Genomic DNA, 57671 nt, shown 5'->3' with positions numbered 1-57671 from the left:
TTGTTGCATTCGGTGTCATTATAGGCGGATCAATTGTGGGGGGAATCGGTGCCTACCTTATTGGAAAACCGCCAATGTCTATTATGTATGACCTTGCTTCAAGCCTTAAGATATGGGCGCTTGTTGCTGCAATCGGCGGAACATTCGATGCCATCAGCAGCCTGGAACGGGGAATCTTTGAAGGAACCCATGCGGATATTTTCAAAACGCTCGTGATGATCTTTGCAGCATTATGCGGTGCACACAGTGGTACGGTAATTATTCAATGGATAACCCAGGAGGGAATTAAATGAGAGTCCCCCCTTTTTATCATGATAAAAGCTGGCAGCGATTTTTCGCCGGAGTCATCTTAGGTATGCTAATCGGGTGGCTCTTTTTTTTATACAATTTTGGTTATGTCCACGAGCATTTGAGGATGGAAATCGGAAAGCAGCGCTCCTTGATTGAGAGCCATGAAAAAACAATTGAGATCTTGCGGAAAGATTCCGATGAACAAAATAAGCAGCTTCAGCAGATGCTGACGGTTCAGGAAATTAAAATCAACTTTTTGAACGAATCAGAAGTGAACCTCAGTGAACTTACCCTTTTCGAATTAAAAGGTGCAGTAGAGAGCGAGCTTGAACTCGTAAGAAATAAAAGCCTTGAAAACGTACACCTGTCTAAAGAAGTTCTGAAAAAGGCGATTGAGAATAAACGGTACGGGATCAATGAAAAGTACTATCAGTTGAAAATTGAAAATACAACGATATACTCGGTATTAGAGCTTGATATCTCCATTCATGCTGCTGAATAAAAGCTTATGGCAATTTCATGAACGATTTACCAAAATACGTTATTTCCGTGCAGGAAGGTGTATAATGAAAGTAAGAACAAAACACCTTGGACCACTGGTCATCTGTCACGGCTTTAATGAAGTTGCATAGATTACAATAGTGAGAAGGAGGTAGTTTGCAATGAAAATCATGAGCAGAAGTAAATTAGCCAAAGAAAAGGTACAAAAAATTCAGGCTGGATTTTCCGCTTTCGCTGAAACCCACGAAGTAACTGACCTCATTCGAAAAGAAATTAAAAACATGGGTCTTGATGTCATTGAAGAAAAAACCGAACACGGATCCTGGTTTATTCCTAAAAAAAGAGCGTGACACAGCTGATTATCAGCTGTGTCCGCTCTTTTTCACTTTTTAACGTACATATTTGCCGATAAAAAGGCTGTATTATATCACAAACGAGGTTACTCCGACTCAGTACATATCTGATCCAGCTCTTCAAGGAGGCGTTCCGCTTCCTCCCAGGAATATACAGTTGCACCGGAGGCCATGGGGTGTCCTCCGCCATTGTAGCGTGCAGCAAGGTCATTAATAACCGGTCCCTTAGAACGAAGACGAACACGAATCTCCTCCTCTTCTTCTACAAAGAATACCCATGCCTTCACACCTTTTAACGTCGAAAAAGAATTGACGATGCTTGCCGTCATCCCTGCATCCACTTTGTACTCTTTTAAAATCTCTGCCGGAAGCTTAATAAAAGCAGCCCCGGACGGTTTCAATTCAACCTGTGAGAGAACGTAGCCTTCCATACGTACAAGGTCGATGTTTTTTTCGTACATGGCATTGTACAGCTCCGGACGTGAAAAATCCCCTTCAATCAGCTTCCCTGCCCAGTAAAACGTTCGTTTTGTTGTGTTCGGATGACGAAAACGTCCTGTATCACCAACGATACCGGCATACAACAGCCGACTCGCTTCATCACTGAGTACGGCACCGTCCTCCTGCCATACTCCGTACAGCTCACAAATCATTTCTGATGTAGAGCTTGCTGTGATATCCACCCAGGATAAATCGCCGTACACATCCACTTCAGGATGATGGTCGATCTTAATCAGGAATTCTCCCAGCTCATAGCGCTGATCGTCAACCCGGGGCAAATTAGCAGTATCACAGACAATAACAAGTGCCCCTTTGTAGTCATCGTCTTTAATTTTGTCCATCCCGGCAAGGTAAGTAAACTCACTGTCATCTTCTCCTGCCAGCAATACTCTTTTTTCCGGGAAGTTACTTATGATCAATTCTTTCAAACCCGACTGTGAACCGACCGCATCAGGGTCCGGTCTGACATGTCTATGTATAATAATCGTATGATACTTTTTTATTTTTTCAATAATCTTCTGTTTCATATTCGCTGCTCCAATCTGCAAATGAAGTGATTAGCTTAAGATTAGCTTACTTCGAGAGATTATACAATGCTGTGAACAGCCTTGATATCCCTTTAGTATATGTGCTATTTTTACTAAGAAAGAGTACGTGAATTTACAGCCGGCTCAAGCAGCTGTCTGATAAAGGAGATTTTTTATATGCTTATCCCGATTATCATCGTCGTTTCCTTTGTATTGTTTGTCTACTTTAAAGTTCAGCAGATGAAAGCACGGGGCCCTATGGAAAGTAAATGGTATTCCTCCAAATCAAGTATTGCTGTCGGTGTGGCTATCGGTACGTTTGGTCTTAATGCCATGATCAACCTTGGTACAACAGTAGCGACTGCTATTGGAGTGATCTTTATTATCTATGGTGGTATCAATGTCTTTTTTGGTATTCGTAACTATCGCGCCTTCCTGCCATATGCCAGAAAGGAAGCAGAAGAAATAAGAAAGCATGAATCGAAGGAACAGCCTGCTAAATAAACAAAAAAGATGGGGGTCTCCAACATGTTTTGGAGACCCCCTCTTTTTATTTCGTAAAAATGATACTGTAAACAACAATATATTACGCTACAGGCGGACGCTTTCCGCGGGCGGTTCTGGAACCTCCTCAACATGCTGCTTCTTCCACTGCGAGCCAGGCTCTGAAGTATAATGCGTCGAAGCAACTCGATAATTATTGGTGATGTATACGCTCGTCGCTGTAGTCGCCGCCTTTCGCTCCATTTTTATCTTATATAACTTATCCAAATTGAAAAACTGACAAAAATCAAGAAGAAGACCTTCTCACAGCCGCATGAGAGGGTCTTCATTAATTTTGGCACTCGTTTTTTGGTAATAGGTTCAAAACCTTGAGGTGATTCCATCAAGCCGCTAATTCAGTGACATGTCTCCTTCTTTTTTCTATACATTTTCCGCAGATACTGACTGATCAAAATCAGCGGTCAATAAGCTGGGCCATGAGCATGGCTTTCCCGACAATCTGGTTTTCGTGAAAAATTTCAACGTCCACCTTTCCAAATTTCCGTCCTACTTCAAGAACTCGGGGACAGACCTTCATTTCACTGTCGATCTGCACAGGTTTAATAAAGAAAAGAGTAATATTCTCAACCACAAGGTCGCCTTTTTTATATTTTCTCAGCGCCCGGCTTCCTGCTTCTGTCACAATAGTTGTCATAACGCCATAGGAAATGGTTCCGAGATGATTAGTCATCTGCGGGGTTACTTCAAGCCGGTACACATGTTCCTGCGGTGTAGAAACGTCCTCAAAATGACGTGTTACAAGATCTTCAATTGTTTCTCCGACCTGAGGCTGCCTTTGAATCATCTGAAGAGCCTTAAGAACGTCCTGGCGGCTGATCACCCCAAGAAGTCTCCGTCCCGAATCCGTTACAGGTAAAAGCTCAATCCCTTCCCAAACCATCCGGTGGGCAGCTGATGCGACAGACGTTTTCGATGTTACTGCAATTGGCTGCTTAGTCATTACTTTTTCAATTTCTACAAAAGGGCTTACTCCCATCACATCTTTGGCTGTGACCATGCCGAGAAGCTTCCCGTCCACTTCGTCAATAACGGGGTAACGGCTGTGGCTTGTCCGTTTATTCAGCTCATGCCACTTCTCTACCGTATGGCCATTGGTCATCAAGTACGTCTTATCAAAAGGTATGAGGATATCCTCAACCATCAGAATTTCTTTTTTAATAAGCTGGTCATAGATTGCACGGTTGATCATTGCAGCTACCGTAAAGGTATCATACGTAGTGGAGATGATCGGAAGTTCAAGTCTGTCTGCCAGTGCCTTCACTTCATCATTTGTATCGAATCCACCCGTAATAAGGACAGCAGCCCCTGATTCCAGTGCCATTTTGTGTACTTGTTCCCGGTTACCGACGATAAGAAGGTTCTCAGGTTCAACGTAACGCATCATGGCTTCTGCCTTCATGGCACCGATAACAAACTTGCTAAGTGTTTTATAAAGACCGTTTCTGCCTCCAAGAACTTGTCCATCGACTATGTTGATCACTTCAGCAAAAGTCAGCTTTTCAATATTTTCTTTTTGTTTCTTTTCTATTCTGATTGTGCCTACCCGCTCAATTGTACTTACAATGCCTTGATTTTCAGCGTCTTTAATCGCTCTGTAAGCTGTTCCCTCGCTCACCTGGAGGGCTTTGGCAACCTGCCTGACTGAGATTTTACTCCCCACATCCAGAGACCGGATATGCTGGAGGATCTGTTCGTGTTTTGTCATACCGCTATCCACCCCGAAAGAGCTGTTTCACTCTTATTTAGTAATCTGTACTAATACAAGTATACTCCGCCAGCTCTGGGGTTTCAAGGATATTAGGATGTTCCGCGCAGTTTTTTCCTGCCCCTGTTCTGATTCCCGCTTCCATAGGGAACAGCCTCTTCTTTACCATCGCTCCGCTCTTTGTCCCGTGCTGTAAGCCATCCGTATACATTCCCTCCGAGAACAATAAGAGCAAAACCCAGCCAGGCATAGGCAAAATAGACAGCAAGCCCTTCCCCTGCGAAAGGAAGTCTCGGCAATGCCAGATATAAGAGTAGGAAAGTCAGTAAAACACACAAAAATAATCTCGAACTTTTCATTGTCGATCACCTCTGGTGTTAGTTTATGACTTGTCTTATAAGTAAAGAACCGTAAATGAAGGTGCCAAAAAGGGGCGGGCAGACAAAATGCAGAAGATTTTCAGAAAAGAGGCTGGGACAGAAGTGTTTTAATCAACGAGAATCCGAACGAATAAAAGCGGCGCTGATAAATCGCTCCTGAAATATACTTCGATTTCCGCGGGAAGCGGGTTACATTCCTCCAGCATACCTGCTTCTTCCTCTGCCAGCTGACTTTTGCAGCTGGCTGCGTCGAAGCAACTCGTCGCATTTTCATGAAGTAAACGCTCGTCACTGCGGGGGCTCACCTTTGCTTTTCATCGAAGGCACTGTAAAAGTTCGATCTTTAACTTTTTCCAGTGTCTTCTAAGCAATGAACGTAACGGTTGCATTTTTTAAAAGCCTGGTATGAGTGGGTTTCTCGTATCAGGCGCGCAACCGCTGAAGCCATTGCCACTCAAATAAAAGCCACTGAAAAAGTTGTTTTGTACTTTTTCAGTGTCTTCTTTTCATCCCGCAGGAGTCTACGTAGAATTCATCCGCTTTGCTCGCGTATTGTTCGGATTCTCAGTTATATTCTTCCTTTATTACCCAACCTCAGATTGTCGAGAAACCTACGAATTTTATGAGCGTGAGTTTCTCGCTTCTTTGAAAGAAGTTATATATAAAATGCAAAGTTGTTTCACAAACCTTCTCGGTTCTATGAAAAGGTGATGCAGTCGAAGACTCCTGAGGGAGCAGATGCCAGGCAAGACGCCCCAGAGCTCGAGGAGGCTGGCCGGCACCTCAGAAAGCGAAGGACATGGAGGCGGCACCAACACTTTCCATCATCAGGTAAACGAGAAAAAATCTTTTTCAAAAGACTGAGGGACTCATAGTCCCAGCTTATGAGTCCCTCTACTATTAAACTTATACTTCTACTTCATCTCCCGGTTTCATTACGTGACCGGTGTCATTTCCCAAAGATTCAGCAAATGATTCCGGATTCTGCTCGATAACCGGAAACGTATTGTAATGCATCGGCACTACCTTTTTCGCACCGATCCATTCCGCTGCTACAGCAGCATCATCCGGTCCCATTGTAAAATTGTCCCCAATTGGCAGGAATGCTACATCGATCCTGTATTTCTCAAGCAGTTTCATATCAGAGTAAAGGGCTGTATCCCCCGCATGGTAAATGGTCTTACCCTCAGCGAAAAATAAGATTCCGCTCGGCATCCCTGTATAAATAATCTCCTGCTTCTCATCATCCGTATAGGCTGAACCATGAAAAGCCTGAGTAAGCTTTACACGTCCGAAATCAAACTCATGAGCGCCTCCGATGTGCATCGGATGTGTATTAAGCCCCTGCCATCCGAGATAGGTTGCAAGCTCAAAAGGAGCTACAACAAGTGCATCATTTCGTTTTGCGATATCGATGGTGTCACCTACGTGGTCATTGTGGCCGTGTGTCAGCAGAATGACATCCGCTTTCACTTTACCTGCATCAAGATCACACAGGTCATTGCCGGTAATAAATGGATCAATCAAAATCGTTTTTCCATTCGTTTCGATCTTCACTACAGAATGTCCATGAAAAGATAGTTTCATTTGTACTCACTCCCTTTATTTTATCTTTCGTCGTCATCAATTTAATACCCTTCTGTCCATACGTTCATGCGTCAATTTTTTCTGTGTTAAAATAGAGCAGAAATGTATTCTTGTTCAGGAGGTTTTCATGAAGAATCGATTAGAAAAACTTAAAAGCTGGATGAAGGCTAATGAAGCAGACATTGTTATGCTTCAGACAAGAGCAAATGTCTTTTTCACAACCGGATTTGACACAGATCCTCATGAACGTCTGGTTGCATCATGTTTCTTTCTCGACCAGGACCCGTTAATTATCTGCCCCGGTATGGAAGTCAACCAGGTTGAGGGTATTTTTGGGAAAGGAGACGTTCTCGGTTACAGTGATACAGATAACCCATGGAAAATGATTGAAAAAGCCTGGAATGAACGTACATCTTCTGTAAAAAAGATTGCGGTCGAGCGAGGCCTGTCCTGGGAGCGGCTCAAAGCACTACAGTCTGCTTTTCCCCACGCTTCGTTTAAAGAAGTGGATGAGGCACTTGAATCAGCACGCCTGATTAAAGATGATGAAGAAGTTACATTGCTCAAGGAAGCCGCAGCTCTCGCTGATTTCGGAGTGAAAGCCGGAGTGTCTGCTTTAAAAGAAGGCATCTCAGAAATGGAAGTACTGGCCTCCATTGAATATGAACTGAAAAAGAAAGGCGTACGGGAAATGGCATTTTCCACTATGGTGCTGTTTGGCGAAAAAGCCGGAGATCCACACGGTAACCCGGGCAGCCGAAGACTCCAAAAAGGAGACGCTGTCCTGTTTGACCTCGGTGTCATCTGGAAAGGGTATGCATCAGACATCACCCGCACTGTTTTTTTCGACCACGTCAAAGAATCTGATCAGGCCATTTATGAGACAGTGTTAACGGCCCAGTCAAAAGCGCTCGCAATCTGCAAGCCCGGGACTGCAATTGGTGATCTTGATAAAGCAGCAAGAGGCTGGATCGAAGAAAAAGGATACAAGGATTTTTTCCCCCACCGCCTCGGACATGGTCTCGGCATTGAAGTTCACGAATTCCCTTCGATGCATGCCAAAAATACAGACCCGCTTCAAGAAGGGATGACCTTTACCATTGAACCGGGTATCTACCTGCCAAATCAGGCCGGTGTAAGAATTGAAGATGATGTGTATATCACCAAAGACGGATATGAAACGTTTACTAAATATCCAAAAGAGCTGCAGATTATCTCTTCTTCAGCTTAAGTTTAAAGACACCCTGAAAAAAGAATTAGGCAGAGTGCTAAAAAATATAGATTATGTGAGCTTAAAAATACCGTAAACCCGGGAGAATATGATTATCCAATAACAGCAAATTTAAAAAACCTTGGAAAATTCATTTCCAAGGTTTTTTACTATTTTTCCGATTCCCATTTCCACGTTTGAAAGCAACGGTCTTTGTCCACTCGCTTAATGACTACTTTTTTCACATTTCCATACTTGTGTGCCATCTTTTGAACTTCCTCATTGGAAAGCGTCGGCCGGGACAGGTCAAGAAAAGTAAGTATTTCTTCAAATGACTCTCGTGCTGCGTCTCCTCTTACAATCGTCGATCCTCTCTCGAATTCAAAATCCCGGGGATTCTCATACTCCCACTCGTAAAGGGTATCTTCTGTTTCAACCGTCACCTTTAATGAAGCATTGTTAAGCCACGGCATATCTGAATGGGCTGGAATCACTGCAAGCAGACTCAATAATATTACGATTACCGGCATCGTCATCACCTCATACTCAGTTTGAGGCGGGGTGAATCTTTTTATACGCGTCAGTAATAAACAGGTCCGGTATTAGTGTTTAGCCGTTCATTAATATGTTTTACAGTCATCATTCCCTGAGCGCCGGAGACGGACAGACTGGAATACTTAGGATCATTGACCAGATCACCGATAGCATATACGTAAGGATCACTTGTCTGCCCCATCTGATCAGATTGGATACAGCCGTTTTCATCCATATCCACCTGCCCTTTCACAAGAGAACTGACCGGCTCAACGCCGATCCGGATAAGCAGAGCCTCCACGCTCAGAGAAAGTTCTTCCCCCTGACAGTTAACTCTAATCTGCTCTACCTGTCTGTCCCCAAGCACAGCCGTAACAGTTGAATGGGTTAAAACCTCAATATTCTCCCTGTTCAGCACCCTGTCCTGAAGAGCTTTTCTTGCTTTAAACCTGTCTGAGCGATGGATCAGATACACTTTTCTGCTAAGCTCGGACAGAATATCAGCCCCCTCAAAGGCACGGTCGCCTCCCCCTGCAATTGCCACGACTTTATTTGCGAGCCTCCCCTTATCACGAACCGCAGAATAAACTTCATTTCTTTCAAGCATTTCTTTTTCTCCAGGAACGTTAAGGGAACGGGGGCGGGACCCTGTGGCAAGGATAAGAAAGGTGTAGGACACCGTCTCCTTCCCATCGTTTCTTACAAATGAGACAGTCTTATCCCCGCAATCGACAGACACTGCCTCACAGCCGGTTTTCACCTCACTTTTCACCATTGCCAGGTGATCTTCAAAATGCTTTTGAAGTTCTTTTCCGTTTTCTGCAACAATACCAGGGTAATCAATAATACGATTATGGATATGAGACAGCTGTCCGCCAATTCTGCTGTTTGATTCAAGAAGTACACTCGACAGTTCCAGACGTTTACACCAGATGGATGCTGCCACACCTGCAGGACCCCCGCCGACAATGACTACATCAACGTTCATCATATGCCCACCTCTCAAGTACGAACGCTTCAAACGCCAGCCAGTTATCGACTCTCGGCACATCAATCTGACGGTTATATGGATAATCCATTGCCACAACAGACCGCCCTTTTTCCTTGAACGCTTCTAAATGGTGAGGTGCATCGTCAAATAACAAATCACCAATGATCATATCCTTTCGCTGGGCAAAGATCATTCTGTCACGCCCCAGAAAAGGAAGGTTTTTTTCTACCCACTTCTCTTTTTCTGTATAGGCATATTTCCTGCTGCTCGTACAAATAAAGATATCAAACTGTTTATGAAGCCTTTCCAACACCTGAATGGCATTGTCCAGCGGTTCCAGGGATAAAAACAAACCAGGCTCGTCAAGATAGTCGTAGATTTTTTCCCCGCACTCTTCTTTAACGTATTTCTCAGAATCCCAGCACTCCAGCTTTGATACTGACAAATCATCATCGTAGTCTTTGTTATACCTGCGATGCCATTCCGTCATTAAATCACAAATCACTGAATCCATGTCAATAAGTAACGTTTTCACCAGACAACACTGCCTTTCACGTTGATCCGTTAATACTGATAAGTTCATCACTGTATTCCCAGATCACCCTGATTTCAGGATGGATCACACTGAGCAATGCAGCAACTGCAGAATCTTTTAAATAAACATGGGTGTATCCCTGCTCAAACATGCACTTTCCTACTTCCGCTGCAATTTCCTTTTCGTTTTTATTATGAATATTGATGTAAAAGACGGGATTATGCTTTATGAAATGAGGCTGTGTACCGTCAAGACTGATAAAACCGTCCCCTTCTTCAGCTTTCCCTTCTCCTGATTGCGCACGTGTATCCCACAGAGCCTTTTCATATTCATGATCCGGTTTTCCGGTCTCTGCTCCACGCCGTTTCCCGACAGCTTCGTTATTAATACGGTGCCGCTCCCACGGAAAGAAAATCCGGTAATCCGTATGTGCATAATTAAAGCAGATATAGTCCGGAGTCGAAGCCGATTTACTGTCCTTACAAACCACAAGAGTCGTTAACTCAACGCCCTCACCTTTAAGAAAGGCGGCAGAATCAATTAAGGTCTTCCCGGAGCCGGCAAAGTCCTCTACAAGTAATAAACGCTTCCCGTCAGGCTTAGCACCAAACCATTCAGCCTGACCGGTTTTCCGGTCATACGTTAAAAAATAGTAGGGAAGTCCGGTCAAAAACGTAAGATGCATTCCTGCAAAACTTCCTCCACGGAGTAAAATAACCAGTCCATCGAATGCCTGCTCCCTGATTTCAGGAGCAAGAGTGTCCAATTTTTGAGAAATAGCATTATAGTTCAAATAGACATGATTTGTTTTTTGTTTCATTATTTCCTCTCCCGCTGTCTTCGTCCTTTATTCCTTGCAGATGCCAGCACTTTTCAACCATCCCCGCGATTTTGACCAAAGGTTTGTGGATTCTGAGGTCCTCACGATTAATGAGCAACCTTATGAAATTTGCCTTTCCGGGCAGCAACCGCTCTTTCATCTCTTTATAAACAGAACTCGTCCCGTCCATATCAATCAGCCTGTCTATAACTTCCCTGCTTTTTGTAAAATAGCCCTCATATTCTTTTGAACAAAATCCGCAGTAATAGCAAAGAAGGGCGTAGCTGATTTTATACTCCGCATTATAAGGGTCCTTTTCCATCAACTCATAGATGATATCGAGACCTTGTTTGATGTAGCCCACGGCCCGTTCTCTATCCTCTGACAAATAGATGGAACCTAGTTTTATGCAGCTCAGGACTAGATCTTTTAACTTTTCTGCGTCCCCCTTAAATCGTACAACAAGGTCACTCATAATGGTATAGCCAGATAAGAACAGCCGGGTAGCACTCTTCAGGTCTCCTTGCGCTTCGTAAAAATTACCAAGGTGGAACTCAGAAACCCACACGTCTTTTAAATAAACAGGATGGTCAGGGTTTTGGTCCAGCAAACGTTTTTTCATTGATAAAGAGGTGTGGTAACAGTGGTCCGCTCGTTCATGGTTATCAAGCAGCCAGTAAGTCGTCCCAAGTTTATTCATCATTGTTGCTGCATCCCGGGTCACGACCGGATCCCCTTCATGTCTTTCATGTATGGTCCTGATCGTATCATAAGCTTTTTCATACAATCCTGCTGCAGCTTTAATATCCCCCTGCTCCAGTCTGACATCAGCCAGATTGACAGTAATCAACCAGTATCTGCGAACATCATGGAAATTCCATACTTCCATAGAACCTACCAGATCGTGTTGAAGGGCGTATGCTTTTTTGTAGGACTCGTTTGCTTCCTGCTGCCTCCCCAGGAGACGGTATGCTGCTCCCAATCTGTCGTAGCTGGCAGAAAGGAGAGTGGCTGAACCGTTATCACCAAAACCATGAATCTGCTCCCTGATGTGAAGGGCTTTTGAATAATTCTCCTTTATGAGACTCGTATTTCCGATGCTGTGATAAAGATCCCCGATCTCATCATAAACACTTGCCAACTCTTTTAAATATTCCTGATTGTCCGGATCCCGTTCAATAAGGCAGGATAAAGAACGTTCGATTTCCTTGAGAAATGTCCGCTGTTCCTCCACTGTAAGGATTCTTTGTAATGAAGCATACAGTCCTCCCGCAAACCTCAGGCATATTGTAAATTGAATGTTAAGACTCTGATGAAGAAAAGCAAGCACCATATTCAGCCTCTTTTTGTCCTGTGAAACAAACTCGCTTATCGTTTCATTTATGACAGACAACGCCGACTCAGAAAGGTCATTCGAGTAATAGACCGCCGCGTCTTCTATGTTTCCCGTTTGCAGCAGTTGGTATATGTACTCATATTCTTTTAAAGGGTCATTGTCAGGCAGCCCCTTAATATGGCCTGCCAGTTCCTTATGTAAACGGCTGACTTGTTTTTCTTCCTTAAGATATCGTTTTTTGATGGCTTCAAAGGTCTGCCGGTGATAGTAATTCCAGAATTGGAGGGTTCCTCTTTTGATTAGATGATTTCTCAAATAACGCCTGATCATGGCAAACCTGACCTTCTCCCAGTTCTCGCCTGTTATCCGGGGAACAATCTTTTCAAGATCCTTCTCCCTCAGTCCTCCTCTTGATGCATAAATTAACGTCAGAATGCTCTCAGTCAATTTTTTTCCGAACTTTTTCTCCACTCTTGCCATTAACGAGGTATACAGAGAAGGGATATCACCACTCAGATTTGAAACAATGGTCAAAATCAACTTATGTAACTTCATATCCTCCGTTCCTTCGAACTCGGACAATTTGGTATAAGCACTTTTATCCAGGAGGATCAATTCGTCTAATGCAAGCTTCAGCCATAGTGGGTTTCCATATGAGTAGTCACCGTTATCTCTTTGGATACTAAGGAGCACTTTCATAACTTCCGGATGCAGATCTTTACCGTAAGCCTTGCATGAGCTTAAACAAAGGGTTTCTGCTTCCTGTCTCGTTAACGGTCCCAGCTCATAACGTATAAAACGATGGCGGCGGGATAACACTTTATGTTCTCTGAGAGCAGTCATAATCAGTCTGGCATTGTCCGGCCATAGATCAGGAAGCCATGTACTGTTCTTCAGTGTTTGGGATTGCTCCATTTCGTCCAATGCATCTACCAGAAGGATGACTTTCTTTTTTGACGAGGCCTCTTTGAGCAGATGAGAAAATGTACTTCTCACATCCTGAAACGTTGCAAGTTCATCGGACACGTCTTCAGTCTGCAGAAACGTGCTCAACTCACTGATCCAACGCTTGAGCATTCTTTCGACTAAATGAGAGGAAGGATTAAAACTTGCGGCATGAAACAGGGGGAAAACTTCCTCCCTTTCTTTTAAAAGCATGTAATAATGCGAAAGAAGACTGCTCTTACCACTTCCTGATTCACCATGGATAATCGCTCCGATCTTCCCCCCGGAAGATTCTTCAATAACACGATCCATAAACAAAACAGGCTCTTCGCGGTAAACAAAGCGGTAATTTCTTTCTTCAATATAGTTATGTAATAGTGCAGCATCATTGTGCTGCCACAAACCGGACTGTTTCTCGCCCCTGTCAGGAGGGTATTCACGCTCAATTTCCGCCCACAGGTCATCGAGGACTTGATCTCCCCATTTTTTCAGACCTGTTACTTCCTCCTGTTCAGAGTCCCAGACCCCTTTATATCTTCTTATTCTTGCGGGCTCAACCTGGCTTGAAATCCTCTTCTTTAACTGAAGCAGCTTCCTGTAGTTCTCCCTGCTCTCTTCTCCCTCTCCATATTCATCGCTGTATACAGCTGCTGTCGTTGTATCCATCTGATCATACGGCAGAGGTTCCCTGAAGTAGTAAAACCCCCGGGTTTCATGTTCCTCCGCATTTAATAAACCGTATTCAATTTCAAGTGCTGTTACACTCTTGCCGAAGTAATCTTCATCATATTGAGCTTCCTGAGTTACCGCCTCGACTTGTTTCTGGTCAGGAACCCACCCGTAACGATCACCAAGAAGTACAATCAGAAACGGTCTCGACCGGTTAATTTCGGCAAGGCACACCTCAAGTATAAGCGACTCTTTCTCCTCCTGCTCATGAACATCAACAACATTAATCCCCCATCTCAAATCGATCGGCTCCAGGTATGTATGTCTTTCCTTCAGCTTTTCCTCCAATGCCGGGAAAACATAGTAGTGAAGGTAGTCACGTTCTGCCTGCATGTCCTTAAATGTACTTGAGATAAAAATCGGTCTTGAATTCCATTTTTTCATCCATGAAACATCCTTTTTTGGAAAATTTTCTTTATACATAATTATACTAAGTAAAAACAATCACGTAAAAGAAATTTACCGTTCTTATCAAAGGAAATTAAAGGAGGCCGACTCATAAGGCGGCTTTACCTTATACGTCGGCCATTAATGCACAATGAACTAATGTCACTTTCAAAAGTCCGTCACTAGTGTTTCTAATTAATTGAGACACCATTCTTTATGAACGTTATTTCTCTTTCTTTTTTTCAGACAGGTTCTTTTCCTGCAAAGGTTCTTCTGCAAGCTCTTCATTATACGTTTCATGTTCCCGTGAGTGCTGGTAGTAGGAATCCATGAGCTGGTTATGGGTTGCCATTTCACCGTCGTTTTCATACACCCCGCCTGAAAGCTTGTTTTTCTTCGGCATTCATATACCCCCTTCCACTTGCGGTTAGTATTTGACAATTGTCTGTCATTTATGTTTAAAGGGCCCTTTTAGAGGTAACGGTTTGGTATAATATACTTATCCTGATAATACTGGAGGCGATTCAAATGGCGGTACGGTATACGAACATTCTTGTTGCAGTAGATGGATCTGATGAAGCAAAGCGTGCCTTGAAAAAAGCAAGTGTGATGGCAAAGGAGTACGGAAGCAATTTGTTCATCGCTCACATTATTGATACACGCACCTTTGCATCCGTGGACCATTACGACCGGACGATTGTAAAAGAAGCGGAAGAATACGCAAATAAGATGCTCGACTCCTATCAGAAACAGGTACAGGAAATGGGTGTGAAAAACGTCCGTCTGATTACTGATTACGGATCCCCGAAAGTAAAAATCACTAAGGATATTGCATCTAAGTATGAAATTGACCTGATTGTTACAGGTGCCACCGGACTAAACGCAGTAGAACGCTTTCTGATCGGAAGTGTATCAGAATATATCACCCGTCACGCAAAATGTGATGTGCTGATTGTAAGAAGTGAAGTCCCGGCATAGAATGGCTCGCTGAACAGTTAAAGGAATGAAAATAATGATTTTTACATTTGTATTTGATGAAAGACTGGATATTGAAGTCCCAAAGGTATACACAGCCTGGAACCATCTGGATGCTGGAACCCAGGAAGAGATTCTCACGAGGTGGGAGCGTTCAAGGGGACAGATACCTGACCGGATTAAAGAACTCGATCAGGAGATTGAAAAGAAACAACAGCTCTTGTACAACGAAGACGACTTTGAAAAGAGCTGCAGAATCAATGAAGACATTGCTGAACTTGCTTCAATCATAAACGACCTCTGGATCTGGTACAGATCAACAGAGGCCGTTACGATTACTTCATTGTAGAAAGCTTTTCAAGAAGGTGGCGCTTCTGATAAAACTGATGCGCCCCTTCTGCAATATGCTTTGTGAATTGATAGTTAAAGGCCGCACCGGAGAAGATGCCAAAAATCGGAAGTCCCTGTACAACTTTTTTTCTGAGGACGATTAGCAGGAACAGCTTCGTAATATTCTGGAGCGGCCGCTGCATCCACGCGTGAGACACAATATCCTCTTCCCCATCATAAAACAGCCACTCTTCATCGGCTGACTTTGCCTCTTTTTCAAGCTCATACCATACTTCCTGCTGGAGGTGCCTCGGGAGCGAAACCATATGAAAGACTTTCAGAACAAACATCATCTCGTAAGGCTTTCTTAAATCATAACCGTACGTCATGGCAATCCGCTGAACCGTGCGCAGATTAATAGCGAGTACAAGAGGAAGATCCGCAAGGGTAAACAATAAACCACCCACACCGGTCAGACTCCCCTGTCCGAGTGAAATCAACCTCTGTTTGGCAAGCTGTTTTCTTGCTATAAACCGAAGCTGATCAATTGAAAGGCCCTTCATATCCCTTATTTCACGAATATCCTCATTAAAAACCCGTGCTTCAGTAAGAAGGTATTCAACCGTTTGTTTTTCATACCTCGTCTGATGAATCGCCGATTGCACATGAAACAGGACGTTGTCTGTGATTGTCAGCAATTTGCCCCGCCAGCGGGTGTCAACTGCAGCATAGGCCTGATTCATCCATTTATGGTATGTAAGAGAGATATCCGTACCCACCTCCTCAAAGTACGACAGCTCCCACTCTTTTATTTCTTCCAGTACCTGCTCTTCTCTTGATCGGTTCATCGTATCAGCCTCACTTTACACGTGATCTGTTTTCATTTTCCGTTTAAACATGGGATGGTACTGCCATCCGTCCTCGCTTTGACCTTTGTTCATTTGAAGAGCGTTCAGTTTGGCATCAAGCTCTTCAATGGCATTAAAGAATATGGCTTCCGGCATTTTTCCTGAAACAGCACTTCCCATTCCTTTGTCTGCATCACCAAACTGACTCAGGATGCAGTGTTTCAATGCTACTACTTCCTCATTCTGAATGGAAAATCCTGCTTCAAAAGCCGCTTCATTGATCATTTCCACACTCATCACAAGGTGGCCCATAAGCTGCCCTTCGTCCGTGTATTCCGGTGTAATGGCATCATGGATCGTCCTCGTTTTACCAATATCATGTAACAGGCAGGTTGTCAGCAGAAGATCTTTGTTAAGATGAGGATAAACAGCCAGCAGCTGAAGAGTACTGTGGCAGAGTGACACAACATGGTCCAGCAGCCCGGCATAATAGGCATGGTGCATGACCTTTGAGGCCGGCAGTGTCGTAAAGGCTTCCCGGATTTCTTTGTTTCCAAACAGCTTCCTGATAATAGCTCCGTAGACGTCATTTTGAATATCATCTATGACCATTCTCAGGTCCTGCCAAAGCTCTTCCCGTGATGTGGAAGACTTCTGCACAAGACTCTGGACATCGATGTTGTCTTCGTCGTTGGCAATTCTTACCCGGTTAATCTGCAGCTGTTTTTTCCCTCGGAAGTGTCGTACCGTTCCGTCAATTTTCAGAATTGTTTTTCTTTGTACGGCTGCTTTCTGCTGGTCATTGACGTCCCACATCTTAGATGGGATCGTACCTGTTTCATCTCCTAAAAGCAGGTCGATGTATTCATCACCGTTCGCAGCCACGCGGACTTCTCTTTCTTTAACGAGAAAAAAACCGACAAGGCGCTCACCTTCCTGCACGTTTGCAATCGTTCCCATTCCAGAGTTCCCCCTCGCATGCGTTTGTGCGCTTCTTTTATTATACTATTTCACCGCAGGATAAAAAGTAGTCGGTCTTATTTTTCTTTAGTGCAAAGGATAATGTAGAGGTATTAATAATCATTGTTTTTTAAAACTTATGCAGTGGAGCTGTGACCCTTTGTATGTTGATTTCCGGCTTGAGAAGGCTTGCCGGCACGGCCACGGAAAACGAGGGCACATAGTCTACATCTTCATTTCCTTTGTTATATAGGAAGTGCGAATAGCGCCAATTATTAAAACATAAACCCATGTTAATATATTTACACCATGGTCCATGGAAATAGGGATTTGGTCTGTTTTTGAACAGGTTATTATTTATCCTGTAAATTACAACCCATTTTGCGGAGTTGACCGGAATATCGAGATTCCTGCGGAAGTGCGAGACAGACGAGACCCCGCAGGGTCACAGCCCTGAGGAGGCTCGGCGCGAGTCCGCGGAAAGGGAGCGTATTCCGGTCAACGAAGCTTAAAATATTGACGAAGGATTTAAAATGCCACAAAATGTGTTTTTCTAGGTGCCGCTAATAAAAAACAACCGGACTCAGAGTCTCCGGTTGTTTTGAACATTATTGAGTTAAACGCACGGTGTCACGTGCAAGCATAACTTCTTCATTTGTAGGAATAACAATAACTTTGACAGGTGAGTGCGGATAGTTAATGAACGCTTCCTCACCACGTACTTTGTTAAGGGAAGGATCCCAGTAAACGCCCATAAATTCAAGGCCTTTAAGTACTGCAGCACGGATCGTATCACTGTTTTCACCAATTCCAGCTGTAAAGATGATCGCATCAAGACCGTGCATACGAGCAGCGTAGGAACCAATGTACTTGTGGATACGTGATGTAAAGACGTTCATAGCAAGTTCTGAGCGTTCGTTTCCTTCGTCTGCAGAAAGTTCAATGTCACGAAGGTCACTTGAGAATCCGGAAAGAGCAAGCATACCACTCTTCTTGTTCAGTACCTGAATAACTTCTTCAGCACCCATCCCTGTTTTCTCCATGATATATGGAATCAAAGCAGGGTCAATGTTACCGGAACGCGTTCCCATCGTTACACCTGCAAGAGGTGTGAATCCCATCGAGGTATCGATGGATTTACCGCCGTCAATAGCAGCAATACTTGCGCCATTTCCCAGGTGACAGGAAAGAAGGCGAAGCTGGTCCAGCGGGCGTCCGAGAATTTCTGATGCACGCTCAGATACATACTTATGGCTTGTACCATGGAAACCGTATTTACGGATACCGTACTTCTCATAGTACTCATAAGGCAAGCTGTAAAGGTAGGACTGCTTTGGCATTGTCTGATGGAACGCTGTATCAAAAACAGCAACAGCCGGTACGTTTGGCAGTACTTCTTTAAATGCACGGATTCCTACGAGGTTGGCAGGATTGTGAAGCGGTGCAAGCTCAGACACTTCTTCAATCCCTTTAATAACTTCATCTGTAATGACAACAGAATCGTTAAATTTCTCTCCCCCGTGCACGACACGGTGTCCAATCCCTTCAATTTCGTCAAGGGATGCAATAATGTTATTTGAAATGAGTTTATCAAGAAGAATTTTTACCGCTTGAGCGTGATCTTCAATGTCAAGAATGTCTTTTTCCTTTTCTCCATTTACTTCAATTGCAAATATAGAATCATTTAAACCAATTCGCTCAACCACACCTTTAGTAACAACTGTTTCTTCAGGCATTTCCAGCAGCTGAAACTTAAGGGATGAGCTTCCTGCATTAATCGCAATAATTTTTGACATAATCAAACCGCTCCTTCTTTTACCTTTGTCCCCAATAGTAAAGGACAAATGATGCTATGCAACGACGAAACGAGGTGTTTCTCTCATTTTGTCCTGTTGTTATATTTTCACCATCACATATTAAACCACTTAAAAGTAGAGAATGCAAGCCCCTGTACTACTAAATTTCACGAACAGGACTATAACACATTATATCCATGGAAGCAGACATAATGCGTGAACTGAGGTGACATCTGCTTTCATACTGTTTCCGTACAGGCGACTATTTATGAAACAACCTCTCCTACAGTGAAAATGAAGTTTTCATTACAAAAAAGTAAGCGTATTCCTTCTGTTTATTGTTCCTGATTTAAGTGGTCTGAAAACCAGTTATTGATGTTTTTTACCATATCGGCAAGAGCACTTTTATTCGTAAATGAAGGAAGTTCGGCGAGCAGTGCCTGCCTTGGTATCACAATCCCCTCTCCTTGCTTCCGGATCACGAAGAAGCTCTTAGCCTGTTGCTCGTTTTTAAACATGGACTTTGGCAGCTGGAGGAGGGAATAAATGATCGCTTCCTTCTTGAGGTATTTATGGAGCGCCTCCGCTTCTTCGCTTTCAAACAAAAAGTTAGGAATGAGGAAAAAGCAGAAACCACCCGGCTTCACGTGCTTCAAAATTTGTTCAATCATCAAATGATGAACAAATGAATGACCTTTTTTACTTTTCAGTTCAAACTCGGCTGCTTTTTTGTCGTCCGGATAAAAGCCGACAGGAAGGTCTGTCACCACAACGTCTACATTCTTAACGTAAGGTGTTGCAATACTGTCCTGGTGAAACAGATCCACATCTTTCTTTTGCATGTTTGCATTTACGTACGCAAGTTTAATGAGTGTTTCATCTGCATCGCCACCGACAGCATGAAAGTCTCTCTGAGCCTGAGTCATGACCGCTGTAAGGAGATTTCCGGACCCTACAGCCGGATCCATAATCACGTGTGTCTTTTCTTTATCCTTTAAGACCTGTTCCACCAGATGTCCTGCAAACAGACTCACAGCATCCGGTGTCATGGCATGGTGAGGCTGAGTTGCCTCTTTCATCCCTTTTAATACGGCAAGCTGAAAGGCTTTTCGTATTTCCTCGGCTTTAAGGTCATCAAGAACAGGTGCTGATTTCAGATGCTCATTCAGTTCCCCTTGTTTTTCTTCGGGCAGAGTAAGGGTGGACTCTCCGCGTATAATTGACTCCCCCGCTTCAGCCAGTGCTTCGAGATATGGGAGGTCCGTAACTTCCTGTATTTTTTCCGCAGCCAGATCCAAGGCTGAGTAAAGTTTTTCTGTATTTGTTTCAATCATCATTCTCCACTCCTATCGTTCTTATCATTTCCATTTGTTCATTTTAACAGACGTGGATAATGGCGCAAGAAAAAGAAGCCGTGCAGACTCGGCTGCCGGCTTCTTTGAGGCTGAACGGTTATTGTGCTGATTTTGCTGCGTCCAGAGCCGCATCGTAATCCGGGTCTTATGAAAGTAGGTAGCGCTAACTACTTCTAAATAAGAACAAAAAACTAATTGTTGTTATGTTGCTTTAGAAACTCCAACACCTTTTCGTAATCCGGATGGTTTGTTACGGTGATTTTGACACTAAAGACCTTGCTAAAACACCTAATAAAGAACTGGAACTATGATACCATATTTATAATACTTAATGGAAAGGTGAGATACTTATGAACGATATTAGTAATATAGATTTTCCAAAACCTAGAGATTGGGAAACTAAGGTGTTTGCCGCTCCTAATATTCCACGTGGAGAAAAAGGGTTTCCACATTCCCTTAAGGTGATCTTCAATGCCCTCCAAACTAATACACCATATAACACATATATAGAAATACCTGGAAGTGACAGCAAGAATACTTTAGAAGATCTCTGTATTAGATTAAGACCTTCAGGGTTCGTTTTAAAAAATTCCTCGGGATGGTATTTGTCTCCAGAATCTGAGTTGTGGCTTGAAACACAAAATAATTATTTCTTAACAGCTTATCTAAATGCAAATATAAGATTTTTTTCAGAGTTATTAGCAATTATTTTAGATGAACCGAAGAAAGCAATTGAGCTTCAAGATATTGCAAATATAGAATATCATTTAAACTGGAAAACAAGATCCGAAATTCGGGCTCGCTTAGGGTGGTTAAAAGATCTAGGCATGATAACTCACCAAGACTATTCTCAAAAGTATTTTATAACTGACAATGGAAAATTGCTATTAGAAAAAGTTCAATATGTAAGACCATCTGATTTTGTTATCCAAACTGACCCTACCTCTTCCGAAGTCAAAACGCCCGCATCCGAATGGGCAATTCAAATATCCAAACTAAATAGTGAAGATTTGTCAGAAAGAAAAAATGGTATTGGATACTTCCCGGGGAGTCAGACTTCATGGGTGGATACGATTCAAGATTATTTATTAATGATGCATACTCCGGTGGAGTTAAAGAAAATTGCAAGCTATTCTTCAGAGTCATTCGGTATTTCTGAAACATCTACAAAGGCATTTATTTCTAATCTCCTCTTCCTTGGTTTAATTGAAAGAAAATCAAAAACTATTTATCAAACCAGTGACTTAGGAAGAGAATTAATCGAGAGTAACTATGGTGATTTAGATTTAGCATGTTGTATTAACCGCAAATATTCATTTGTGTTTGAGATCTTAGCTCACTTAGAAAATTCTATTCTCAATAAAAAACAACTTGCAGTAATCGCTAAAGTATCACATGGATTCAAAAACGAGAATATAAATGAAATTAATAGAAGACTTTCTATACTTAGAAATGCAAAATTGATTCAAGATATGGACGCAAATTCGTTCTCTCTAACAAATAGAGGGATACTCTTATTAAAAGAAATAAAAAACCTGGAATATATGAGAATTAGTAACCACTCTAATAATAAAGAAGATAAATCCACCAGTGGAAGTCAAGATAACGTTTCTGTTATCGACAATAATTTGAACGAACTTAGATTAGCTTCCCGAGAATCATCTAATCCAGATGATTTCGAGAAAGCTTTATGCAACAGCCTTATGATGCTGGGCTTTAAGGCTGAATGGTTAGGAGGATCAGGAAAAACCGATGTACTGGTTCAAGCACCAACAGCTCCAAGGTTTGCATATTCAGTGGCTGTTGATGCTAAAACGACCTATAGCGGAGGAATTACCGAAAGTCAAATTAACTTCGATACTTTGAGAGATCACAAAAAAAAGCATTCTGCCAGCTTCTCTGCTGTTGTTGGACGGGAGTTCCAAGGAGAGAGGTTAATTAATAGAGCCAAAGATCATGGAGTTGCTTTAATCGATATTGATACTATAGAAAAGCTAATAAAATGGCACGACGAAGTACCTCTTAAAGCCGACTCCTACAAAAAGATATTTATGCAAAAAGGGTTAGTAAATTTAAATGTAATTGAAGAAGACAGAAACAAAGTAATTAGGGAGGGAATGCTGTTGCAGGCAGTACTAAAATGTTTATCAGAAGAAAGTAACGACCCAATTACCGAAGGAATAATACAGCCAAGAGAGATTTATCACTTACTGAAGGGACAGAAACAATTTAAATCATCCCCTACATTAGATGAGATTAATACTATGTTAAGCTTTCTAGCATCTCCATTAATGGGGTGCGTTAGTTCCACAAAGGAGGGCTATTTTGCATTAGGGTCTCTTGATGACGCTACACAAAAATTTGCCTTTTACCTGAAATCTTGTACAGCAACATGAGTTTTAATGACAAAATAAAAAAAAGCGCTCCTAAAACATAGGAAGCGCTTTTTTAAGTTTAAATTCGGATAAAGAATTAACTTTCTCGAAAATCGATCATCCCTCATCCACTTTTACATTAAATTATTTCTTTTCAAATAAGTAACTCAGTCTGTTCTTTAGCATTTTATCATTACTTACTGCCTTACCCATAATGTATTCCTCAAATTTACAATGATAATTCTCCATGTCCCAGTGTACTTCAATTTCCTTTATTAACTTATTTATCATACGACACCAATACCATTGACTTTCAGTAATCTTTCCAGAGGGCATAGGAAAAAAGTATTGGTGCTCCTTAAGACATTTTAATATTGCTTCTCTTAAATCGCCCTCTTTTACAGATATGATCGAATCGTATAATTGTTTTAAATAATGATTTTCATCATATTTCCCACGTAAATAATGCAACTCTATATTTCCCAAAAGTTGTCTGAAGTATTCAAGTATTATATCATCATTAACTCGATTTGCTATTCGTATAGCTCTTTCACTTTCTATATTCCAAGTACTAACCTGGTTTTGATAAGATCCCTTTGTTAAATCGATCATATTAACAACATGTTTAGACAATTTCTTTACAATTTCATCCTCAGTGATTCCAATATCAACAGACATTACCTCAGCCCATAAAAAAGCGGTTGAAATTCTTGAGAGAACATCATTTATATTCTCTGTTCCTTTAAGGCTACATAAGTATCTTTTGCAATTTTCAATAACACTCAGAATTTCCTGATCGGAAGAGAAGAAATTGTGAGGTGTTTCTTCATAACTATTGATTGCATCAACAATAGTTAAAATTTCCTCCTTTGAATATGTGCCAGTTTTAAACCAATCGTTTATATACCGAAAAACGTTTTTACTCATTTGATTATCAAGAGAACACTTTAATATATACCTATACAAGTATTCTATTTCTCCACTTTCACTCTCTTTATACACTCCATTCCTAATTTTACTTGTTGAATTATCTTCTTCTAATAAAATCATCTTTGCCTTATGTTCAACATTAAAGAAAACGGACGCAAAACACATCTTATAAAGGTCTGCTTTTGTAAATTTTTCTTTAAATATATCTTCACCAAGTTTATTTACTACTTCATTTATGAACATGTTTATTTTTTCAAATGTCCTAAGATTATTGAAGTTAAATTCCTGCACTAATATTTTTACTACCTGCCATACATCATTTTTTAAAATTTGTGCCGGTGCTTCAGAAGCGTACTCACTAACCTCATAGTGCCGATCAATAGCTTTTTCTTTATACTCATTAAAGGTAGTTTTATTTTTCTCATTTAATTGATCCGTAGCTGCAACCAGTACTACTTTAATACCCTTGAATTTAGATAGACTGTCCAATATTCCAAATACTTCTTTTATATCTAGGTTATCATGCTTGCGCTCAAGATCATCGAATATTATAAGTAACGAATTTCCTTCATTCCGTAATAATTGCTTTTCTAATGTTTTATATAAACTACCTATCAAAGGAACAGACAAAGAGAGACCCTTGAATGAGACATCTAAATTTTTCATTGTTTCTCTAATCGTACGAAAGTGTTTTGTTATACTACCTCTAGGGGCTTGTTCAATGATGCTAAAGTAAATCTCGTGAATAATACTATCTGTATCTCTTTTACCAAATAATGATACATAACAGGAATAAGTATGATTTTCTAAAAAATCAGAAATATATTTAGTCTTTCCGATACCCCAAGTGCCGTCTATTAATATCTTTTGATACTTAGAAGATATAAAATCCTCTAGGACTTGGTGAATATGATCAGCTTTCATACAACCACCCCTAATATGGTAATTATATCCATTATATCATAATTATTCTTTTAGTTTTCGAAATTTTCTTTATGTATGAATTTAGAAAACCTTAGGGAATTTGCTTTAAGTGTTTTAATTTATAAGGAAGTAATTTATATATTGTTAATTATGTAATTATTTTTTGCGTTCGTAGTTATATAATTATTTTTTGTTTTTGTAAAGATAATTATTTTTCCTCTTATGTAACCTAGAATGAATGAATTATGTTTTGGTAAATAGTAGTATACAATTATTATTTGCTTTTGTAACATTAATTATTTTTTGCTTTTATAAAAAAAATAACGCTCCCCATTATATAGGGAGCGCTATCCTAAGGGGATAATCAATCGTGTGTTAGTTGAGTAACATGCCGCAAAGCTGATTCGTAATCCGGGTGGTTAGTAACCTCAGACACATATTCCGCATAGGTGATCTTGTCATTTGCATCTACAACAAAGATGGAACGGGACAGCAAACGAAGCTCCTCAATTGCAGCACCGTATGCTTTTCCGAAGCTTAAGTCTCGGTGATCGGATAATACCTGGAGGTTTTCAACTCCCTCCGCTGCGCACCAGCGCTTCTGGGCAAAGGGAAGATCTACACTGATCGTGAGAATTTCTACATCGTCAAGTTTTGCTGCCTCTTCATTAAACCTGCGTGTCTGCTGCTCGCATACACCAGTGTCAATGGAAGGAACGACGCTGATCAGCCGGACCTTGCCTTTACTGTCGGACAGACTTACTTCTGAAAGGTCATTGGCAAGTACGGTAAAATCAGGTGCTGTGTCTCCAACTGAAACTTGTGATCCCATTAGTGTGACCGGTTTTTCTTTAAATGTTACTTGTGCCATGGTGAAGCCTCCTCATATGCATTAAATTCTCACTTATAAAGTAAGGTACATTCATAAAATACCACACATCGGGAGCCGATAAACAGTGTAAAGGGTTATGTAAAGGAAATGACATTTTAAAAGGTGTTGAAAGGAATCAGGGTGAAAAGCGAAGAGTACTCATGGTTCTTCTATATTTTCTTTGAGAAAGGCTCTGTGAAACTTAAGTGTTTCTCACCGGGGAGGTTCGGCGCGAGTCCGCGGAAAGGGGTCGAATTCCGGTTACTGAAGCTGAATTTCAATACTCTTGCAAAGCAGCCTTGAGAAAAAGGAAGAGAGTGCTCCAAAGGACTGGAGCACTCTCTGTTTCCATTTTTAAAAGTCCAGCGACTCTCCGCTTTGGCCACCGTTATATTTCGACTGGGGCCTGGAACCTGACTTTTGATTGTTTTGCTGCATCATCTGCTGGATTTTATCCACAACCTGCGGAGCAAGATCAAACAGTTTTTCGTATAGATGCGTACTCTGATCCAGGTGAACCATTTTCACTCCGTGAGGATTCACGATCAAAAAGGCAATCGGTGTAATGGACACTCCACCCCCGCTACCGCCTCCGAATGGGTGTTTCTCTTCACGATCTCCGTGACTGCCACGAGTTTCAACAATAAACTCACTTCCTCCGGCTGCAAAACCAAAGCCCACTTTACTTACAGGCATGATTACGCCGCCATCAGGCGTTTCAACAGGGTCACCTACAATCGTATTAACATCAACCATTTCCTTTAAATTTTCCATGGCCGTTTTCATTAGTCCCTGAATTGGATGTTCAGACATTCATATCCCTCCTCTGTTTTGACCCTTTATTAAGCTTAAAAGGCCGTCCATTTCGCCAGTGTCGATACACTTTTATGGTTCCGAGGATAGCATTCCCGATACGGAACGATAACATGCACTTTAATTCCGTTCTTGAGATTGCCTGGTTAAACACAGGTTGAATGGCGAGTTCAGGAAGCGTGCACATTCTGAAATAGTTCCCGATTAAACCAACCACATTTCCTTTTATTCCCCACAGCACTCCCCCAATACTTCCCGTCAAAGCAGCATCGGGTGTTCCTAAAACCGATCTCCAGGAAAATTGATTTACAGAGACCGTTGCCAGGAAATGGCGAAGGATCGTATGAAAGCCAAACACATGTCTGAGAAATTGATTAAACTGCCTCATATCATAAACAAAATCATGTATGGACATTTTTTCGTTTGTTTCCTCGTGTCCCGCAGATGAATCTTCCTCTTCCTGCACGACAATCGTCGGTGTCTCTTTATCCACTGAAATGACTGGAATCGTATATGTATACCTGAAGACCTTCCACAACACCGTTTTTATTTTCAACTCGTCGTTATCACCGTCATGATAATAATTGATATGTACATGCAGGTTGGAAAAAACGAGCAACGTAAAAATGAGAATACCCAGTATTCCTAAAATGCCAATTGACCACCACAACCATGCCAAAGAGCCCACCTCCTCAATATAAGTATCGACAGGCAGCACAAAAATAAACCTGCCCGGTCAGGACAGGTTTAACAGTTTTTTTTATGCAGAACGGCGGGTCTGCCTTGGCTCAAGAACGACAGCCGTGTCAGCAAACTTATCATGAATCCCCTGCTTTCGGGAATCAAACCCGACAACAATGTACAGAACGTTTGTAATCACTAAGGAACGGTGGATAAAACGTCCAACCACTTCCCGCATGAGCACGTCCCCCCATGTAAGAGTTTCATGCTTTACTGAAATCACACTCAACCCGAAAATCAGCTTGCCCAGTGTCTGTCCCATTATTTTCGTCATAATGGAAAAGTAGCCAAAAGCCACAAGGGCACTGACAAGACCTGCAAGTGAATATATCCCAAAGGTGAGTCCTTCAAGACCGATTATGGCGAGGACACTGCCTGCTATAAGTCCGTTCAGGCTTGAAACAATAAGCAGATCCACAAGATAGGCCCAGAACCTCATCCAAAAACCACCGTAATAGATTGGTTCATGAAACCGCTCAATTTCATCCCGTTCATTACTGTGAACGACGTCAATATCCTCCCGGTCTTCTTCACGTTCCGCTGCAGAATCGGTGAGCGCTTCTTCTTCCTGTTTTTCATATTCCCGGTTATCATTCATGTTTCCCACCTCAATTCGTGTACAGATACATCAGGCGTGGAGCGTGGGACTGATGGATCCATTCTTTCATAGAGTACATAGACAACTGATCACCGAAAACGGATTGAGCTGCAGCTCCAAATAAGGATGGGAAGCCAAGTGGCTGACGATACTCAACAACATCAATATCTCCTTTGCCGATATCTTCCCTGAAGGCTTCAATCACATCGTCCAGGTCCCCGAGGCCGTCAACCAAATCTGCTTCATAGGCCTGGTTTCCCGAATAAATACGGCCATCTGCCAGCTCTTCAACCTGATCGCGCGGCATGTCCCGACCTTCCGAAATAATATCAACAAAACGTTCATACGATTCGTCAATGAGATCCTGCAGAATCTGACGCTCATCGTCCGTCATCTCACGGGTTGCAGACATGATGTCTTTATACGGTCCGCTCTTAATCACTTCGGATTGAATGCCAAGGTCTTCAGCCAGCTCAGCCACATTCAATGACTGCATGATAACACCGATTGAACCTGTTATCGTTTGTGGATGAGCGTATACCTGTGCAGCGGGAGCCGCGATATAGTATCCTCCACTCGCAGCCATACTCTGCATGCTGATATAGATTTCTTTTCCGTATTCCTCCTGTATTTCAACGATCTTGTCATGAATCTGGTCGCTCTCCATGACTCCGCCACCCGGAGTGTTAACACTGATAATAATTCCGTCAACACTGCCGTCGTTTGCGGCAGCGTCAAGTTGCTTCAAAAAACGGTTATGGTTGTATGTAGCAGATTCAAAAAGTGAAGGAGCATCATAACTGCTCTGAATGACCCCGTTTAAGTGCATTACAACAATCTTTCCATTACCATTTCCTCTTTCAAGAACATGTTCATCTACATCGTACTCCTCACCGGCAAAAAGATCGTCCCAATCTGTAGTGAAAGCACCCATAGCAAGAGAAAAGAAACTTGACCCCATAAATAATGCCACAGCAATTCCTACTGCAACCCAGCGTTTGCCACTCATCTTAAAACCTCCATTTTTATGTTTATTATTCTCGCCCGTAACAGCGGGCTCCTGCCTCATACAGGAAAGCACAGGCAGGGGATTCCCTGACAAAATACGTGTTCCTTCCCCGCTAACCAGAGGGTTTTCTCCATTTTCAGACTCTTATTTGAAGGAATTCCTCTCTTTTTAAAGAAATTAACTAATGACAGGGTAAACTACATACAAACCTGTAGCCTTTGATCACCTCACAGAAAGGAAGTTACAACATGCCAGAGAGAAGAAATGTTTACCTTCATTATGTAGAAGAAGAAAAAACAAAAGAGAAAGTTGACCGACTGCGGGAGCTCGGCAGAAAATATAATTTCCGCCTTGTTGATAATGTAAAAGATGCCAATATCATTGCCAGTATCGGCGGTGACGGCGCCTTCTTACAATCCCTCAGACGAACGGACTTCCAGGAAGACTGCCTTTATTTATCCATTAACGACGGCCACCTCGGCTTTTATGCCGATTTTGATCTTGAAGATCTTGAATCCATCGAAAAAGCCATGCAGACAGATATGGTTGAAGTTCTCCGGTATCCCGTACTGGAAGTTACGATTGACGGGCAGAAAGGTTTCTACTGTCTCAATGAATGTTCAATTCGCTCAAATGTCATAAAAACATTCGTTGTCGATATCTTTATCGATGGCCTGCACTTTGAAACATTCAGAGGGGACGGGCTTGTCATTTCCACCCCTACCGGAAGTACAGCATATAACAAGTCTTTGAAAGGGGCTATAGTAGACCCTCGCCTTGTATCCATGCAGCTGACGGAAATGGCATCTCTCGACAATAACAATTACCGTACTCTGGGTTCACCACTCCTTTTAAGCGGTGACCGCGAACTGGTACTGCAGGTTGTACAGGATGGAAATGACCATCCAATCATGGGTGTTGACAATGAAGCACTCAGCATCCGTCACAGTAAGGAGATCAGAGTGAAAGTCTCCGAACGTAAAGTGAAAATGCTTAAGCTGAAAGACAACTCTTTCCTTCATAAAGTGAAGAGAAGCTTCCTGTAAATTGAAGATACTGCTTTAACACTGTCCCGCAGGTCCGGCTTACGGGACAGTTTTTTATTTCGCAGCCTGGTTTTCATAAACAACTGTATTATCTACAACCGTTTTTTTAACCTGAACGTTCAGCCACTCATCCGGAGACAGGTCAAACAGGTCATGGTCAAAAATCGTAAAATCGGCTTTGTACCCTTTTTTAATCAGACCATACTCTTCTTCCTGGCTGATGGCCTGGGCACTCCCTGTTGTAAATAACCTTAGCGCTTCAAAGAGGGTAAGTTTTTGCTCAGGATAGTAGCCCTTATGGTTCTCCTCAGGCTTCCTTCGTGTTACAGCAGCATGAATCCCCAGAAGAGGATCGGGGGGTTCGATAGGTGCATCTGAACCTCCTGCACAAGCTATCCCCATATCGAGATACGTTTTCCATGCAAACCCGTACTCCAGCCGTTCAGGACCGAGTCTTTCCTCAACCCATGGGAAGTCTGATGCTACAAAACGAGGCTGGATATCCAGGACGACCGGAAGCTTCTGCAGCCGATTTAAAAGATCAGGACCCGTTACCTGAAGGTGGATCAGCCGGTCTCTTAACCCTGCTGGTACAGGATTCTCCTCGATAGCATCAAGGGCATACTCCAGAGCCAGGTCCCCGATCGTATGAATGGCCACCGGCATCTCCAGCTTCCTTGCTTCCCTGACGATATCACTGAGCTGTGATCTGGTGTAGATCGCCACACCGCTGGTTGAAGAATCATCACTATACGGTTGCCTGAGGAGCGCTGTTCGCCCTCCGAGAGCTCCGTCCGCAAAAACCTTTACTGCCCCCAGCTCAATTGTGTTGTTCAAATCACCATAAGTATAGCCCTTTTCTTTTAAAGAACCGGCAACTTCGTGATGAACCAAGAGGCTCGCCCTGAACTTCTGCTTTTTACCATCAATCACATTCAAAAAGGTTTGAAGGGTTAGGTCCGGATCACCGTAGTAATTTAAGTCCTCTGTATGAGCTCCGGTAAATCCCTTGGACCACAGATCGTTAAGGGAATCGGTCAGGGCACTGTGCAAATAATCCCCATCGATATCCGGCATCACGTCCCGGACATACTCCTGAGCCTGATCGTGAAGGTAGCCTGAAGGAAGCCCTTCCCTGTCCTTTACTATGAGCCCCCCCGGGGGATCGGGCGTTGAAGCATTAATACCTGCGAGCTCAAGAACATACGAATTTACAAGCATTGCATGCCGGCAGACTCTCGTGAGCACAACAGGATGCTCAGAGGTAATCTCATCCAGCTCACTTCGGTGGGGAACAACGGCAGGGGTAAATAAATTTTCATTAAATCCCTCTGCAATCAGCCACTCCCCCTTATTAAGTTCTTCAGCTCTTTTCTTTAGTACATGCATAAGCGTCTCCACGCTTGTAATCTCAGATAAATCAATGCGCTGCAGCTTCTCACCGTGACCAATCATATGTAAATGGCTGTCTACAAAGCCGGGATAGATCACTCCGCCTGAAATGTCATGGTATTCAGTAATCCTTTTGCTGTATGTACGTTCAAGTTCCGCTTTTTCCCCTACGTCCTGAATGATGCCATCCTCAACGTAAACAGCCTCGTGTAGATCATTTTCTGTCTCCAATGTACGTACTTTTGCTCCATACCAAAGTGTCCCCATCTATCATCTCTCCCCTGCAGTTGATTGTTCAGTAGAACTGGTTGGGATAGTATTCCAATATCCCTCATCATACCTCTGTTTTATCCGAAAATCAAAAAAGGTGCCAGGCACTGTGTGACTTCTTCACACAGTGCCTGGCACCAACAAAGTAAAGGAGTATCTCCCGGTTATCGGGGATACTCCCATCAGCCATAATATTTATTATTTTTGGTACCCGCCTAGTTGTTGCTCAGCTTGTTGAACTAGACGCTTAGTGATTTCTCCACCAACGGAACCGTTAGCGCGAGATGTTGAATCCGGGCCAAGCTGGACACCGAACTCTTGAGCGATCTCGTATTTCATTTGATCAAGAGCTTGTTGTACACCAGGGACTACTAATTGGTTAGAACTTCTGTTATTTGCCATGTTTGTCACCTCCCTTGTAACCATAGAATGCTACAAGAAGAGATTTCACATGCATCAGTAAGTCAACCAATTTGTGGTAATAATTTATGATCTATTAAAAAAGGTCTTCAAATTCCTTGTCCAACTCTTCAGCAGATGAAAGAGTCTGTTTGTACGTCCGTTCAGCCGCATCCTCTACAAGAGCCTCAATATCGAGGTTTCCTTCGAAACGGTTTGCTTTTGTACGGTTTGGCTTTGTTTTCGTCTGAGGCGGCAGAAATATTGTGCAGCAGTCTTCATAGGGAAGAATAGATAACTCATACGTATCGATCTTCTGCGCGATATCAATGACTTCCAGTTTATCCATGGCAACGAGAGGCCGTAATACCGGCATTGTTGTCACTTCGTTAATCGTAAACATACTGTCCAGCGTCTGGCTGGCCACCTGTCCCAGACTTTCCCCGTTAGCCAGGGCCAAAGCTTTATTTTTTGCGGCTACTTTTTCAGCGATACGAAGCATCACACGGCGCATGATGGTCATCTCGTATTCACCCGGCACAGCTTCATGAATTTTTTTCTGAGCCTCTGTGAACGGCACAACATGAAGGGTTATTTCCGTTCCGGCATAGCGGGAGAGAACTTTTGTCAGATCTTTTACCTTTTGAAGAGCACGCTCGTTTGTAAAAGGCGGACTGTGGAAATGAACAGCCTGGAGATCGACTCCGCGTTTGAGCATCTGGTAGCCTGCTACAGGACTGTCAATCCCTCCTGAAAGCATCAGCATGACACGGCCGCCTGTTCCTATAGGCAGTCCCCCCGGCCCCTTGACCGTTTTACACGTAAGGTAGGTTGCCTCCTGACGGACCTCTACTTTTACTTCTACATCAGGGTTATGAACATCTACTGTAATGTCACCTGTGTTTTGAAGAATATGAGATCCAAGTTCATAATTGAGCTTTTGTGAACGAACCGGAAAAGATTTGTCAATCCGTCTGGCAGATACTTTAAACGTCCCTTCTTCATCCGGCAGGGCATCTTTAATGGCAAAAAGAGCAGCAGCCTTAATTCCATCAAGCTCATTGTCCGTTTTCAATGCTGGACTGAATGAATGAATACCGAATAAGTGCTGAAGTATGTCTGAGACACCCTGTACATCTTCCCCATGAAGTTCAACAAACATACGCCCAAAGGAACGTTTCACTTTAACTTCCGGAAACTTCCTTAACGCGGTCCGGATATTGTGCTGAAGCCGTTTTTCAAAATGGCTGCGGTTCTTTCCTTTTAAAGAAAGCTCTGCATAACGTATTAATATATGGTCATATACTGGTTCCATTATCTGTTTACCACCTTTAATAGTGAAGGAATCATTTCCTTCGTATAATCAATAAACGCTGACATTTCTTCGTTGGTATTTTCAAAAGACAAAGACACCCGGACACCGCTTGCAGCACGCTCATAATTAAAACCACACGCCGTCAGGACTCTGCTCGGTTCCGCGAACTTCGATGAACATGCACTCTTCGTTGATACATACATGCTCTTTTCTCCATAGGATTGCACAAGAACTTCAGGCTTAAGTCCCGGCACCGAGAAATTGACAATGTGCGGCGCCCGTTCTTCAGGTGTATTGACATAGACACCATCAATGGACTTCAGTTCTTCGATGAGGCGTTCCGACATCCGGTAAAGCTCCTTTGTTCGTTTAACTGCAGCATCCTGTGTCATTCTGAGGGCTTTTACCATTGCTGTTGCCCCCGCAACGTTTTCAGTGCCGGCACGCATTTGATGTTCCTGGCTCCCACCTTTAAATATAGGTGAGAGTTTGGTTCCTGCTCTCGCATACAAAAGCCCTGTTCCCTTCAATCCGTGGAACTTATGGGACGAAAAGGAACAGAAATCCACTTTCGCATTCTTCAGGTGAAGAGGAACCTTCCCCACACCCTGAACATGGTCTACATGAAAAAGGACTTTAGGATGGTTTAGTAAAAAGTTGCCGATCTGTTCAACCGGATTGATGGAACCAAGCTCATTATTTACATGGAGAAGAGAAACAAGAACCGTTTCGTGCCCTACTGCTTGTTTTACATCATCCAGGCTTACGATGCCTTTGTTATTTACCGGAAGATAGGTGACATTAAAGCCTTCCTGTTCCAGCTGCCTGAAGGTTTCGTAACTTGAAGGATGCTCTGCTTCAGAGGTAATAAGATGCCTGCCCCTTGACCGGTGCTGATAGGCCGTACCTTTTATCGCAAGGTTGTTGCTTTCTGTTCCACCAGATGTAAACAGGACCTCTTTAAAATCAACATTCAAAAGGCTTGCTGCACGTTCACGTGTCTGGACGAGAAGCCTTTCCGCCTGTTTTCCTCCAGGGTGCAGCGAAGAAGGGTTGCCAAAAAAGTCCACAGATACCTTTGCAAACGTCTCTACCACTTCGGGATATGGACGTGTGGTGGCACTGTTATCAAAATAAATCATTTATTGTTAACTCCTTTTAAGTACAAGTGAGATAAACGTATACTCCCCAACAGCTTATCATATCATAACCCTTAGGCTTTTTTAATCCGCTTTGTTAATTTCGGAGTCATTTCTGCTCACTTTCCGCGGGCGGTTAATCCTCAGGGATCGGGCTTGCCTTTGCGGCTTCCCGGCAATCACTACTAATATGGAACCACCGGACTTTAACAAAGCCTTTACATTAAACACCGGGTATTCTTTTTAAAATACGTAAAATCCTCTTACTATCATACAAAACCTGACGCGTCTGTCCAGGATCAGTTTACCCCGGTTGTTCATGTTTGTTCCCTGAAAAGCCGGGCAGTCCGACCTTAATTCCCCGCTTCAACTGTATATCTGCCACCATAAAATAAAAATTCTTTTAATTTTAACTGTTTACAACATTCGACTTTATGATAAAATTACGTTTGGCTTTATTGCTTTAAAGCCCAAACTAAATGATTTACCAATGTGATCGTTAACTCCAGGAGGTTTCATCCATGAATAAGAAAACGCTTACAAATAAGGAAACAGTTGCCATCGGCCTGATGATGTTTGCCCTGTTTCTTGGCGCCGGGAATCTTATCTTCCCTCCAGCACTCGGACAACAGGCTGGTACCGCAGTATGGACTGCCATTATAGGCTTTCTCGTTACAGGAGTCGGACTGCCTATACTCGCGATCGTCGCTATTGCAAAGTCCGGGGGAGATTTGCAGAAAGTTTCAAACAAAGTAAGTCCGGCTTTCGGCTTATTTTTTCCATTGGTCGTTTATTTAGCAATCGGCCCATTATTCGGTATCCCCAGAACTGGGAGTGTCGCTTTTGAAATCGGGGCCACACCGTACACCGGTGAAGGGGCCCAGACCCTCCTGCTCTTTATCTTTACACTTGTTTTCTTCGGAGTAAGCTACTGGCTGTCCCTTAACCCGTCCAAGCTTGTTTCACGGCTTGGGAAGTATTTGACACCGGCACTTGTTATCCTATTAACAGTCCTTGCTTTAAACGGCTTCCTAAACCCGGTAGGTTCGATACAGGAGCCATCAGAAGGCTATACCCAGTTTCCATTCTTTAAAGGATTCCTGGAAGGCTATTTAACGATGGACGCCATTGCGGCACTTGTTTTCGGTATTGTCATCATCTCCAGAATGAAGGAACACGGTGTTACCGAACCAAAGGAAGTAGCAAGAAAAGCCGTGCATGTGGGGCTGATAGCCGGAAGCGGACTGGCACTTGTCTATTTTTCCCTTTCCTATCTGGGGGCTACCAGCGTAAGTGAAATCGGCATGATGGATAACGGGGGGCTGATTCTCACTGCCGTTTCCAGGATGCTATTAGGGGAAACAGGCGTTGTACTGTTGTCCTTTGTTATCGTTATTGCCTGTTTAACGACTTCTGTCGGCCTGATCTCTGCGTTCGGTGAATATTTAAAACGTGTTGCTCCCCGGGTTCCATATCCGGTTACTACAGGGATCATCGCCTTATTCAGTCTTCTCATGGCTAATATGGGACTTACACAGTTGATTGCTTTTTCACTGCCGATGCTCATTATGATTTATCCCATAGCCATCGTGCTGATTGTTTTCGTATTGATCGACCGCATCTTCGGCCAAAAAGCCGCCGTGTATAAGGGAGCTGTTATCGGAGCCGCATTGATCAGTGTACCAGAAGGACTGATTACAGCCGGAATCTTTGCTGAACCCCTGACTTCAGTACTCTCTATACTGCCATTCTTTGAAATGGGTATCGGATGGGTCATCCCTGCTACAGCAGGCGCTGTGATAGGGTGGTTCTTTTCAGCGGAAAAATAATTAAATTCTTTACAGGGCTGTACCGGAAGTAAACAACTTCGCGGTACAGCCTTTTGTTATTTATTACACCCTTTTCGAGGCAGGTGAAGCCCTTCGATTTCCAAGAGTGGGACTGAGGCTTTTCAGCTGAAGCTCTGCAGGGTTTAAAAATACTCCATGACCTTAGGACCAGCAATGGTTAATCGTTGAATTTTAAACAGCAAAAACCGAGTGTGATGTTACACACTCGGCTGTAATGATTCTTCTCTTTGAACACGTTCCAAGACGTCTGGGTCTACCGGCCGGATCGCTTTTACACTCAATTCGAGAGCTTCTTCATACTGATAGTTGCGAAAGGCTTCCTCTGCCTGAAGCAGGAGAATATTTAACCTGTCATCCTTCCTTCTAAAACGGTTTCCATACTGGATAACCCGCTCAGCAAGCGTCGCTTTCTCAATAAGGTCGTTCAGCACCGCCATAAAGTTTTCGATATGGACGTGCGCCTTATCTACATGGTGAGTCACTTCATCAATGGATAACGGAACTTCATCAAGTTTATTTGAAGCCTGAATGAAGTACTCTTCAGCTGTATCCATTTCCTTTAAGATATCTTTCGGGAGACCGGGGATGTTGCTCTTTTGAAGCTTCTTCTGCCCGCTGATCAGTTTCTGCTTGAGCTCCCTTAACGTTTCTTCTGCTTTTCGCTCATCACTTCTCATTTCCTCAAGAACCTCTTTAGCATGGAGAAGTTCCGCTTCCCCTGCTTCAAGCTTTTCTTTAAAGTCTGTAACCATCTTGCGTAAAGCGGTATAGGACTGCTTTTGATTCTCAATGTAATCTTCAATCATCATAAACTGCTGAATGATTTCCTTCACTGTTTTTTCCAGTTTAAAGTGAGCTTTATACTCATCTTCAGTGAGGCGGTAGGTCATCTTTACTTCTTCTGTTTCAACAAGCAGCTGCTGGAAGTGCTCCGGAAGCAGGTCCACACGCCTTGCCAGCTCATGAACTTCCTGGGTTACTACCTGTTTGGAGAGGGCTTCGTATTCAAGCTTCTCATATATCCCGTCAATTTCAGACTGGATCGCAGCAACCGGTTCTTTCACTTCTTCAACCTTCACATCGTACAAAAGATCGATAAGCTGATCGAGTTCCTGCTTCATTTTTGTAGTCTGACTTGTGAAGCCAAAATGTTCAATGGCAAATCCCTTCTCTTCCATCTCTTTGAGACCGAGGGAAAGCTCAGTAAGCTGTTTTGGAAGGTCCTTTTCAATAAGAACGAGATAAGGAGGCACTTCTTCAATCAAGGAATTGATATGCTGAAGAGATTCTTTCATCTCTTCGAGGGTTTCTCTTGCAAGAAGATAATTGCCTTTTGCAGTATGCTCTGCAAATGCATCGAAAGTCCCGTGAACATCTTTCATCATCTGATCAAGTTTACCGCCTGCATCTCCAAGAGTGCTGCGCTTCATCCACAGTTTCTTTTTGGTTTCATCATAGTAGTTCTGGACTTCACTGATTTCTTCTCTGTTTCTTTCCTCGCTCTCAACCAGTTCATCAATTTCTTTAATCATGTTTTTCATATGTGTCTCAATCGCGAGGAGCGTATAATCCACTTCGACCATCAGCTTTTTTGCTTTTCTGAAACGGTACCTGTTCGCTGATTCTTCAATATCAAACAGCTTTTCTTCTACATCCGGAAGCTGTTTTGTAACAATATCATCCCACTCCGAACGCCATGCTTCAAAACGTTGCTCAGTCTCTCCGGACATGGTAAGCCCCTTGATTTTAGAGATCTCCTCTGAAACCGGCTCATTCATAATTTTCATTTTCCATTGTTCAAGCCTGTCAACTTCCTTGTATATCTTTTTTCTTGAAACCGCTCCGATAATAACGGCCAGAATGATTAATCCGATAAGAGAATAAATAACTGGGGCTGTCATAGGAAACCTCCTCTGTAAGTCGTAATTATGTAAGAACGTCTGGGTAAGGCGTCCATTTTGATTTATAATAGAACCAGGATTTTGTCGAAAAAAAAGTTGCCTCCCCTGGCCGCAGGTTGAAGTAATCGTCTATGTTCCTTATAATATCATGGAAAAATATATATTTGAGCGATTTTATTGGATTTTTTTTAGTTCTTTCTGACTTTTTTATTTAAAGCGACATAATACGGGATAATCCAACAATGAGGTGAATAAAACCATGATCGAGTATGATGGACACGTCCACAGCCCGTTCTGTCCCCACGGAACAAAAGATACGTTTGAAGACTATATAAAACAGGCGGTTAAACTCGGCTGGAAAGGGATGACCTTTACTGAGCACGCTCCTCTTCCACCATCCTTTGACGACCCTGTCCCAGATAAAGACAGTGCAATGGATCTTTCAGATCTGAATCACTACATTACTGAGCTTCAAAACCTCAAGGAGAAATATAAGAACGAACTCGATATCCGGATTGGACTGGAAGTGGATTACATTGAAGCCTATGAAGAAGAAACGCGGCTGTTTCTTAATGAAGTCGGTCCTGTTCTTGACGACGCCATATTATCGGTCCATTTCCTTAAGATCAATGATCGGTATACGTGCCTTGATTACTCACCCGGTATGTTTAATGAAGCCATCACAGCTTCAGGATCTCTCGAAGCTGTCTATGACCGGTATTTTTCAACCGTACTTTCCTCCATTAAAGCCGATTTAGGAAGCTATAAACCTAATCGCATCGGACACATCACACTCGTAAGAAAGTTTCAAAAGCGATTTCCAGCTTCCTTTCCATGCCTTCAAAAAGTCCTGCCCATTCTGACGGAAGTGAAAAAGCACAGCATGACCCTTGATGTAAACGGAGCTGGATTCATAAAACCTCTCTGCGGTGAAAGCTACCCTTCATCCGATGTCCTGAGGAAGGCTGCAGAGATGAAGATCCCATGTGTATACGGCTCTGATTCCCATTCGTACAAACAGCTTGGGTCAGGTTATGTAAAATTAAAGGACCAGGTGCCACTCACTCCCCCGGCTGTTTATCCGGAGTGATGATCCTTTAGTTCTTTTGGAATTTCCCCATGATACAAAGGGGACAGCCACCTGGTAATCTCCTGATAATACCGGTTCAGGAAGTGACTTTCGTGAGGCATTAAATGATAAACCTCCCGTATATACTGGGGATGAAGAAATGGGAGAATGAGCATTCCCCGGAATTGAAGAATCCAGAAATCGTTCGGCGGATGACGAAACTCTCCTTTTTCAAATCCTGTTTTAATAATTCTCTTATACAGAGACTTCTCCTTCGTCAGATACGTTGTCATAAGCTCCCTCACCAAGGTTGTATCCAGGGTGATTTCCCGGTGGACAAAGCGGGCAAGGTGGTGCCTCCGCTGTTGATAGGACAGAACATCCCAGACAGCTGAAAGCAAGGCTGCTCCGGCACCGGTCTGGTCAATATGACCGGTATGTCTTTCTATGGATTCTACAAACCCCTCCAGAAAGTCTGTCATCAAATGTTCCAGAAGCCCTTGCTTACTTCCAAAGTAATAGGAGATCAAAGCGACATTGGCATCAGCTTTAGCCGCTATATCTCTAACGGATGTGCCTGCATATCCCTGGACATTGAATAAATCGATGGCTGCTTTTACAACCTTTTCTTTAGACGCCTTTCTCGATGGCACGGATGATCACTCCAGACATTAACCAAAATTTCCTTATTATATCGTAATTCGAATAAAGGAGACAAAATTCCTGCTAAATCGATAAGCCTTTCTTTACAAAGTGCTTATCTTTTATGATATACTTTACAAAATTTCAAGTTGAGATGATTCAGGAGGGGTCACATTGTTTCAGTCAACCGCTTATCAGGGTTCTCTCGAGAACCAGTATGACACGTTAATTATGCAGCTGAAAGGATTGTTGTATGACGAAGAAGACCTCATCGCAAATCTGAGTAATGCTTCTGCTTTGCTTAACCAGTTTCTCACTGAGGTAAACTGGGTGGGCTTTTACCTCTGGAAAGAGGAGGAGCTTGTTTTGGGACCTTTTCAGGGTCTTCCTGCCTGTGTGCGGATTAAAAAAGGCAAAGGCGTATGCGGCACTTCCGCCGAGGAGCAGAAAGTGATGCGTGTCGATGATGTTCATGCTTTCCCGGGGCATATTGCCTGCGATGCGGCATCACAATCTGAAATCGTACTGCCGTTAGTGAAAGATGGAAAGCTCATTGGTCTCCTTGATATTGACAGTCCTGTTAAGTCGCGTTTCAGTGAGGAAGATGAAGTACAGCTCACCAGATTTGTAAAAGAGCTTGTAGATAACCTCTGAAGAACTAACCCGCTGCACTCATAATGAAGAGGATGTTCCTTTATCAGGAGCATCCTCATTTTTATTCCACTATTCCCAGCAGCTCGCTGGCCATTCTTACCTGGCTTTTCCCTGAGGACTTTGACAAATACAAAGCCTGGTCTGCCAGGTTAAATAACCTTTTGTGGGATTTGGTTTCTCCCCGGGACCAGGTTGAAACGCCACAGGAAACCGTTACGTGAGGGTCGGTCTGCTCTTGTACCTTATCGTGAATTCGCATTGCCACTTGTCTGGCTGTATCTTCATCGGTCCTCGGAAGGTAGACTGCCAACTCTTCTCCTCCCCACCGGGCCGAGATGTCATGACCTTCTTTCGTGTTTCCCTTTAAAATTTCCGCTACCTGAATAAGTACTTCATCCCCTACCTGATGTCCGTAAGAGTCATTAATTTGTTTAAAATCATCAATATCAAAAAGAATAAACGAACCTAAGGCATCCTTTTGCATGGATTCGGCCAGTTTTTCATCCAGATACGCTCTTGTATAAAGTTTTGTTAAATAATCACGGATAACCAGTTCACCAAGTTCTTCATGAAGCATAGCATTCATAATCGCAAGAGTGGAGTGATGAACAAGAGACTCCACCAACTTGTAGCTTTCAAATGAAAAGGCGTATTCATCCCGCTTCAGGAGGACCACAGCCCCTTTGATCTTTTTATCATGAACCATCGGAACAACAATGATAGAAGGAAATTCAGCCAACAGGTCCGATTCCGCATTTCCCAGTAACACACCGTCTTCATTAATTTGATTCACATATTCTTTCAATCCCTTTTTCAACCGGGGATTTTTAAAAGCTTCCGTGCTGCCCGGCAAATAATGGTCTTCTCCTGAATTAAACATGACAAAGCCCGTCTCATCGCAAGAAAACGACTTCTGAAAGCTTGTACGCATATAAGCCAGGAGCTCACGAAGCTTAAGTTTCGAATTCAGCCTGGCTGATGTTTTATTAATCATCTGAAGGTTCGCAATATGCTCGTTGGACTGCTCATACAGCCGGGCATTTTCAATGGCATTCCCCCCTGTATCTGCAAACATTTGAATAAACGAAAGCTCCTCAGGCGAAAAAACAAGATTTGCAGTTGAGATCAATGTCAGTACACCGTATATACTCTGCTTCCCTTTTAAAGGGACAAAAAGGTATGTGCTTCCGGTTCTCAAGCAGTCTTTCACCTGAATCCTCCCGGTCAGGTAGGCTTCTACCGCTGTACTCTCTTCCTGGTTAATGTTCAGTGATTTCACCTGAAGAGCCGCATCGTTCATTTCGAGGTCATGGGTGAGCAGCAGCTCAGACTCAAACGTCGGATAAGCTTCATGAAGAGACACAACCATCTCTTTTAAAATCCCCCGGACATCCATAGAAGAGTAAAACTTTTGATTCACTTTGAGCAACAATTCGTTACGCTTCTTTTCCCGGATCATTCTATCGTATTCAATCAGTCTCTTTACCCACGGTGTTAATGCAGCAAGAAGTTTCTGCAGCTCTCTTAAATCTTTCAATTCGCACTCTCCCTCTTCTGTGAGAAGAAGCAGGAGCCCAAGTGTGGAATCCGAAGCTGAAAATGGGAGGACGACGAAATCACTGTACCGGTCCTCTTTTTTAAACAGGGGTTTATGTTGAATATCCCGTTTATTTAGTATTGTAAAACCTTGTGCATATTTTTCATTTATGCAGTCCTGGAAAACAGGCTCCTGAATGGCATACTCTTCTTTGTCCCATTTAGGGAAATCAGTAGTCTCAAAAGGAAGATAGGTATTTAAAGTTCTGTCATATAAATAAAGAGCTATTGTGCAGTCTTCCATAAGCTCTGAAACGGTGAGAAGCAGACGCCTGGCAAACAAATGAAGGTTATGATTATAGTCTGTATCAGACAACAGGTCCATCACCCGTTCGTGTACAGTTCCTCGGGTTGAAATATGCTCATACCGTTTGTTGGTCTCATCGAGTTTCATACTCATTGATACAGTCTGCTTAAAGCCATGAAGAAAGGCGGCGGCTGCCGGGGCCTGTTTGTGATCAGACGGCATAATCATCCCAAGATACCCGTTCCACTTTTCACTGTGCTGCTGTATTGATAAAACGACCGCATCGACATTGTACATGTCATATGTATATGGAAATCCTTCTTCTGAAAAGCTCATTTCTATCCGGTTAAACACATCGATCATTTTTTCCGGGAGTTTCCCTAATTCTTTCATTGTCCGGACCTTCCCCTGCTCATCGGCTATAAAAAGAATTGCCGGCTCAAAAAGATCGATAAAGGAAGCCTCGTCATTTATTATAGAATAGAAGATTTTTGAAAAGTTTATGGACATTGCGGGCATAAAGACTCACCTCCGGCTGTACATCTAATTACCTATGCATAGTCATTATACCCTTGTTTTACTTCTTTGGGCTTGTTATTGGAATATTTCATTAAAAATAATTCCCTCCGTTTATTTGAAGGCCTTGTTAAAGGTAGACTTGACTTTTCATTCACGGCGTTGTACACTGTTCTTTGTGCAAATAAGGCAGCCAAAGGTGAACATTATTCAGTTTCATTTTATTCCCGTTATGTGCGAGGTGCATCGCGTAACCTCCAGCTGTCGAGGCGATGGTGCATGAAAATAAAATGACTGTGTAAATGGGATCGCCACTTACTGTTCTGTTTCACAAATATACGTTTTACGAAGGAGGAGCTAATTATGGCTCGATATACTGGACCATCTTGGAAGCTTTCTCGTCGTTTAGGTATCTCTCTAAGCGGAACTGGGAAAGAACTACAAAAGCGCCCTTACGGACCTGGTGAACACGGTCCTAACCAGCGCAAGAAAATGAGTGAATACGGACTTCAGCTTCAGGAAAAGCAGAAGCTTCGTCACCTTTACGGAATGAACGAGCGTCAATTCCGTCGCATGTTCGATGAAGCAGGAAACATGAAAGGGATCCACGGTGAAAACTTCATGATCCTTCTTGAATCTCGTCTTGACAACCTTGTTTACCGTTCCGGTCTTGCACGTACTCGTCGTCAAGCCCGCCAACTGGTAAACCACGGTCACATCACTGTTGACGGCGGACGCGTAGACATCCCGTCATACCGCGTAAAGCCTGGTCAAACAATCAGCGTTCGTGAAAAGTCCCGCAACCTTACAGTAGTTAAGGAAGCATTGGATGTAAACGACTTCGTACCAGCTTACCTTGATGCTAATGTTGACAACCTTGAAGCAACTTACACTCGTCTTCCTGAGCGTTCTGAGCTTCCGGCTGAAATCAGCGAGCAGCTTATCGTTGAGTTCTACTCTCGTTAATAAGTTGAATAGCTTTAAAAAGCAGATCCTTTTGGGTCTGCTTTTTTGTTTTTGGAACCGCCCACGGGCGAGGAGGGGGGCTAACTTGATTAAAGTACAACCCAACTTGACTAAGTGCACAGCTAACTTGTTTAAACCGCCGCCTGACTTGATTAAACGCACCCAGGCGCATCCACCCCTTCCTCCCATTATGCCCACCCTTCCAAAAAAACCGGCTCCCAAAGGAACCGGCTCTTCTTTTATCCCTTGTAATGAACAAGGAAATTCTTCTTTTTTCCGCGTCGGATGATCGTAAACTGACCATCGATTTTATCTTCCGGCCCCATCGATTTGTCCATCTCCTGGCAGCGGTCTCCGTTGATGTACACAGCACCGTTCTTGATGTCTTCTCTGGCCTGTCGTTTAGAAGGAGAAACACCACCCTCAACGAGTACATCAATCAGACCTTTCCCTTCTTCAATTGTGAAGGAAGGAACATCCTTGAAGCCTTGCATCACTTCATCAGCTGATAACGCCTTTAAGTCTCCCCCGCCAAACAATGCAGCAGAAATGTTTTTAGCCTGTTGAACCGCACCTTCATCATGTACAAAAGCAGTCAGCTCCTCAGCAAGGCGCTTCTGTGCCGCACGTTCGTGTGGACGCTCTGCCACTTCTTTTTCAAGAGCAGAGATGTCATCCTGAGACAGAAATGTAAAGAATTTCAGAAACTTAATCACATCATTGTCGTCCGTATTTAAAAGGAACTGGTAGAATTCGTAAGGAGACGTCTTCTCAGGGTCAAGCCAGATTGCCCCCCCTTCTGTTTTGCCAAACTTCGTACCGTCAGCTTTCGTGACAAGGGGAATAGTAAATCCAAATGCCTTGGCTTTTTCATCTTCATCCTGACCGTACATTTTGCGGATATATTCAAGACCTGCAGTGATGTTTCCCCACTGGTCACTACCCCCGATCTGCAGCTTACAGTTCTCTTCTTTATATAAATGGTAGAAATCATAAGACTGGAGGATCATGTAACTAAACTCTGTAAATGAGATTCCTGATTGAATACGGGATTCAACGGAATCTTTCGCCAGCATGTAGTTAAGGCTGAAGTTTTTCCCTACATCACGGAGGAAATCTACAACGCTCATTTCACTGATCCAGTCGTAGTTATTTTTAAGTTCAGCTCCGTTTTCACCGTCAAAATCGAGGAAACGCTTCAGTTGTTCGCGGATCTTGTCACTGTATCCTTCGACAACACTCTGTTCATTTAACGTACGCTCAGCTTTTTTTCCACTCGGATCACCGATCAGCCCAGTAGCCCCTCCTACAAGAGGAAGTGGTTTATGACCTTCAAGCTGGAATCGGCGAAGGGTAATGATTGTAAGCAGGTGACCAATATGAAGGCTGTCTCCTGTTGGATCAAATCCGCAATACAATGACACCTTCTCTTTATTTAACAATTCCGTCAGACCGGACTCATCAGTCATCTGGTTGACCAGTCCGCGGTACTTCAATTCTTCAAGTAACATCATGGTTTCTCACCTCATTTTTAATTTGCATTTTTCGAAAACAGTCTTAAGCCCTTCATTTAAAACACAAAAAAACCTCCTCCCAATAAAGGGACGAGATGCTCGCGGTACCACCCTCGTTGAAAGTGAATATTCATCACTTTCCACTCACGGATAACGGTCCGCTCGCCGCCAATGCACTTGGAAGCTCAAAGATGTAATTCACAGGACGCCTTTGTTCCGGTTTTCACCAACCACCGGCTCTCTAAAGACAGGGAGTCGTCTGCTACTGCTTTCTCATCATTGCTTATAACTGTATTAACTGCATTATTTTTATCATAATACGGGATGACTGTCAAACCAATATAACGACAAATACACCCATAATGTATTAAACCAATTACATTATATGCTATAATATTGTTGACTTTCTAGGGGGTTTTAAACGATGTCAGATAAAAAATTTTCATTCGGAGATTTATTCCGGCGCCGTGAGACCAGATCGGTTGTCAAAGGCTTCCGGGTAACATCTCAGGTTGTTTGGAATTTATTTTTAATATTTGCTGTACTGGGACTTATGAGTATCTTCTTTGTCGGAGGTGCCGGAGCCGGTTATTTTGCATCCCTTGTAAAAGATGAACCAATTCGTGGCTATGAAGAAATGAAAGAAGATATATACAACTATGAAGAAACATCCACTATTTACTTTGCAGATAACGTAGAGATGGGTGAAGTCCGGTCTGATCTGGAGCGTCATCCAAGAGAGCTTGATGAGATTTCCAACCATCTAATCGACGCCGTTATTGCAACAGAAGACGAATATTTCTATGAGCACGAGGGTATCGTGCCTAAAGCATTATTACGGGCTACATATCAGGAGTTTGCCAATTCCACTGTTCAGACAGGGGGAAGTACACTTACTCAACAGCTCATTAAAAACCAGATCTTATCCAGCGAAGTTTCCTTTGACCGAAAAGCAACGGAAATCCTGCTCGCCATGAGACTGGAGCAGTTTTTCGAAAAAGATGAAATTCTTGAAGCGTATTTAAACATCGTCCCATTCGGACGTAATGCCAATGGCCGTCAGATTGCGGGTGCACAGTCTGCAGCACAGGGAATTTTCGGTGTTGAGGCTGATGAACTGAACATCCCGCAGGCTGCCTTTATAGCAGGGCTTCCCCAGAGTCCTTTCGGTTACACGCCGTTTACAGGAACCGGAGAAGTGAAAGAGAATTTTGATCAGGATCACCCAGGCGTACGAAGAATGCGTACAGTACTAGACCGTATGTACCGCCACGGCTATATCTCATCCGAAGAGTACGAAAAGTATCGGGATTATGATATTGTTGCTGATCTGACAGAAAGGGTTGAAGATAACTACGACCTTTACCCTAAAGTGACCTATGAAGTGCTTAACCGCGTCGAAACGAAGATCACGCAAAAGCTTTTGAAAAAAGATGAGATTGACCTCTCTGAAATTGAAGACGAAGATGAACGGCGTGACGTCGTGAATGAATACCGTGAGAAAGCTATTCGTGAAATCCGCGGCGGCGGTTATCATATCCATACGACGATTGACAAAGATATCTTCGATGCCCAGCAGGAAGTGGTTGAAAACTTCGACCTGTTTTACAAGGACCTTACTGTTGAAGATTATGACGAAGAAAATGACGAAGAAATCAAGTATGATGCAATGCAAGAGCTGGGCTCCATGCTTATTGAAAATGATACAGGTAAAATTATCAGCTTCGTCGGCGGACGTGATCCTGACATGGAATTTAACTTTGCCACACAGGCCAGAACTTCAGTCGGTTCGACAATGAAGCCTTTCACATTCGCAGCTCTGATGGAATCCGGCGACGTACAGCCTGGCTTCATTTCACCTGACGCACCTTATGAAACACCTGTCGAAGAGCATAATGTAACAAACTTTAATGATAATTATGATGGTCTTATAACAATCAGAGAAGCTTTGCAGCGTTCACGAAACGTTCCCGCTGTCAGAGAATATAACCGCGGAAATACAGAAGAAATTAAAGGTTTCCTCGTAAATAATAACCTGATTTCTGATAACCATGAAATGGTAGAGATTCTCCCTTTGGGAACAAGTGTCGTAAGTGTTGAAAATAATACAAATGCCTACGCTACTTTCGCCCGAAACGGAAAATATAAAGACAGTTATATGGTGGAACGCATTGAAGGACCTGACGGCGAAATCATTTATGAGCACGAGTCTCTTGAAAGAGAAGTTTACTCAGAGCAGACAGCCTATCTGACGATTGACATGTTAAGAGACGTGCTTGAATCCGGCGGCGGTACCGCAGCAGCTCTTCCAAGCATGCTGGACTTTTCAAGTGATTTAGCAGGTAAAACCGGTACTTCTCAGGGAGTTCGGGACGCCTGGTTTGTCGGAAGTAACCCTAATATCTCCATGGGTGTCTGGTTTGGTTACCGCGATAACCTTTCCCTTCCTCACGACGCCCGTGAATATGATGGTACTCCAAGCTACTCCAGACGTGTTCAGACCATGTGGGCCGAGCTTGCGAATGTAGCCTATGAGATTAACCCTGATTTAATGGACTCTGGTGAGAACTTCCAGCAGCCGAGCGGGATTGTCCGTCAGGAAGTATGTGGAATTTCAGGTTTGCTTCCTTCTGATCTTTGCCGTGAAGCTGGATTAGTAACAACAGACCTGTTTAACGCAGAACACGTTCCAACTGAACGCGATGACAGTCTGCAGCGTGTCCGCTTTGTGAAAGTCGGAGATGATAACTACTTAGCACTAGACTCTACACCTTCTGAATTCACGAAAGCCGGTGTGTCAGTGAAAGAGGAGTACTTCGACTTTGGTGGTGATATTTCTGAATATATCCCTGATGACTGGGATACGTTAGTACCGGATGAGGAAGCACCGGATAACGGTCAGAGGCCAGGAACACTTACAAGTGTCTCCACATCAGGAAGTTCCGTCACATGGAACTCTCATCCTGATGACGATGTAGTCGGTTACCGGGTTTACCGATCTTCCTCAGAAAATGGAAGCTTCAGTAAGGTAGACAGTGTCCGTTGGGATGAATCATTCTCTTACTCAGGTTCTTCCGGATACTACATCGTAACAGCTGTCGATGTAGCCGGCCGTGAATCAAGTCAGGGAAGTCCGGTCAGAGTCGGCTCAGGAGGATCATCTAATGATGATGACGATGACGATGACGACAGCGATTCAGACTCCGGAAGCAGAGATAACGATGATTCCGGCAATGATGAGGATGATTCGGACAATGATAACGGCAACGGTAATGGCAATGGCAATGGTAATGGTAATGGTAATGGTAATGGTAATGGTAATGGCAATGGCAATGGCAATGGCAATGGCAACGGTAACGGGGACGACGATTCCGATGATGATGATGAGGATGAGGATGAGGATGACGATGAACCGGAAGATGAATCCGAGGACGATGATGAAGATGAGGATGAGGATGACGAAGAGGAAGATTAACGCCATTCCTGACTTTGCCTGTTTTAATGAAAAAGGGATTAAGACACCCTGACAATAATGACAACGGATTCGTCCAATGCTTTAGAAGCTGCCCAAAGAACCTCTTTGGACAGCTTCTTTTACTTTTATTTTGTTATACCAAAAGCTCGCTGACAAAATATTTCCACCACAAAAATATGGAGAAAACTGTGATTACAGTCACTTCTTATTCCTTTAACCTCGTACTTTAACAAAAGTGTGAATTTTTTGTCATTTAACCATTGTATTTCGGGAGTATGATATAGTAAAATCATGCAGTTAATATAGTGGTTAATTCTGTCACTCTTGTGGAATGAAAAAGGTAAAGAGATTTATGACTGGTAAGATTAGTGGAAGAGGTGGGCTGCCCGTGAAGCACCGAAAAACATACCACTCCTATGAAATAACAGATCGTGATAAAAACATTTTAGTAGAAGGTCCTGTCGAAAAAGAGGCACTTGAGAGCTTTACAATGGATGAGGGACTGGTTGCCTTTCGTCCGCCGGATAAGCAGAAAGAAGCACTAATGAAAGTTGTCGAGATGCCGGAGAGCCGGATTATCGTGGCCAGGGATGGAGATAAAATTGTCGGATACGCCACTTTCCTTTATCCCGACCCCCTTGAAAGGTGGTCTGAAGCAAACATTGATAACCTGATTGAACTTGGCGCTATTGAGGTTTCTTCAGAGTATCGTGGTTACAATCTGGCCAAGAATATTTTGAAAGTCTCCATGATGGATGACGCAATGGAAGATTATATTATCATCACCACAGAGTATTACTGGCACTGGGATTTAAGAGGAACCGGTCTGTCCATCTGGGAATACAGAGATGTGATGGAGAAAGTCATGAAAGCCGGGGGCCTTGAATGGTATGCCACAGACGACCCGGAAATCTGCTCACACCCTGCAAACTGCCTTATGGCAAAAATCGGCAGCCGTGTCGGGCCAGATTCGGTTCACGAGTTCAACCGCATACGGTTTAAACACAAATACATGTTCTGACATTTTGGAAACGAGGGATGCTTTATGATGCTGGAAGAAATAATGAAAACCGATGTCGTTTCTGTAACCGCCTCCACTTCACTCACTGAAGCATTTACATTAATGGAGAAGTATAAAATCCGCCATCTGCCAGTCACTGATGAAGACGGCAGAATTGAAGGCATTGTTTCCGACAGGGATTTAAGAGATGCCAGCCCTTCAATTTTTAACCCGTCTGAAACGTCTTTTGCCGAAAAGCAGGTAGCCTCAATTATGGTTACTGATGTTATTACAGGGCTTCCGACAGATTTTGTCGAAGATGCGGCTACAGTGATGGTGGAAAATCAGTTCAGCTGTCTTCCCATTGAGCGTGAAGAAATCCTCGTAGGAATTATTACTGACTCTGATCTTCTAAAAACGCTTGTAAGATTGACGGGTGCCGACCTGCCTACTTCACGTTTGGAAGTAGAAGTTCCCAATGTAGCAGGTATGCTTACCAAAGTCGCCAGCCTTGTGAGTGAGATGGGAGTAAATATCCAGAGTGTACTTGTGTATCCGAGTAAAAATCCTGAAAAGAAAGTCCTGGTTTTCCGTGTACAGACGATGGATACAAGAAAGCTCGTTCTCAGTATTGAAGAAAATAACTATAAGGTGACATGGCCCAGCTTGGATTCGGGGATGTCTTTATGAAGAAAAAGTCAGCATTTGTTTACTCTCCAGAGCAGTTGTCCTACCGTTTTAATGAACACCACCCTTTTAATCAAAAAAGGCTTGAAACAACAAACGATCTGCTGTTTAAACTCGGCGCATTAAGAGACAGTGATATTATTCCCCCGCGCATGGCTACCGAAGAAGAACTTCTGCTGGTACATACAAAAGAATATGTGGAAGCTGTAAAAAAAGCCAGTTCAGAAGAAAACAAGACTTCTTTTTCTTCTACATACGGTCTTGGTACTGAGGATACCCCTGCCTTCCCCCACATGCACGAAGCTGCATCATGGCTTGTTGGTGGAACCTTAACCGCTGTAGATACTATTTTTGAAGGCAGCTATGAACATGCGTTGAATTTAGGCGGCGGCCTCCACCACGGCTTTAAGGGTAAAGCATCAGGATTTTGTATATATAATGACAGTTCCATCGCAATCGAGTACATGAGAAAAAAGTATGATGCGAGGGTTTTGTACATTGACACTGACGCCCACCATGGTGACGGAGTACAGTGGGCTTTTTATGACGACCCGAATGTATGCACGCTCTCCCTTCATGAAACAGGCCGCTACCTTTTTCCCGGTACAGGAAATGTAGCTGAACGAGGTTCGGGTGAAGGATATGGTTATTCCTTTAATGTGCCTTTGGAAGCGTTTACTGAAGATGACTCGTTTTTGGATTGCTACGAAAAAGCCATTACGGCTGTTGCAGAATATTTTCGTCCGGATGTTATTATCACGCAGAACGGGGCAGATTCTCACTACTACGACCCCCTTACCCACCTGTGTTCAACGATGAAAATCTATCATCAAATCCCAAAGCTCGCCCACAATATTGCTCATCAGTTTTGTGAAGGACGCTGGATTGCTGTCGGAGGGGGCGGCTATGATATCTGGCGTGTTGTTCCAAGAGCATGGTCCCTTATCTGGCTTGAAATGACAGATCAGGCCGAAGATCTCACAAAATCACCGATCCCGCAAAGCTGGATCGACAAATGGAAAGGTTTTTCTCCTGAAACATTACCTGCCAGATGGTTCGATGACGCCGGGATGTACCCTGAAATCCCGCGGAAGAAGGAGATTGAGAAAAAGAACGCGCGTACGGTCCAAAAAGCGCTTGAACCTATTTTCAAGCAGCATAAAAATGTGCAGATATAACAAAAAAAGAGTCTTTTCAGGGGTGAACTCTGATAAAGACTCTTTTTTAAGGTGATTACATTCGGCTCAGCATCTGCTCAACGATTTTGGCAGAACGCTCTGCAGATTCTTCCACAAACGTTGTAAAGCTCCCTGCTGCTTCTCCATTCGCTTTGTCGGAAATGGATCGCAGAATAACAAAAGGAACATTATTGACCATAGCTGCATGTCCGACAGCCGCCCCCTCCATCTCTACACAAGTACCTTCAAACATCTCACGCAGTTCATTTACATGATCCCAGTCTGCGATAAACTGATCCCCGCTCAACACGATTCCTTTCATTACTGCTGACTCATTCAGATCTTTAGCAGCTTCATATGCCAGTGAAACAAGCTTTTCATCTGCCGGAAATGTTGAAGGACCATTAAACATCGGTACTTCTCCGCGTTTAAATCCAAGAGGGCTCGCATCGAGATCATGTTCAATACACGCTGTGGATACGACTAAGTCCCCCACTTCCAGTGAAGGGTCAAGAGCACCTGCCACACCTGTAAAAAGTATCGCTTCCACATTGTACAGGTCGATCAGTATTTGTGTTGTTACTGCTGCATTAACTTTTCCTACCCCGCACCTGGTAATAACCACTTCATGCTCGTGCCACGATCCTTTATATAATGTTAAGTGAGCTTTCTTCTCTTCAGTAAAGGAAGTTCCTTGCTTTAAAAAGTATTCAATTTCTTCTTTCATTGCTCCAATAATGCCTACTCTCATGTTGGTTCCCGCCTTTTTCAGAATCTTATCCATGTTCATTGTAAAGAGAATTGCCACTCCTGTCTATTCCTGAAGCAACATCTATCGGAAAAAGACGAAAAAAAGATCCGGGTGAAGGATTTCCCCGGAAATAGTAAAAAAGTGGATGATTATATCAAATTAGAACATGTCTTCAGGATCGTATTCCGGATCGGAAATAACAATCACAACCCGGCGGTTCTGCCTCAGGTTTTCCTCAGTAGAATTAGGGGCTACCGGACGGGTGTCTCCATACCCTACTGCCATAAAACGTTCAGGATTAAGGCTGTTCTCATCAATTAAGTGCCTGATGACACTGGAAGCCCTCGCTCCTGACAGCTCCCAATTGGAAGGGTAGACTGTCGTACTGATGGGGCGGCTGTCTGTATGTCCTTCAACCTTAACAATATTAGGAATTTCATTTAGAAGGGTACCTACCTTGTCCAGAAACGGTCTTGCCCCTTCCAGGACATCAGCCTGGGCAGACCGAAAGAGCGTCTGTTCCTGCAGAACGAGTACAACGCCCCGTTCATCACGTGAGGCCGATATTTCTTCCTTCAACTCATATTCTTCCAAATACTCATTTACTTCCTGAAGGAGTTTATCGAGTTCTTCATTTTCTTCTTCCTCTAAATCAAGCAACGTTTCAAAAGAATCTTCTTCCATTTCAAACGGATCTGCTTTTACCTCTTTTTCTTCAGAAGGATGATCTGCAGGTATAAGCGATGGGAAATTATCAAAAATCGCACGGTCCTGAAAAGATTCTGCCAGAGCCTGAAACTTCTGAGAATCAACTACACTCATTGAAAACAGCAGAATAAAGAAAACGAGGATCAATGTCATCAGGTCAGAGAAGGTGACCATCCACTTTGGGACACCTTTGGAAGAGTTCTGTTTTCTACGCCTGATCATAGGCGGCTTCTCCTTCCCTTGCCTCTGCCTCTTTTTCTTTAATCCTTGCCGGTAGAAACGCACCAAGCTTTTCTTCAAGTACCTTTGGATTCTGGCCTGACTGAACCCCGAGAATGCCTTCAATAATGATCTGTTTGATGAACACTTCTTCTTCTGTTTTATTCTCAAGCTTGTTAGCCATAGGCAGGAACACCAGATTTGCAAGAAGCGTTCCGTATAATGTTGTAAGTAATGCAATAGCCATATTCGGACCAAGTGTTGCAGGGTCATTTAAATTTTGTAACATAAGGACCAGACCGACAAGTGTACCAATCATACCCCAGGCAGGGGCATACTCCCCTGCTTTTTCAATTATGTAGCGACCTTTACGATGCCGTTCCTCCATAGCCACAACTTCAGCCATAAGAATATCCTTAATCGTTTCCTGTTCAATTCCATCCACAGCAAGAAGAACGCCTTTTTCAATAAACGGATCCTCGACTTCTTCAAGCCCCATTTCCAAAGCCAGCAGCCCTTCTCTTCTCGCTTTTGTAGATAGAGACTTAAACGTGGTTATCAGGTTTTGCAAGTCATAATCCTTAGAATGAAAGACTTCTTTAAAGACTTTCGGTAAAAGAGCCAGTTCTTGTTTTGAAAAGTTAATCAAAATTGCTGCTGACAGCCCACCAAGAACAATGACAATCGATGTCCATTGAACGAAAAAGTGGAAGTTGCCAGGGCCGGCATTAAAGAAGATTGCAAACAAAATCATTGTCAGACCGACAAAGATCCCAATCGGTGTAAAGTAATCGAGTTTCTTCATATTTCCTCTCCCCATCTTCTTTACCATCCGATTGGTCTTTGTCTTTTATATCAATCGGACGATTTCGTCGAATCGCGATACTCAATGCGATGCGGCAATAATACAACATCATCATTGACTTCTTCTTTATTCATATATTTAGTCAGCAGCCGCATGGAAACAGCGCCGATATCGTACATAGGCTGAACAACAGATGTTAATGTCGGACGTACCATGGAAGCAAGCCTTGTATTGTCAAAGCCGATTACTTCAAAGTCTTCCGGTACTTTGTACCCTTTGTCCTGCGCACCATGAATAACACCAAGAGCCATTTCGTCAGTAGAAGCGAAAATAGCTGTAGGCTTGTCTTCAAGAGAAGTCAGTGAGTCCATTGCTTCAAGACCTGAATCATATGTGTAATCCCCGATTACAACATAGTCGTCGTTAAGTTCAAGTCCTGCGTCACTCAGAGCACGCTTATACCCGGCAAACTTCTGATAGCCATTGATCGGATCTTCAAGTGTTCCCGATAACATTGCAATTCTTTCATGTCCTTTATCAATGAAGTCTTTGACTGCGTCGTAGACACCTTGCTCGTAGTCGATGTTTACACTTGGGAATTCTCTGTCCTTATCCACTGTCGCTGAAAGGACAACCGGTACAGGAGACTGCTTAAACTGCTGTGCATGTTCCTCTGTAATTTCTCCTCCCATAAAGATCAGTCCGTCCACCTGTTTTTCAAGAAGAGTGTTAACTAGATGAATTTCTTTTTCTTTGTTCTGGTCAGAGTTACAAAGAATAATGTTGTATTTGTACATTGTAGCGATATCTTCAATTCCTCTTGCCAGTTCTGCAAAAAAGATACTTGAAATATCAGGGATGATTACACCCACTGTGGTCGTTTTCTTGCTTGCGAGTCCCCGCGCTACCGCATTTGGACGATAGCCCAACCGCTCAATTGCCTCCAGGACACGCTTTCTTGTGGTAGGTTTCACATTTGGGTTTCCGTTAACGACACGGGAAACCGTTGCCATAGAAACCCCCGCTTCTCTTGCTACGTCATAAATCGTAATATTCATTTATAGTCCTCCTTGCATAAATTACCATATTATGGCTTTCATGTTTTCATAACGTAATGCTATGATACGACACTTTAAGGAGGGGCGCAAATTCTTTATTTATATCGACATTTTGTGCCCCTGTATTGATACAAAACGAAATATTTCTCAGTTATTTTAAATAAATACCCATTATCCATGAAAATAATGTCTAATTGTACTGAATGGTTTTCTGAACGACTTTTGGATTCTCTCCGTCACTTTCTTTCATTACTTTATACTGGAGTCTGTTTGTTCTTCCATTTTGTACTACATCCATCTCCATAACCGTTTGAGTCTTACTGTGCTCAACAATATTTATTGTCAGAGGATCAGCATCAAGAATGGTAGGCCATCTTACACCACGGACAGCTGCAAGGTATTCTCCTTCTCTGCTGCGGCCAAGGTCGGTCATTTTCTCAGATACGGTGTCTGCAAGCTCATCGGATAATACCTGCTGCAGATATTCATCAAGCTCATCTTTCGTCGTGAAGGATTGAAAAACCGTAACCCCTTCTTCGTTCATTTGAGTTTCAGATAATGGCTTGCGAATGTGGGACTCTGCCTCAGAGAGAAAGTTAATGATTTTTCCCTTTTCTTTTTCTGCATCAGCCTGATTTGTAAATCCAGTGTATTCCATTGCACCGTCTTCGCCGGAATTCCCGCATCCTGCCGCAAATCCCGAGAAAAGAGCCAAACAGCAAAACAGCCACATTACTTGCTTCATCATGTCTCACACCCTGTTTTTTCTTAGGTTGACACTTTCTCCATATCCCTATACATTTAAACCGCGGTTTCTCCGCTTCCGGCTCAAGCTGTCGTAAGATAGTAAAAGGTATATAGAGTTGCGGCACAGCAAAAAGCCGCCTCAGTAATCACTACTGAGAGCGGCTGTGTTTCATTGAAGACTAGCCTTTAACGACTTTCTTTTGAGATTTGTAAAGCCCTGACTCTTCAAGCTTCGCCATGAAGTCATTGAACTCATCAATGTCCATTTGCTGGGCAGAGTCTGAAAGAGCAACAGCAGGGTCCGGGTGTACTTCTGCCATAACCCCGTCTGCACCAATGGCAAGAGCTGCTTTAGCCGTTGGAAGCAGTAAGTCTCTGCGGCCTGTTGAATGTGTTACATCCACAAATACCGGTAAATGCGTTTCCTGTTTAAGAATTGGAACAGCTGAAATGTCCAAGGTGTTTCGTGTTGCTTTTTCATAAGTGCGGATACCGCGCTCACAAAGCATTACATTTTTGTTTCCTTTAGACAGGATATACTCTGCTGCGTTCATGAATTCTTCAATTGTTGCAGAGAGTCCGCGCTTTAGAAGGACCGGCGTGTCTACACTTCCTGCAGCTTTTAACAGCTCGAAGTTCTGCATGTTACGGGCACCAATTTGAATGACATCAACATAATTGACTGCCATCGGGATATCACCAGGGTTAACAATTTCACTGATTACAGCAAGTCCGTGCTTGTCTGCTACATCTCTTAAAATCTTAAGTCCTTCTTCACCAAGCCCCTGGAAGTCGTATGGAGATGTTCTTGGCTTAAACGCTCCACCACGCAGGAATTTAACACCTTGATTCTTAAGGGCAGCTGCAACAGCGTCTACCTGCTCGTAGCTTTCAACTGAACATGGTCCGGCGATTAATCGTTGCTGACCATCACCAACGCGCTCTCCGTTAATTTCTACAACTGTGTCATCAGCCTGCTTCTTTCGTGATACAAGCAGTGCTTTTCGATGATCGTCTTCCTGAAGTTCCAGACTTGCTTTAAAGATTTGCTTGAAGATATGTTGAAGGGTCGATGTTTCAAACGGCCCCTGATTGTTTTCTGAAATCATATCCAGCATTTTTCGTTCTCGAACAGGGTCAAAGCGATTTAGACCCTGGGCACTTTTTACCCGCCCAATTTCCTTCGCTAACTTTGCTCTCTCATTTATCAACTTCACTAATTGCAAGTTGACCTCGTCTAATTCTTTTCTCAACTCTTCTAACTGTTCGTTACCCATAGCTGATAACTCCTCTCCTTTGCATCGTGTTGACCTTATTCTTTTCGATTAGGGACTATTATAAACGATACGATTCTTTCTGTCACCCATTTTTTCTTTATAACTTAAACGCTTTTAAGCACTAAAGTAAATGAGCCTTGTCATGATGGGATTTTAGCGTTCAAATTATTTTAAATTTTTTATTTTGTTACTCTATGCTTGCCTGTTTCTTTTCGTGACAGCTACCTATTTTTTGTATGCGATGACGTTTGTTAACAAGAGGTGGCGTAACTTATATAGTTTTCTCCTTTGCGCTTTCGTCATCTTCACATATCCATCAAGATTAAGAAACATCGCTTTTGATATCCTTAAGGCTGTTTTTAACAATACTTGAACCCCTTAGGATTATTTTAGCAACTCCAGGCGGACGCCTTCCGCTGCCTTATTTTACTTACACCAGTGATATTGTCTCTGGTTTGGGTTCTCAGGAGACTTAGATATCGGTAACCCATGAACGTTTCTCCTTTATTAACCATCCTTATTTTGTCTAGGGAATTGTTGCAGACCGAATGTCCGCAGACTCCTGGACTTACGGTTGAAAGATTCTTGCAAGCATATCTGAGGACATTCATGCCGCACCCTGATTCAGTTTTATCATTAAGTATTATTCCTTCCCTTGACGGCCAGGGCATCTCTCCCAAACACGCTTTCAGCCCGTGAGTTCCGCCAAAGACTGGCTTTAATGAACAGTACTATAAAAAAGCCTCCGGAAATGATAACTTCCGGAGGCTTCAACTTTATTGATTTAATGCACGTGCAAGGGTCTCTTTTGTCACATTCCAGTGGGAAT

52 protein-coding genes and 1 other annotated feature (2 of these 53 running past the window's edge) are annotated in these 57671 nt (G+C 43.1%); of the genes, 17 read left to right on the top strand and 35 right to left on the bottom strand.

Annotated features, from left to right (window positions below):
* The 3 genes from ytrH to JSY36_RS11925 form a co-directional block, all read left to right on the top strand.
* Window positions 1-293 carry the 3' portion of a sporulation membrane protein YtrH gene (gene ytrH, locus JSY36_RS11935; RefSeq protein ID WP_122898012.1) on the top strand. Its footprint begins 40 nt before the window's first position, so the window shows 293 of its 333 coding nt (coding positions 41-333); its start codon lies beyond the left edge, outside the window; its stop codon occupies window positions 291-293.
* Window positions 290-793, top strand: a complete 504-nt coding sequence (ytrI, locus tag JSY36_RS11930) for a sporulation membrane protein YtrI (RefSeq protein WP_122898014.1) — start codon at window positions 290-292, stop codon at window positions 791-793. Before ytrH ends, ytrI begins: the two co-directional genes overlap by 4 nt.
* 160 nt (window positions 794-953) lie before the next feature.
* Window positions 954-1142 carry a YtzJ family protein gene (locus tag JSY36_RS11925; protein ID WP_205166575.1) on the top strand — a complete coding sequence of 63 codons (189 nt, stop codon included), beginning with the start codon at window positions 954-956 and terminating at the stop codon, window positions 1140-1142.
* Window positions 1143-1231: 89 nt separating this feature from the next.
* On the opposite strand, the gene JSY36_RS11920 is transcribed toward JSY36_RS11925, so the two are convergent.
* On the bottom strand, window positions 1232-2173 hold the full coding sequence (locus JSY36_RS11920) for a DHH family phosphoesterase (RefSeq protein WP_205166574.1): 942 nt from the start codon (window positions 2171-2173) through the stop codon (window positions 1232-1234).
* 177 nt (window positions 2174-2350) lie between these two features.
* Here JSY36_RS11920 and JSY36_RS11915 point away from each other — a divergent pair, with 177 nt between their 5' ends.
* Entirely contained in the window at window positions 2351-2677 is a 327-nt protein-coding gene (locus JSY36_RS11915) for a YtpI family protein (protein WP_122898020.1), read from the top strand.
* A 454-nt stretch (window positions 2678-3131) separates the two neighbouring features.
* Here the strand turns inward: JSY36_RS11915 and JSY36_RS11910 are convergent, their stop codons facing one another.
* From JSY36_RS11910 to JSY36_RS11900, 3 genes are all read right to left on the bottom strand, one after another.
* On the bottom strand, window positions 3132-4442 hold the full coding sequence (locus tag JSY36_RS11910) for a DRTGG domain-containing protein (RefSeq protein ID WP_122898023.1): 1311 nt from the start codon (window positions 4440-4442) through the stop codon (window positions 3132-3134).
* A gap of 92 nt (window positions 4443-4534) precedes the next feature.
* Window positions 4535-4801, bottom strand: a complete 267-nt coding sequence (locus tag JSY36_RS11905; protein WP_205166573.1) for a hypothetical protein — start codon at window positions 4799-4801, stop codon at window positions 4535-4537.
* A gap of 927 nt (window positions 4802-5728) precedes the next feature.
* Complete coding sequence (locus JSY36_RS11900; protein ID WP_205166572.1) at window positions 5729-6409, bottom strand: metal-dependent hydrolase; 681 nt, start codon at window positions 6407-6409, stop codon at window positions 5729-5731.
* Window positions 6410-6536: 127 nt separating this feature from the next.
* On the opposite strand from JSY36_RS11900, the gene JSY36_RS11895 reads away from it, so the two are divergent.
* A complete protein-coding gene (locus tag JSY36_RS11895; protein WP_205166571.1) occupies window positions 6537-7640 on the top strand; it encodes a M24 family metallopeptidase in 1104 nt (367 codons plus the stop codon).
* Window positions 7641-7789: 149 nt separating this feature from the next.
* Here the strand turns inward: JSY36_RS11895 and JSY36_RS11890 are convergent, their stop codons facing one another.
* From JSY36_RS11890 to JSY36_RS11865, 6 genes are all read right to left on the bottom strand, one after another.
* Window positions 7790-8149 carry a hypothetical protein gene (locus JSY36_RS11890; protein WP_205166570.1) on the bottom strand — a complete coding sequence of 120 codons (360 nt, stop codon included), beginning with the start codon at window positions 8147-8149 and terminating at the stop codon, window positions 7790-7792.
* A gap of 50 nt (window positions 8150-8199) precedes the next feature.
* Complete coding sequence (locus JSY36_RS11885; RefSeq protein ID WP_205166569.1) at window positions 8200-9144, bottom strand: NAD(P)/FAD-dependent oxidoreductase; 945 nt, start codon at window positions 9142-9144, stop codon at window positions 8200-8202.
* Entirely contained in the window at window positions 9131-9679 is a 549-nt protein-coding gene (locus JSY36_RS11880; protein ID WP_122898036.1) for a 5' nucleotidase, NT5C type, read from the bottom strand. Before JSY36_RS11880 ends, JSY36_RS11885 begins: the two co-directional genes overlap by 14 nt.
* Window positions 9680-9695: 16 nt before the next feature.
* Window positions 9696-10499: a phosphoribosyltransferase gene (locus tag JSY36_RS11875; RefSeq protein WP_205166568.1), complete on the bottom strand. Its 804-nt coding sequence runs from the start codon at window positions 10497-10499 to the stop codon at window positions 9696-9698.
* Complete coding sequence (locus tag JSY36_RS11870; RefSeq protein ID WP_205166567.1) at window positions 10462-13893, bottom strand: tetratricopeptide repeat protein; 3432 nt, start codon at window positions 13891-13893, stop codon at window positions 10462-10464. Before JSY36_RS11870 ends, JSY36_RS11875 begins: the two co-directional genes overlap by 38 nt.
* Before the next feature lie 226 nt (window positions 13894-14119).
* A complete protein-coding gene (locus tag JSY36_RS11865) occupies window positions 14120-14299 on the bottom strand; it encodes a hypothetical protein (RefSeq protein ID WP_205166566.1) in 180 nt (59 codons plus the stop codon).
* Between the two features lie 125 nt (window positions 14300-14424).
* Between JSY36_RS11865 and JSY36_RS11860 the strand changes: the two genes are divergently transcribed.
* Together JSY36_RS11860 and JSY36_RS11855 are read left to right on the top strand one after the other, a co-directional pair.
* Window positions 14425-14874: a universal stress protein gene (locus JSY36_RS11860; RefSeq protein WP_122898044.1), complete on the top strand. Its 450-nt coding sequence runs from the start codon at window positions 14425-14427 to the stop codon at window positions 14872-14874.
* 34 nt (window positions 14875-14908) lie between these two features.
* The gene (locus tag JSY36_RS11855) at window positions 14909-15220 is read left to right on the top strand and encodes a hypothetical protein (protein ID WP_205166565.1); all 312 of its coding nucleotides are present in this window, start codon (window positions 14909-14911) and stop codon (window positions 15218-15220) included.
* Here the strand turns inward: JSY36_RS11855 and JSY36_RS11850 are convergent.
* The 4 genes from JSY36_RS11850 to JSY36_RS11835 form a co-directional block, all read right to left on the bottom strand.
* A complete protein-coding gene (locus tag JSY36_RS11850) occupies window positions 15207-16049 on the bottom strand; it encodes an EcsC family protein (RefSeq protein WP_122898048.1) in 843 nt (280 codons plus the stop codon). The genes JSY36_RS11855 and JSY36_RS11850 overlap by 14 nt on opposite strands.
* Window positions 16050-16064: 15 nt before the next feature.
* Window positions 16065-17009, bottom strand: coding sequence for a 3'-5' exoribonuclease YhaM family protein (locus JSY36_RS11845; protein ID WP_205166564.1), 945 nt, complete (start codon window positions 17007-17009; stop codon window positions 16065-16067).
* A gap of 608 nt (window positions 17010-17617) precedes the next feature.
* The gene (locus JSY36_RS11840; RefSeq protein WP_122898052.1) at window positions 17618-18805 is read right to left on the bottom strand and encodes an acetate kinase; all 1188 of its coding nucleotides are present in this window, start codon (window positions 18803-18805) and stop codon (window positions 17618-17620) included.
* Between the two features lie 335 nt (window positions 18806-19140).
* Window positions 19141-20142, bottom strand: coding sequence for a class I SAM-dependent methyltransferase (locus tag JSY36_RS11835; RefSeq protein WP_236784807.1), 1002 nt, complete (start codon window positions 20140-20142; stop codon window positions 19141-19143).
* A 368-nt stretch (window positions 20143-20510) separates the two neighbouring features.
* On the opposite strand from JSY36_RS11835, the gene JSY36_RS11830 reads away from it, so the two are divergent.
* Window positions 20511-22556: a hypothetical protein gene (locus tag JSY36_RS11830; RefSeq protein WP_205166563.1), complete on the top strand. Its 2046-nt coding sequence runs from the start codon at window positions 20511-20513 to the stop codon at window positions 22554-22556.
* Between the two features lie 123 nt (window positions 22557-22679).
* On the opposite strand, the gene JSY36_RS11825 is transcribed toward JSY36_RS11830, so the two are convergent.
* The 6 genes from JSY36_RS11825 to sppA form a co-directional block, all read right to left on the bottom strand.
* Window positions 22680-24389 carry a P-loop NTPase fold protein gene (locus JSY36_RS11825; protein WP_205166562.1) on the bottom strand — a complete coding sequence of 570 codons (1710 nt, stop codon included), beginning with the start codon at window positions 24387-24389 and terminating at the stop codon, window positions 22680-22682.
* A gap of 364 nt (window positions 24390-24753) precedes the next feature.
* Entirely contained in the window at window positions 24754-25260 is a 507-nt protein-coding gene (tpx, locus tag JSY36_RS11820) for a thiol peroxidase (RefSeq protein WP_205166561.1), read from the bottom strand.
* A gap of 354 nt (window positions 25261-25614) precedes the next feature.
* Window positions 25615-26073 carry a GerW family sporulation protein gene (ytfJ, locus tag JSY36_RS11815; RefSeq protein WP_122898058.1) on the bottom strand — a complete coding sequence of 153 codons (459 nt, stop codon included), beginning with the start codon at window positions 26071-26073 and terminating at the stop codon, window positions 25615-25617.
* Window positions 26066-26752 carry a DUF2953 domain-containing protein gene (locus tag JSY36_RS11810; protein ID WP_205166560.1) on the bottom strand — a complete coding sequence of 229 codons (687 nt, stop codon included), beginning with the start codon at window positions 26750-26752 and terminating at the stop codon, window positions 26066-26068. Before JSY36_RS11810 ends, ytfJ begins: the two co-directional genes overlap by 8 nt.
* Window positions 26753-26833: 81 nt before the next feature.
* Entirely contained in the window at window positions 26834-27412 is a 579-nt protein-coding gene (locus JSY36_RS11805) for an RDD family protein (protein WP_205166559.1), read from the bottom strand.
* 10 nt (window positions 27413-27422) lie between these two features.
* Window positions 27423-28421, bottom strand: coding sequence for a signal peptide peptidase SppA (sppA, locus tag JSY36_RS11800; RefSeq protein ID WP_122898064.1), 999 nt, complete (start codon window positions 28419-28421; stop codon window positions 27423-27425).
* A gap of 248 nt (window positions 28422-28669) precedes the next feature.
* On the opposite strand from sppA, the gene JSY36_RS11795 reads away from it, so the two are divergent.
* On the top strand, window positions 28670-29467 hold the full coding sequence (locus JSY36_RS11795; protein WP_122898066.1) for an NAD kinase: 798 nt from the start codon (window positions 28670-28672) through the stop codon (window positions 29465-29467).
* 54 nt (window positions 29468-29521) lie between these two features.
* On the opposite strand, the gene JSY36_RS11790 is transcribed toward JSY36_RS11795, so the two are convergent.
* The 4 genes from JSY36_RS11790 to JSY36_RS11775 form a co-directional block, all read right to left on the bottom strand.
* On the bottom strand, window positions 29522-31126 hold the full coding sequence (locus tag JSY36_RS11790) for an amidohydrolase (RefSeq protein ID WP_205166558.1): 1605 nt from the start codon (window positions 31124-31126) through the stop codon (window positions 29522-29524).
* 201 nt (window positions 31127-31327) lie between these two features.
* The gene (locus JSY36_RS11785) at window positions 31328-31531 is read right to left on the bottom strand and encodes an alpha/beta-type small acid-soluble spore protein (protein WP_205166557.1); all 204 of its coding nucleotides are present in this window, start codon (window positions 31529-31531) and stop codon (window positions 31328-31330) included.
* Between the two features lie 94 nt (window positions 31532-31625).
* Window positions 31626-32843 carry a tRNA uracil 4-sulfurtransferase ThiI gene (gene thiI, locus JSY36_RS11780; RefSeq protein ID WP_205166556.1) on the bottom strand — a complete coding sequence of 406 codons (1218 nt, stop codon included), beginning with the start codon at window positions 32841-32843 and terminating at the stop codon, window positions 31626-31628.
* Window positions 32843-33985 carry a cysteine desulfurase family protein gene (locus JSY36_RS11775; RefSeq protein ID WP_205166555.1) on the bottom strand — a complete coding sequence of 381 codons (1143 nt, stop codon included), beginning with the start codon at window positions 33983-33985 and terminating at the stop codon, window positions 32843-32845. The genes thiI and JSY36_RS11775 overlap by 1 nt, the downstream gene beginning before the upstream one ends.
* A 518-nt stretch (window positions 33986-34503) precedes the next feature.
* On the opposite strand from JSY36_RS11775, the gene brnQ reads away from it, so the two are divergent.
* The gene (gene brnQ, locus JSY36_RS11770; RefSeq protein ID WP_205166554.1) at window positions 34504-35811 is read left to right on the top strand and encodes a branched-chain amino acid transport system II carrier protein; all 1308 of its coding nucleotides are present in this window, start codon (window positions 34504-34506) and stop codon (window positions 35809-35811) included.
* A 218-nt stretch (window positions 35812-36029) separates the two neighbouring features.
* Here brnQ and ezrA read toward each other — a convergent pair whose 3' ends face one another.
* Window positions 36030-37733: a septation ring formation regulator EzrA gene (ezrA, locus tag JSY36_RS11765; RefSeq protein ID WP_205166553.1), complete on the bottom strand. Its 1704-nt coding sequence runs from the start codon at window positions 37731-37733 to the stop codon at window positions 36030-36032.
* Between the two features lie 259 nt (window positions 37734-37992).
* Here ezrA and hisJ point away from each other — a divergent pair, with 259 nt between their 5' ends.
* The gene (gene hisJ, locus JSY36_RS11760) at window positions 37993-38823 is read left to right on the top strand and encodes a histidinol-phosphatase HisJ (RefSeq protein WP_205166552.1); all 831 of its coding nucleotides are present in this window, start codon (window positions 37993-37995) and stop codon (window positions 38821-38823) included.
* Here the strand turns inward: hisJ and refZ are convergent.
* The gene (refZ, locus tag JSY36_RS11755; protein WP_122898083.1) at window positions 38811-39455 is read right to left on the bottom strand and encodes a forespore capture DNA-binding protein RefZ; all 645 of its coding nucleotides are present in this window, start codon (window positions 39453-39455) and stop codon (window positions 38811-38813) included. The genes hisJ and refZ overlap by 13 nt on opposite strands.
* Before the next feature lie 163 nt (window positions 39456-39618).
* Here refZ and JSY36_RS11750 point away from each other — a divergent pair, with 163 nt between their 5' ends.
* Entirely contained in the window at window positions 39619-40098 is a 480-nt protein-coding gene (locus tag JSY36_RS11750; protein ID WP_205166551.1) for a GAF domain-containing protein, read from the top strand.
* 61 nt (window positions 40099-40159) lie between these two features.
* Here the strand turns inward: JSY36_RS11750 and JSY36_RS11745 are convergent, their stop codons facing one another.
* Window positions 40160-42460, bottom strand: coding sequence for a sensor domain-containing diguanylate cyclase (locus JSY36_RS11745; RefSeq protein ID WP_205166550.1), 2301 nt, complete (start codon window positions 42458-42460; stop codon window positions 40160-40162).
* A gap of 360 nt (window positions 42461-42820) precedes the next feature.
* Here JSY36_RS11745 and rpsD point away from each other — a divergent pair, with 360 nt between their 5' ends.
* Window positions 42821-43423 (top strand): 30S ribosomal protein S4, encoded by a 603-nt coding sequence (rpsD, locus tag JSY36_RS11740; RefSeq protein WP_122898086.1) that lies wholly within the window; start codon window positions 42821-42823, stop codon window positions 43421-43423.
* 239 nt (window positions 43424-43662) lie between these two features.
* Here rpsD and tyrS read toward each other — a convergent pair whose 3' ends face one another.
* A complete protein-coding gene (tyrS, locus tag JSY36_RS11735) occupies window positions 43663-44937 on the bottom strand; it encodes a tyrosine--tRNA ligase (RefSeq protein WP_205166549.1) in 1275 nt (424 codons plus the stop codon).
* A gap of 83 nt (window positions 44938-45020) precedes the next feature.
* Window positions 45021-45226 (bottom strand) — a binding site (T-box leader).
* Between the two features lie 135 nt (window positions 45227-45361).
* On the opposite strand from tyrS, the gene JSY36_RS11730 reads away from it, so the two are divergent.
* The 4 genes from JSY36_RS11730 to JSY36_RS11715 all read left to right on the top strand — a co-directional run bounded on the left by JSY36_RS11730 (window position 45362) and on the right by JSY36_RS11715 (window position 51277).
* Window positions 45362-48412: a transglycosylase domain-containing protein gene (locus JSY36_RS11730; protein WP_205166548.1), complete on the top strand. Its 3051-nt coding sequence runs from the start codon at window positions 45362-45364 to the stop codon at window positions 48410-48412.
* 388 nt (window positions 48413-48800) lie between these two features.
* Complete coding sequence (locus tag JSY36_RS11725) at window positions 48801-49433, top strand: GNAT family N-acetyltransferase (RefSeq protein ID WP_122898092.1); 633 nt, start codon at window positions 48801-48803, stop codon at window positions 49431-49433.
* Between the two features lie 24 nt (window positions 49434-49457).
* Window positions 49458-50102, top strand: coding sequence for an acetoin utilization AcuB family protein (locus tag JSY36_RS11720; protein ID WP_205166547.1), 645 nt, complete (start codon window positions 49458-49460; stop codon window positions 50100-50102).
* Window positions 50099-51277, top strand: a complete 1179-nt coding sequence (locus JSY36_RS11715; protein ID WP_122898096.1) for an acetoin utilization protein AcuC — start codon at window positions 50099-50101, stop codon at window positions 51275-51277. The genes JSY36_RS11720 and JSY36_RS11715 overlap by 4 nt, the downstream gene beginning before the upstream one ends.
* Window positions 51278-51332: 55 nt before the next feature.
* On the opposite strand, the gene JSY36_RS11710 is transcribed toward JSY36_RS11715, so the two are convergent.
* The 7 genes from JSY36_RS11710 to ytxJ all read right to left on the bottom strand — a co-directional run.
* Window positions 51333-52028 carry a 5'-methylthioadenosine/adenosylhomocysteine nucleosidase gene (locus JSY36_RS11710; RefSeq protein ID WP_205166546.1) on the bottom strand — a complete coding sequence of 232 codons (696 nt, stop codon included), beginning with the start codon at window positions 52026-52028 and terminating at the stop codon, window positions 51333-51335.
* A gap of 159 nt (window positions 52029-52187) precedes the next feature.
* Window positions 52188-52958 carry a flagellar motor protein MotS gene (gene motS, locus JSY36_RS11705; RefSeq protein WP_205166545.1) on the bottom strand — a complete coding sequence of 257 codons (771 nt, stop codon included), beginning with the start codon at window positions 52956-52958 and terminating at the stop codon, window positions 52188-52190.
* Window positions 52945-53760, bottom strand: a complete 816-nt coding sequence (motP, locus tag JSY36_RS11700; RefSeq protein ID WP_122898098.1) for a flagellar motor protein MotP — start codon at window positions 53758-53760, stop codon at window positions 52945-52947. Before motP ends, motS begins: the two co-directional genes overlap by 14 nt.
* A 50-nt stretch (window positions 53761-53810) precedes the next feature.
* The gene (gene ccpA / locus JSY36_RS11695) at window positions 53811-54818 is read right to left on the bottom strand and encodes a catabolite control protein A (RefSeq protein ID WP_122898100.1); all 1008 of its coding nucleotides are present in this window, start codon (window positions 54816-54818) and stop codon (window positions 53811-53813) included.
* Between the two features lie 190 nt (window positions 54819-55008).
* Complete coding sequence (locus JSY36_RS11690) at window positions 55009-55566, bottom strand: hypothetical protein (protein ID WP_205166544.1); 558 nt, start codon at window positions 55564-55566, stop codon at window positions 55009-55011.
* Window positions 55567-55744: 178 nt separating this feature from the next.
* Window positions 55745-56842 (bottom strand): bifunctional 3-deoxy-7-phosphoheptulonate synthase/chorismate mutase, encoded by a 1098-nt coding sequence (locus JSY36_RS11685; RefSeq protein ID WP_122898104.1) that lies wholly within the window; start codon window positions 56840-56842, stop codon window positions 55745-55747.
* 776 nt (window positions 56843-57618) lie between these two features.
* Window positions 57619-57671: the 3' end of a bacillithiol system redox-active protein YtxJ gene (gene ytxJ / locus JSY36_RS11680; protein ID WP_205166543.1), read on the bottom strand. 277 nt of this gene lie beyond the right edge of the window; 53 of the gene's 330 nt are visible here — the last part of the coding sequence; its start codon lies off the right edge, out of view; it ends in the stop codon at window positions 57619-57621.

It is taken from the genome of Alteribacter salitolerans, from assembly GCF_016901055.1.
Classification (GTDB): Bacteria; Bacillota; Bacilli; order Bacillales; family Salisediminibacteriaceae; genus Alteribacter; species Alteribacter keqinensis.
The sequence above is the reverse complement of the archived record's forward strand: the minus strand, read 5'-3'. Positions and strand labels throughout refer to the sequence as shown.

Excerpts from the sequence above, each read along its gene's own strand:
- JSY36_RS11790 (WP_205166558.1), bottom strand. The coding sequence starts at position 31,126 with ATGGGGACACTTTGGTATGGAGCAAAAGTACGTACATTGGAGACAGAA.
- JSY36_RS11840 (WP_122898052.1), bottom strand. The coding sequence starts at position 18,805 with ATGTCAAAAATTATTGCGATTAATGCAGGAAGCTCATCCCTTAAGTTT.
- ccpA (WP_122898100.1), bottom strand. The coding sequence starts at position 54,818 with ATGAATATTACGATTTATGACGTAGCAAGAGAAGCGGGGGTTTCTATG.
- hisJ (WP_205166552.1), top strand. The coding sequence starts at position 37,993 with ATGATCGAGTATGATGGACACGTCCACAGCCCGTTCTGTCCCCACGGA.
- JSY36_RS11805 (WP_205166559.1), bottom strand. The coding sequence starts at position 27,412 with ATGAATGATAACCGGGAATATGAAAAACAGGAAGAAGAAGCGCTCACC.
- JSY36_RS11865 (WP_205166566.1), bottom strand. The coding sequence starts at position 14,299 with ATGCCGAAGAAAAACAAGCTTTCAGGCGGGGTGTATGAAAACGACGGT.
- JSY36_RS11685 (WP_122898104.1), bottom strand. The coding sequence starts at position 56,842 with ATGGGTAACGAACAGTTAGAAGAGTTGAGAAAAGAATTAGACGAGGTC.
- JSY36_RS11715 (WP_122898096.1), top strand. The coding sequence starts at position 50,099 with ATGAAGAAAAAGTCAGCATTTGTTTACTCTCCAGAGCAGTTGTCCTAC.
- JSY36_RS11720 (WP_205166547.1), top strand. The coding sequence starts at position 49,458 with ATGATGCTGGAAGAAATAATGAAAACCGATGTCGTTTCTGTAACCGCC.
- JSY36_RS11835 (WP_236784807.1), bottom strand. The coding sequence starts at position 20,142 with ATGATGATTGAAACAAATACAGAAAAACTTTACTCAGCCTTGGATCTG.
- JSY36_RS11870 (WP_205166567.1), bottom strand. The coding sequence starts at position 13,893 with ATGAAAAAATGGAATTCAAGACCGATTTTTATCTCAAGTACATTTAAG.
- rpsD (WP_122898086.1), top strand. The coding sequence starts at position 42,821 with ATGGCTCGATATACTGGACCATCTTGGAAGCTTTCTCGTCGTTTAGGT.
- JSY36_RS11785 (WP_205166557.1), bottom strand. The coding sequence starts at position 31,531 with ATGGCAAATAACAGAAGTTCTAACCAATTAGTAGTCCCTGGTGTACAA.
- JSY36_RS11730 (WP_205166548.1), top strand. The coding sequence starts at position 45,362 with ATGTCAGATAAAAAATTTTCATTCGGAGATTTATTCCGGCGCCGTGAG.
- JSY36_RS11830 (WP_205166563.1), top strand. The coding sequence starts at position 20,511 with ATGAACGATATTAGTAATATAGATTTTCCAAAACCTAGAGATTGGGAA.
- thiI (WP_205166556.1), bottom strand. The coding sequence starts at position 32,843 with ATGGAACCAGTATATGACCATATATTAATACGTTATGCAGAGCTTTCT.
- JSY36_RS11745 (WP_205166550.1), bottom strand. The coding sequence starts at position 42,460 with ATGCCCGCAATGTCCATAAACTTTTCAAAAATCTTCTATTCTATAATA.
- JSY36_RS11860 (WP_122898044.1), top strand. The coding sequence starts at position 14,425 with ATGGCGGTACGGTATACGAACATTCTTGTTGCAGTAGATGGATCTGAT.
- motS (WP_205166545.1), bottom strand. The coding sequence starts at position 52,958 with ATGATCAGGCGTAGAAAACAGAACTCTTCCAAAGGTGTCCCAAAGTGG.
- JSY36_RS11890 (WP_205166570.1), bottom strand. The coding sequence starts at position 8,149 with ATGCCGGTAATCGTAATATTATTGAGTCTGCTTGCAGTGATTCCAGCC.
- JSY36_RS11915 (WP_122898020.1), top strand. The coding sequence starts at position 2,351 with ATGCTTATCCCGATTATCATCGTCGTTTCCTTTGTATTGTTTGTCTAC.
- motP (WP_122898098.1), bottom strand. The coding sequence starts at position 53,760 with ATGAAGAAACTCGATTACTTTACACCGATTGGGATCTTTGTCGGTCTG.
- brnQ (WP_205166554.1), top strand. The coding sequence starts at position 34,504 with ATGAATAAGAAAACGCTTACAAATAAGGAAACAGTTGCCATCGGCCTG.
- JSY36_RS11925 (WP_205166575.1), top strand. The coding sequence starts at position 954 with ATGAAAATCATGAGCAGAAGTAAATTAGCCAAAGAAAAGGTACAAAAA.
- tyrS (WP_205166549.1), bottom strand. The coding sequence starts at position 44,937 with ATGATGTTACTTGAAGAATTGAAGTACCGCGGACTGGTCAACCAGATG.
- JSY36_RS11855 (WP_205166565.1), top strand. The coding sequence starts at position 14,909 with ATGATTTTTACATTTGTATTTGATGAAAGACTGGATATTGAAGTCCCA.
- JSY36_RS11850 (WP_122898048.1), bottom strand. The coding sequence starts at position 16,049 with ATGAACCGATCAAGAGAAGAGCAGGTACTGGAAGAAATAAAAGAGTGG.
- JSY36_RS11795 (WP_122898066.1), top strand. The coding sequence starts at position 28,670 with ATGCCAGAGAGAAGAAATGTTTACCTTCATTATGTAGAAGAAGAAAAA.
- JSY36_RS11690 (WP_205166544.1), bottom strand. The coding sequence starts at position 55,566 with ATGATGAAGCAAGTAATGTGGCTGTTTTGCTGTTTGGCTCTTTTCTCG.
- ezrA (WP_205166553.1), bottom strand. The coding sequence starts at position 37,733 with ATGACAGCCCCAGTTATTTATTCTCTTATCGGATTAATCATTCTGGCC.
- JSY36_RS11910 (WP_122898023.1), bottom strand. The coding sequence starts at position 4,442 with ATGACAAAACACGAACAGATCCTCCAGCATATCCGGTCTCTGGATGTG.
- ytrI (WP_122898014.1), top strand. The coding sequence starts at position 290 with ATGAGAGTCCCCCCTTTTTATCATGATAAAAGCTGGCAGCGATTTTTC.
- sppA (WP_122898064.1), bottom strand. The coding sequence starts at position 28,421 with ATGAGTGGCAAACGCTGGGTTGCAGTAGGAATTGCTGTGGCATTATTT.
- JSY36_RS11845 (WP_205166564.1), bottom strand. The coding sequence starts at position 17,009 with ATGGGAACGATTGCAAACGTGCAGGAAGGTGAGCGCCTTGTCGGTTTT.
- JSY36_RS11885 (WP_205166569.1), bottom strand. The coding sequence starts at position 9,144 with ATGATGAACGTTGATGTAGTCATTGTCGGCGGGGGTCCTGCAGGTGTG.
- JSY36_RS11875 (WP_205166568.1), bottom strand. The coding sequence starts at position 10,499 with ATGAAACAAAAAACAAATCATGTCTATTTGAACTATAATGCTATTTCT.
- JSY36_RS11825 (WP_205166562.1), bottom strand. The coding sequence starts at position 24,389 with ATGAAAGCTGATCATATTCACCAAGTCCTAGAGGATTTTATATCTTCT.
- ytfJ (WP_122898058.1), bottom strand. The coding sequence starts at position 26,073 with ATGTCTGAACATCCAATTCAGGGACTAATGAAAACGGCCATGGAAAAT.
- JSY36_RS11895 (WP_205166571.1), top strand. The coding sequence starts at position 6,537 with ATGAAGAATCGATTAGAAAAACTTAAAAGCTGGATGAAGGCTAATGAA.
- tpx (WP_205166561.1), bottom strand. The coding sequence starts at position 25,260 with ATGGCACAAGTAACATTTAAAGAAAAACCGGTCACACTAATGGGATCA.
- JSY36_RS11710 (WP_205166546.1), bottom strand. The coding sequence starts at position 52,028 with ATGAGAGTAGGCATTATTGGAGCAATGAAAGAAGAAATTGAATACTTT.
- JSY36_RS11905 (WP_205166573.1), bottom strand. The coding sequence starts at position 4,801 with ATGAAAAGTTCGAGATTATTTTTGTGTGTTTTACTGACTTTCCTACTC.
- JSY36_RS11920 (WP_205166574.1), bottom strand. The coding sequence starts at position 2,173 with ATGAAACAGAAGATTATTGAAAAAATAAAAAAGTATCATACGATTATT.
- JSY36_RS11900 (WP_205166572.1), bottom strand. The coding sequence starts at position 6,409 with ATGAAACTATCTTTTCATGGACATTCTGTAGTGAAGATCGAAACGAAT.
- JSY36_RS11775 (WP_205166555.1), bottom strand. The coding sequence starts at position 33,985 with ATGATTTATTTTGATAACAGTGCCACCACACGTCCATATCCCGAAGTG.